Origin of the sequence: Rhodovulum sp. YNF3179 (assembly GCF_050586465.1) — a bacterium.
Lineage (GTDB): Bacteria > Pseudomonadota > Alphaproteobacteria > Rhodobacterales > Rhodobacteraceae > CAJXYS01.
In genome coordinates this window covers 165,483-217,990 of sequence record NZ_JBOCEG010000003.1, presented here as the reverse complement: position 1 = coordinate 217,990, position 52,508 = coordinate 165,483, and the positions used below count along the sequence as shown (strand labels likewise).

Genomic DNA, 52,508 nt, shown 5'->3' with positions numbered 1-52,508 from the left:
CGAGACCGGGTTCCCGGTGCTGCGCCGGCTGCTCGGCGCGGAGTTCTTCGCCGCCATGGCGGGCGTGTTCCTGCGGGCCCATCCCCCCCGCGGGCGGCTGCTGATGACCTATGGGACGGCGATGCCCAGCTTCCTCGAGGCGTTCCCGCCGGTGGCGCATCTGCCCTACCTGCCCGACGTCGCGCGGCTGGAACTGGCGCGCCGGCAGGCCTACCACGCCGCCGACGCCGCCCCGCTCGCCGCCGGGGCGCTGGCCGCGCTGCCGCCCGACCGGCTGACGGCCGCGCGGCTGCGCCTTGCCCCGGCCCTGCGGCTGGTGCGCTCGGACTGGCCGGTGGCCGCGATCTGGCACGCCAACACCACCCCCGGCGCACCGCCGCCCGGCACGGGCGGCCAGGACGCGCTCGTCACCCGGCCGGGCTACGACCCGGAGGTGGCCGCCCTCGGCCCCGGCGAAGGCGCCTTCGTGGCCGCGCTGATGGCCGGCGCGCATCTCGGCGCGGCCCATGAGGCGGGCGCCGCGACGCCCGGCTTCGACCTGACCCCGGCGCTCGGGCGGCTGCTGGCCGGCGGGGCCATCACCGGCATAGAGGAGGAGAGCGCATGACCCGGCTGATCGTGCTCCATGACACCCTGTTCACATGGGCCGAGCGCAGCCTCGCGGCCTGGCTGCTGCCGACGCTGGCGCGGCTCGTCTTCGCGGGCGTGCTGCTGACGTATTTCTGGCGCTCGGCGCTGACCAAGCTGGGCGACGGGCCGCTGGGGATCTTCCGCCCCTCGGACGGCGCCTATGTCCAGATCTTCCCCCGCGCGATGGAGGCCGCCGGCTATGACAGCGGCCAGCTCGGGATCTTTCACTGGGCGGTGGCGCTTGCGGGCACCTGGGCGGAATTCCTGCTGCCCGCGCTGATCCTCGCGGGGTTTGCCACGCGGCTGGCGGCGGCGGGGATGATCGGCTTCGTCGCGGTCCAGAGCCTGACCGACATCTACGGCCACGGCGTCGGCGGCGCCGACCTGGGCGCGTGGTTCGACCGCGCGCCGGATGCGCTGATCCTCGACCAGCGGGCGTTCTGGGTCTTCGTGCTGGCGGTCCTCGTGCTCAGGGGCGCGGGGCCGCTCTCGGTGGATGCGTGGCTCCGGGCGCGGCGCGCGGGCTAGTGCGGGTCCGGGCGGCGGGCGGCCAGCGCCAGCAGCCCGCCGATCGCGGCCATCGCGATCGGGAACATGGTGAAGACGCCGAAGCCGAAGCCCCAGTACATCCCCCCCGCCGAGGCCAGCAGCAGCAGCCCCGCCACCAGGTTGAGCGACCGCGCCATCGCGCCCCCCGCGATCGCGAGGATCGGCGCCCCGAGCGAGATCGCGCGGATGCGCTCGACGTTCTCGACCTGGCCGGCGACGTCCTCGATCTCGCCGAACCAGGCGATGAACTCGGTGTAGCCGTAGCTGAAGAAGCCCACCATCATGCCCCAGAGCCCGGCGATAATGCCGAGGATCAGTGCCGCGTTGCGCATGTTTCACCTCCGTTTGGGGGGCATGTAGGCGTTGTGCGCGCCGGGCGCAATCCGGGACGTGGTCCGCGCGAGCGTTTCGTGACGTCCGCGCGGGCATCCTGCCGGTTTTGTCATCACCCCGTCACACAACCGGCGCGGATCGCCGCCGGCCGGGCGCGGGACGCAGTGCGGCGTTGATTTTCAAACTGATTCGCGCCACGGTTTTCGCACGTGAAGACAGACTTTCGACCATCGACCGTTTCCTGCGACCCGCAGCCGGCACGACCTGGAAGAGGCTGCGACACGACCGCCGCGGGCATCGGGCCGGCGGCCCAAGCGAAAGGAAATGGTCCATGCCGACCGGAAAAGTGAAATGGTTCAACACCACCAAGGGCTACGGCTTCATCGCGCCCGATGACGGTGGCAAGGACGTGTTCGTCCATATCTCCGCCGTCGAGCGCGCCGGGCTGACCGGGCTCCGCGACAACCAGGCGGTGTCCTTCGACATGGAGCAGGGCCGCGACGGTCGCTCCGCCGCGGGCAACCTGCAGGCGCTGGACTGACATCGCGCACGCGCGCGCGCGCCCCGCGGGGCGGCGCGGGCCTCACGCGGCCCGGGGGCGCCCCCCGGGCCGTTGTCATGTCAGGTGAGCGCCGCCTGCACGTCCCTGCCCCAGCCCAGGTGCAGCGTGGCGCCGTCGTCGATGACGGGGCGTTTCATCAGCGTGGGATGCGCGGCCAGCAGGGCAGCGGGGGCGCGGGCGCGCTCGGCCGCGGGCAGCTGGCGCCAGGTGGCGGAGCGGCGGTTGACCAGGTCGCCGCCGAAGGCGTCGAGGAACCGGTCGCGCACCGCCGGGGCCAGCGGCTCGGCGCGGATGTCGTGGAAGACGACCGCGTGGCCGGCGGCCTCGAGCGCGCGGCGCGCGGCGCGGCAGGTGTCACAGGTCTTGATGCCGTAGAGCGTCATGGGGGCCTCCTCTGGCCGGGTATGGCGCGGCGCGCGGCGGGGATCAAGGGCGGCGCGGGGCCTCGAGACCCTGGCCGGTCTCCCGGAGGGCAGCGCCCGTCCCGGGGGTGGGCGCGTTCAGCGCCCGCCCAAGGGGGCGGGGCGGGCGCTGCCCGGGCCGTTGGCCCGGGCGGGTTTTTTGGCACCTATGAACTCGCCGACTCAAACTGCACCGGAAGATCAATACGAAAACGTCCTAGGGAAACGTTCTCTCTTTTTGGAATCACCAAGGATACTTGCCCATTAGGCAATTCTTCTAGGTGGATGTGCCAGTAACGCCCCTTATTACTGTGCGTAGTATTTAAAAAATCCAAATAGGGAACTAGTTCTTCGAGAGGGATTGAGAAGGCATCATTACGCCCCATACACCCCAAAACAAAATATCCATTTGTGCCTTTCTCAAGGAATTCTTTCCAAGATGGGTGAAACGCATACCAATAACTAGGTCCATCTTCGTAGCGCTTTGAGATTGTGCAAGCGACCCGCGCATGCCTATCTGCACTCCAATACATTGCCCTAGTTCGCTTGAGAAGCTTGGAACCAACAAGATTTGACATTGCTGAAATAATTGCGAAACGCTTTGCATTCAGAAGATCTTTATCAGTCACCTCGTTACTTCTTGGCAGCTTAGTTTCACCTGCAGGAGCAGCCAGAGCTGGAGTCTCTTCAAGTTCGGAATCTAAATCCGATGCAGTTGTAAAAACAACATCCACGAGACCGTCAACACGCGTATATTCAACCGGAACAAGTATACTTCTGATTTTCTGACCAGTCTCTTCCTCATCCGAGTTCTCTTTAAGAAGGACCATTTTCACAAGAGCGTCAGCACTTATGAGGCGGATGTCCCAGGCGTGACGCGACCCCCTCACCTGCGCTTCTAGTTCCCCCGTATCTTCTCTTCCTACTACAATTAGTATTGAGGAACTTAAGCCAATTTCACCCTCATCGATAAGCCGCGCTCGATAACCTGCAATCGTGTCCATCGACATTCGGTATGCATCGGTCGTTTTGACTTCCAAGATTATGTGGTTACCCTCGGGCGCTTTCCACAGGCCATCATTTCCGATTGCACTTTTTCGACCTGAGTAAAATCCATTCTGAACCTGAAAATCTAGTCGTCGACCAAGCTCATTGATAAGATCCTGCAACACAAGACCACTTTTGTCGAAAGCCTCTCCAAGACATTGCTCGACATACACTTTGAGCTTAGATGTTTCGATTTGAGAGAGATACTTGCGGAACTCGAGCGAACAATCGGAGCCATCTTTAAGCTTTCCATCGCCAGCAAAAGACACAGCTTGCTGGACCGTGAACTGCTCTACCGTTTTCTGGTCTGACTCCCAAAGTGACAAGAGCGGCATTTTTACTATCCCTCACTCCAACAACTGCTGAAACTCCCGCCATTCCCCCTTCGACATGCCGGAGGTCTCCTGCGTCACCTCTTCACCCTTGAGCATACGCCTCACGCAGTCAATCGCCTTGGACGAGAGCGTCGCGCCCCCCATGCGGTAGTCCTCGAAGGCGCGGTAGGCCAGCGGCACCCAGTCCGCGACGAGGCGGCAGATCTCCTCGGCATAGACGCGGATCTCGTATTGCGCGTGGGCGTCGGCGCGCAGGCGCAGGAAGTGGAACAGGTTGTGCAGGTCCGTCTTCCAGTACCATTGCGTGTAGACATTGGCCGGCAGGTTCATCCGCGCCAGTTCCCGCGCGAGGCCCTGCTGGCCCTCCTGGCTCAGCATTTCCTCGTAATGGTCGTAGGATCGCGTGGCGTCGCCCTTCAGGATCTCCAGTACGCGGGCGGCCTCCTGCCCTTCCAGCACGGCGCCGCGGCCCTGGTTGTTGACCGTGGACTGCGCCGCCAGCGCCTCGGGCGCGGGGATGTAGAACTCGCGGTCGAGGATCGAGTAGCGCGCCGAGTACTCGTTGACGTTCGCGGTGCGGTGGCGGATCCATTGCCGGGCCACGAAGACCGGCAGTTTCACGTGCAGCTTGATCTCGCACATCTCGAAGGGGGTCGAGTGCCAGTGCCGCATCAGGTAGCGGATCAGCCCCTCGTCGTTGGAGACGTGCTTGGTCCCGGCCCCGTAGCTGACCCGCGCCGCCTGCACGATGGCCGAATCGTCGCCCATGTAGTCGATCACCCGGACGAAGCCGTGATCGAGCACCTCGTGGGCGGTGTAGAGATGGGCCTCCATCCCCTCGGCGACGGCGCGCAGCGTCGGGCGGGGGGTGGCGCGGGCGGCCTCGATTTCGGCCTGCTGCTCGGGCGAGAGCGTCATGGGCGGATCCTTTCGGTGGATGCGGCGAGTCGGGGAAACTATATCTGCCATCGGGCCACCGCTGAACCCCCATATGCAGTGGGCCGCGCCGGGGGACGGATCGCCCCTTCCAACCCGCGCGCCCGGCCCTATCATGGGCCGCGAGGCCGGGCTGCCCGGCCGCACCGACAACCGACGGAGGGATCATGAACATCCGCTACCTGCACACCATGGTGCGCGTGAAGGACCTGGACGCGACGATGGATTTCTTCCGCCTGCTGGGGCTGGAGGAGACGCGCCGCTGGGACAACGAGGACGGCCGTTTCACGCTGGTCTTCATGGCGCCCCCGGGCCAGCACGAGACCCCGGTGGAGCTGACTTACAACTGGGACGGCGATGACGGGCTGCCCTCCGACAGCCGCCATTTCGGCCATCTCGCCTACGAGGTGGAAGACATCTACGCCATGTGCCAGCACCTGATGGACAACGGCGTGACCATCAACCGCCCGCCGCGCGACGGGCGCATGGCCTTCGTGCGCAGCCCCGACAACATCTCGATCGAGCTGCTGCAGATGGGCGCGGCACAGGCGCCGGAGGAGCCCTGGGCCAGCATGAAGAACACGGGTCACTGGTGAGGTGGCTCGCCGCGCTGGCGGCGATCTTCGCCGGGGCGGCGCCGGCGCGTGCCGCCTGCCACCTGGCGCTGGCGCTGGCGCTGGACGTGTCGTCCTCGGTCGACACGGCGGAATACCGGCTGCAGCGCGACGGCCTGGCGGCCGCGCTCGGCGCGCCGTCGGTGCAGGCGGCCCTTTTCGCGATCCCGGGCCAGCATGTCACCCTGGCCGCCTATGAGTGGTCCGGGCGCTATCGCCAGCGCCTGGTGCTGGACTGGACGCCGGTCCGCGGCCCTGCCGACCTGGCGCGGGTCCGCGCCACGATCGGCGCGGCCCGGCGCAGCGCGCGCAACTTTCCCACGGCGATGGGCTACGCGCTGGGATACGGCGCCGGGCTGCTGGCGCGCGCGCCCGCCTGCGACCGGCAGGTGCTGGACGTCTCGGGCGACGGGCTCAACAACGAGGGGTTCCCGCCCGACCGCGCCTATGCGCATTTTCCCTTTGCCGGCGTGACGGTGAACGGGCTGGTCATCGACCAGGGCGATCCCCGGGTGGTGGATTTCTACATCGACGAGGTGCTCCACGGGCCGGGCAGTTTTCTCGAACGGGCCGACGGCTACGCAGATTTCGAGCGCGCCATGCGCCGCAAGCTGCTGCGCGAGATCCGCAGCATGGTGGTGGGCGCAAGATGATCCGGGCGCTGGCGCTGCTGGTTGCGCTCTGGGCCGCGGCACCGGCCGGCGCGGCCTGCCGGCAGGCACTGGCGCTGGGGCTCGACGTGTCGGGATCGGTCGACGCGCGGGAATACCGGCTGCAGCTCGACGGGCTGGCCGCGGCGCTGACGGACCCGGAGGTGCGCGCGACGCTGCTGGCGATGCCCGCTGCCCCGGTCGCGCTGGCCGTCTATGAATGGAGCGGGCCGGATCACCAGGCGCTGATCCTCGACTGGACGCCGATCGACGGCCCGGTCGCGCTGCGCCGCGTCGCGGACCGGCTGCGGGGCTGGCAGCGTGCCGCCGCGCCGGAGACCACGGCGCTCGGCCAGGCGCTGCTTTTCGGCGGCGCGCTGCTGGCGCGCGCCCCGGGCTGCTGGGCGCGGACGCTGGATATCTCGGGCGACGGCCGCAACAACACCGGTCCCCGCCCCCGCGCCACGCGGGGCGCGGCGGTGCTGGCGGGCGTGACGGTGAACGCGCTGGTCATCGGCGCCGACACCGGCAACCCGCAGGATCGCCGCCAGGCCGAGATCGGCGCGCTGGTGTCCTATTTCCGGGCCGAGGTCCTGCGCGGTCCCGGCGCCTTCCTCGAGACCGCGCTCGGCTTCGAGGCCTATCCCCGCGCCATGAAGCGCAAGCTGCTGCGCGAGCTCGAGGCGCTGGCCGTGGGCCGCGCGGCCACCCCCTTCAAATCCGCCGCCGGGGAGCCTATATCTGGAGTGTCCCGCTAGGGACTATGGGCATAAACGCGCACGTAATAAGCGGATCGGACCCGGGGGCGGTACCCGGCGGCTCCACCAATATCCCCGTCGTTGGCGGATCATGGGGCCGAAACAGGATCGACGAACGTGTAAAGGTGTGGCTTTGTCCCGGTGAGGTACCACCGTTATCGGTCCGTAAAGTACAGTTGCCAACGACAACCGTGCTCCGGTCGCCGTTGCTGCGTAAGCAGTAACAAGACCGAAACTTAAGCCCTGTCCTCTAGCAAGGTCAGGCGGGGTTCGCAGGCACCTGGCAACAGAAGCCTGCACTTTCCTCCCCTGCAAGCCCCCTTTTCATCGGTGCCGAATCCCCTATGCTGGCCGGGATCGCATCGGACAGGCTTTCATGACCCGCAGCATCGATTACGGCAACCTCATGCACCGCGCCATGCGCACCCTCATCGCCGAGGTTCTGGGCGACGTGGCGGAAAACGGGCTGCCCGGCGAGCATCATTTCTTCATCACCTTCGACACCAAGCATCCCGAGGTGGAAATCGCCGACTGGCTGCACGAACGCTATCCCGAAGAAATGACGATCGTGCTCCAGCACTGGTTCGAGAATCTCGACGTGCGCGAGGATGGATTCACCGTGACGCTGAATTTCGGCGACCGGCCGGAACCGCTGGTTGTGCCCTATGACGCGATCCTGACCTTCGTCGATCCCTCGGTCGAGTTCGGCCTGCGTTTCGAGACCACCCAGTCCGAGGACGACGCGGCGGAAGACGACGCCGAGGAGGCGCCGCTCGCCGAGGTCGAGGACGACACCAAGCGCGAGGCCGACGTGGTCAGTCTCGATTCCTTCCGGAAATAGCGCCGCGCCCATGCATTGATCTTTCGCGTTTTGCCGTTAAGACGGGGGCGGCAGACGGAGGAGCTTTGCAGATGACGAATACCCGCACCGAGACCGACAGCTTCGGCCCGCTGGAGGTCCCCGCCGACAAGTACTGGGGCGCGCAGACCCAGCGCTCGATCATCAATTTCCCCATCGGCTGGGAAAAGCAGCCCGTGGCCATCGTCCGGGCGCTCGGCGTCATCAAGAAGGCCTGCGCCCAGGCCAACACGGACCTGGGCAATCTGGACCCGAAGCTGGGCGAGGCCATCGCCGCCGCCGCGCAGGAGGTGGTCGACGGCAAGCTCGACGACAACTTCCCGCTGGTCGTGTGGCAGACCGGGTCCGGCACCCAGTCGAACATGAACGCCAACGAGGTGATCGCCAACCGCGCCATCGAGATGCTGGGCGGCACCGTCGGCACCAAGGACCCGGTGCACCCGAACGATCACTGCAACATGGGGCAAAGCTCCAACGACACCTTCCCCACGGCGATGCACATCGCCACGGCGATGACAGCGCGCGACGTGCTGCTGCCGGGGCTCGAGACGCTGCACGCCGCGCTCGCGGCCAAGGTCGCGGAGTTCGACGGCATCATCAAGATCGGCCGCACCCACACCCAGGACGCAACACCGCTGACGCTGGCGCAGGAATTCTCGGGCTATGCTCACCAGGTCGCGATGGGCATCGAGCGGGTCCGGGGCGCGCTCGGGCGCATCCACGAGCTGGCCCAGGGCGGCACCGCCGTCGGCACCGGGCTCAACACGCGCAAGGGCTGGGCCGAGATGGTCGCGGCCAACATGGCCGAGATCACCGGCCTGCCCTTCGTCACCGCGCCCAACAAGTTCGAGGCGCTCGCCGCCCATGACGCCATGGTCGAGATGTCGGGCGCGCTCAAGACCGTGGCCGCCAGCCTCTTCAAGATCGCCAACGACATCCGGCTGCTGGGCTCGGGCCCGCGCTGCGGCCTGGGCGAGCTGATCCTGCCCGAGAACGAGCCGGGCTCGTCGATCATGCCCGGCAAGGTGAACCCGACCCAGGCCGAGGCCATGACCCAGGTCTGCGCCCATGTCATGGGCAACGACGCGGCCGTCGGCTTCGCCGGCAGCCAGGGCCATTTCGAGCTGAACGTCTACAAGCCGATGATGGCCTATAACGTGCTGCAGTCCATGCAGCTTCTGGGCGATGCGGCGGTGGCCTTCACCGACAATTGCGTCTCGGGCATCGAGGCCAACCGCGAGCGGATCGAGAAGCTGATGCGCGAGAGCCTGATGCTGGTGACCGCGCTGGCCCCCGAGATCGGCTATGACAACGCCACCACGGTGGCCAAGACCGCGCACAAGAACGGCACCACCCTCAAGGAAGAGGCCGTCCGGCTCGGCTTCGTGGACGAAGAGACCTTCGAGCGCGTCGTCCGCCCCGAGCAGATGATCGGCCCCAGGGACGGATGAGCGGCAAGCTCGTCAGCCTGTCGCGCGCCCGCAAGGCGCGCGACCGCGAGGCCCGCCGCGCCGAGGCCGACGCCAACGCGGCGAAGTTCGGCCGGAGCAAGTCGGAAAAGGCCCGCGACGAGGCCACTTCCGCGCGCGAGGCGGCCCGGCTCGACGGGCACAGGCGGGACGAGGAATGAGCGGCCGGCCGCGCAAGCATTCGCTGACGCTGCGCGGACATCGCACCAGCGTCTCGCTCGAGGACGCGTTCTGGGACGCCTTCCGCGAGATCGCCGCCGAAAAGGGCAAGCCGGTCAATGCGCTGGCCGCCGAGATCGACGAGGCCCGCGGGATGGATATGGGCCTCGCCTCGGCGATCCGGCTCTACGTGCTGCGCCATTACCGGCCCTGAACGGGCCGGCGCCGCGCCTCAGAAGGTCGAGCTGCGGCTGAACTCGGTCTGGATCCGGGGCTCCTCGTCATACTTGAAGCCCTCGAAGGCCCAGGTCAGCGCCCGCAACACCACCGCGAGAACCAGGATCGGGACGATCAGCGTCGCCGTCGCGATCGTGAGTTCGTAGATGTCCACCGGCAGCTGAAGCTGCGTATAGGCACTTTCCGGGCCGAAGAATGGCCGCATGACCAGATCGAGCTGGGCACTCACGAAACCGAGGAAAGACAGGCTCTCGGGATTGACGGACAGCACCGTGGCCGCGCCCCCCAGCCATATGACGGTCAGCATCACCCAGATACGGAACATGCCGCGACGGATATTCATGTCAGCCCCCCCAATTGCTGCGCATTTTCATCCTGATCAATAAGAACAGTATGCACGACAAAAGGAATTTAGGAAGATTCTTCTTCAAATCCTTTCGGATAAAGGCATTTCCGAATTGTTCGCCCCGCATTTCGATCGGATCGGGAACGTCACGGGGCGCGGCCGCGGCGCGTGATCCGCAGGCGGATACCGTCCCGCGCGCGCACCGTGAGATGGGCGACCGGCACCGGCGCGGGGCAGTCCGCCGGGCGAACCTCCAGCGCGCGAAGCAGGAGCGCCAGCAGGAGCGGCCCCTCCGCCATGGCGAAGCCCGCGCCGGGACAGACCCGCGGCCCGGCCGAGAAGGGAATATAGGCGTCGCGCGCGCTCCGGCGTCCGGCCGGGGTCTGCCAGCGCGCCGGGTCGAAGACGTCCGGCCGGTCCCAGAACCGGGCGTGCCGATGCAGGTGCCACGGGCTGAGCACCACCTGCGCGCCCGGCGCGACGGCGCGGCCGCGGAAGCGTTCGGCCCGCGCGGCCGTGCGCACCATCATCGGCACCGGCGGGTAGAGCCGCAACGCCTCGCGGAAGACGTCGCGCGCCGCCGTCAGCCGGGCCACCTGCCCCATCGCCGGCGGGTCCCCGTCCCGCCCCAGAACCGCCTGCGCCTCGGCGGCGACCGCCGCCTGCCAGTCCGGGTCGCAGGCCAGGAGGTAGAGCGCCCAGGCCAGCGCCGAGGCGCTGGTCTCGTGCCCGGCGAGAAAGAAGATCGCCACCTGGTCGACCATCTCGGCGGTCGCGAACCGCGCGCCGGTCTCGGGATCGGGGGTGGTCATGATCTTGGTGGCGAGGTCGTCGGGCGCGCGGCCCCGCGCGATCTCGGCCGCGCGGGCGGCGGTCATCTCGGCGATGAGGCTGCGGATCGCCCGCGCCGTCGCGATGGTGCGCCGGCGATGCAGCCGCGGTGCCCAGCGCGGCAGCGGCAGCAAGGCGCCCGCGTTCAGAAGCGGCTGCGCGCGCTGATGCGCCCGGAACAACTCGAAGACCGCGGCCGCCGCGGCATCGGTGATCGGAAGGGAAAAAAGCGTGCGGAAGATCACGTCCGCGGCGGCATGCGCGGTCTCGGACTCGATTTCCACGGTCGTGCCGGCCCGCAGCGCCAGCCGCCCGGCCGCCGCCTGCCCCGCCGCCCACATCGCCGGTAACGTCGCCTGCAACCGCCCACCGGCGAAGGCCGGGTCGATGATCCGGCGCTGGCGCGCCCACTCTGCCCCGTTGGTGACGAAGACCGACTGCCCCAGCAGCGGCGCCAGCCCCTCGCGCAGGCGGTCGGATTTCGGAAAGTCGCCGGGGCGCTCCTGCAGGACCAGCCGCACCAGCGCCGGATCGTTGCAGAGATAGGAACGGAAGAAGGGCGTGCGGAACTCCGCCATCCAGGCCCGGTAGAGATGCGCGGGCTGGCTGGCCAGGATGTCCTGCCGGAAGAGCCGTGCATAGCGCCAGAGCGACACCCGCCCTTGCCGCGCGGCCGGTTTGGGCGGCACGACGCTCATGCGCCGAAATCCCGGTAGGGGCTTTCCGCCCGTTCGATCCGGCTCGGCGAGGGGGGCCGCGCGGCAAAGTGCCGGGCCAGCGTCAGGGGCCCCGCGGTCACCCGGAAATAATCGTAGTCCCCCGGCGCGCCGCGCAGGTTGTCGAAGGCGCAGAGATACTGGAAATGCAGCCGGAAGAAACGCCGCCGCAACCGCGCCAAGCGGGCCGGCGACAGCGTTCGGCTGAACGCCGCCGAGATCACCAGCGGCCAGCGCTTGCCTGCCGGCGCGACGCCGGTCACGGCCACCGGGTCGCAGAGCGCAAAGGAACAGCCGTCGCCCGGCGCGGTGACATCGACCCAGGCGGCGCGATCCTGCACCGCCATCTGCGCGAGATCCCGGCGCAGCGCCCCGGCCCGCGGCAGGAAACTGACCATCGGCACCGCGTGACCCAGCGTCAGCAGCGACAGCGCCGGCCCCGCGGCCGGCACGCGCCCCTGCCGGATCAGCCCGGCCAGCACCGAGATCGCGATCTGCGCGCCCGAGGAATGCCCCACCACGAGCACCTCGTCCGGCCCCTCGGCCAGCGCCGCGGTGACCCGGTCGGCGAAGGTCTCGATCCGCGCCGCCAGCGCGGGCGGCGTGGCCCCGTCGCAAGCCGCCGCGAAGGCGTAGTCATGCATTAGGTAATGGGCATAGATCCGACGGTCCCGCGCCCGGAACCAGGCCAGCGTCGCCGGCACCGTCGCCGCGCCCGCCACCAGCGCCGCCCAGCCCGGCAGGGCCAGGCCGGCCAGCACCGCGATCCCCACCGCGAGTCCCAGCGCGACGAGCGCCTGCGCGACGAGCATCGCCGCCGGGTAGAGCGCCGCGATCACCGGCCCCCGGCGCAGCCGCGCCAGCCGGAACAGGACGCCGCCCCGCAGGTAGCGCCAGAGCGTGCGCGCCAGCAGGGCATAGGTCGCCCCCACCCCGCGCCGCATCGAGGCGCGGACGATGTCGGACCAGACCAGGACCTCGAACTCGGCAAGCACGTCCTGCCCGTCGAGCCGGGCGGACACGACCCACCCGTGACCGCGCGCGCCCGGCAGGCCCGCGACACGGATATCATGGCCGGACAGACGCGCCTGCTCCGCCGCCTCGCGGCGGTAGAGTTCGCGGTAACGGCGTGCTGGAAACGGATCGTAGCCGGGAATGTAGAGCACGCGGCGGTGGGTCACCGGCCGCGGTCGTTCCGCGTCACTCGTCATGCGTCTACTCGTTACCGGGTGCCCAGCGTCAACCGTTTCCGATCATAGGACGAAACGCTTAACGACGTAAGACGTTTCGCGCCTCAGCCGAGCGTGGCGAGCGACGGGAAGGTCTCGAGCAGCCAGAAGGAGAGATCCGAGAAGGCCCCGGTCAGCAGCATCACCCCCACCACCAGCAACAGCGCGCCCATGGTCTTCTCGATCACGCCCATGTGCCGCTTGAACCAGCCCATCATCTTCATCGAGCGCTGCAGGAAAACGGCGACCAGCAGGAAGGGAATGCCGAGCCCGGCGGCATAGACGCCCAGGAGCACCGTGCCGCGCGCGACCGAGGCCTCCTGCGCGGCAAGCGAGAGGATGGCGCCCAGCTGCGGCCCGATGCAGGGCGTCCAGCCGAAGGCGAAGGCAAGCCCCAGCACATAGGCGCCGAGCGCCGATCCGCCCTTGTCGCCGGCGTCGAGCCGGGCCTCGCGGTCGAGGATCGGAATCCGGAAGACATTCAGGAAATGCAGCCCGAACACGATCACCACGGCACCTGCAATCTGCGCGAAAAGCTGTTGATTTTGCAGGAAGAACGCCCCGAAGGCCGAGGCCGTGAAGCCAAGGAAGAGAAACACCGTCGACAGGCCCAGCACGAAGAAGAGTGCCGTCAACAGCACGGTGCGGCGCGCCTTCACGGTGCCGGCGGCCTCGTTCATGGTCACGCCGCTCATATAGGCGAGGTAGGGCGGCACGATCGGCAGCACGCAGGGCGAGAGGAACGACAGCAGCCCCGCCGCCGCCGCGATCAGCATGGCCGGCAGGAGACTGGCATCTATGATGTCGATTCCGAACATGGCGCTCCGTGTCCCGTTGCTCGACCCATGTAATCCATCCGGGCCGCCGGGTCACCGCCCGGGCTGTCACATTCCCGTGGACACGAGGTCGCGGGCGCGCTATCGCCCGGTCATGACATGGGATGCGGAACTCGACGCGACCGGCCTGCTCTGCCCGCTGCCGGTGCTGAAGGCGCGCAAGCGGCTGTCCGCCCTGCCGCGGGGCGGCGTGTTGCGGGTGCTCGCCGACGATCCCGCCGCCGTCGTGGACGTGCCGCATTTCTGCGCCGAACAGGGGCACGCGCTGCTCTCGGCCGAGACGGGAACGATCCCGCAGGTCTACCTGATCCGTCGCGGGGGCTGAGGCCCCCGGCACCCTGCCCCGCTCGCGGCCGTCGCCCCTCACGGGGGCAGGGTGCGCGAGGTTACTCACACGCATGTGCCAAGGAACGGCACCACTCGCACAAAGGTATATGAAGCATGCCGATGGTGGGTCGTTAATCCCCCGTAGAGGGTAATTTTTCGGCCGTTATTGTCTCGTTGGGTGAGTTTTTCTACCACTGAAGCTGTAAGTGTTTGGAGTAAACGGTGTCACAGTATCTCGTTCGTGCGTCGGACAGCCTGGAACGGGCGCGTTCGATCGACCAGCTATGGGAGCGGTTCGAGCGCGCCATCAGCGCCGAGGGCTTTCGGTTCTACACCTTCCTGTCCGCCGATCCCGGCGGCCAGCTTTACCAATATGGTAACCTTCCCCTTCATCTGGGTAGCGCCGAGGACGAGGAACCCTTCCTCGACTGGTGTTGCTCGACCTACCACGTTTCCCTCACCGGCACGGAATTCCTGCATCGCCACAGCTTCATGCCCGGCGAGGTGCGCCAGATCATGCGCGAGGCCGGGGCGCTGGGGTTCCGCGCGGGCCTGGGCGTGCCGGTGCGGCTGACCGGCAGCGGGCGGTGCGCCGCCTTCAACCTCGGGACCTCGCTCGACGGCGGCGCCTTCGAGATGCAGATGCTGCCCAAGGCCGACGCGCTGCGCGCCTTCTGCCTGATCGCGCACCGGCGGGTGGAGAACTTCCTCAACGCCAGCGCGCGGGACCGGGTGCTGCACGGGATCGAATCGCTCTCGCGCCGGGAACGGGTGGTGCTGGACCTCATGGCCGAGGGGCTGAGCCGTGCCCAGGTCGCCGAGCGCGCGGGCGTGTCCGTGCACACGGTCTCGTCCCATATCAAGTCGATCTACAAGAAGCTGGGCGTCCATTCCCAGGCAGAGGCCGTCCGGGTCGCGCTGACCCAGAACGCGCCTTTCCTGCGCACCGGCAGCTAGGCGGCGGTCACTCCGCCGCCTGCCCCATCGCCGCCGGGCCGTTCCGGAGCGCCGCGCGCAATTCCTCGCGGCGCTTCGCGGCCCGGCGTTCGTTGGCCTCCTTCACCGGGCCGAAGCCACGGATCTGCAGCGGCAGCTCCGCCAGTGCCACCGCCGCGTCCGGGTTATCGGCCGCCCGCTCCAGCACCTCGGCCATGTCGCGCTCGTATTGCCGGATGAGCGCGCGTTCCATGCGCCGCTCGGCGGTGTAGCCGAACGGGTCGAGCGGCGTGCCCCGAAGCCAGCGCAGCCGAGCCAGGACACCGAAGCCACGCCGGATCCAGGGACCGAATTCCCGCTTCTTCGGGCGCCCGTCCGGCCCCTTGCCGGCCAGCAGCGGCGGCGCGAGGTGATAGGTCATGCGGAAATCACCGTCGAACTCGGCCCGGGCCTTGTCCTCGGTCTCGAGCAGCAGCCGCGCGACCTCGTATTCATCCTTGTAGGACAGGAGCTTGTGATACCCCTTGGCGATCGCCTCCTTCAGCCGGGGCGACTCGGCGCGGTCGACCAGCTTGCGGTAGCGTTTCGCCAGCCGCCGGCCCTGGTAAGCCACGAGGTGATCGGCGCGGTAGGCGATCTGCTCGTCCAGCGTCTTCGGCTTGGCCAGCACCTTGTCCTCCAGCACGCCGGCGGCGTCGGCCGGGTGTTCGACCGCCCAGCGGCCGAGCGTGAAGGCGCGCGTATTGGCCTCCACCGCCGCGCCGTTCAGCCCGATCGCCGCCAGGATGGCCTCCTCGCTCAGCGGCACCAGCCCGCGCTGCCAGGCCGCGCCCAGGATCATCATGTTGGAATAGATCGAGTCGCCCATCAGCTTGTGCGCCAGCTCGGTCGCGTCGAAGAAATCGACACCGCCCGCGCCCAGCCGCCCCTCGAGCGACAGGGTCAGCCGCTCCGTCGGCAGATGGAACTCGGTGTCGCGGGTAAAGTCGCCGGTGACGATCTCGTGGCTGTTGACCACGGCGCGCGTCCGGCCATTGGTCATCAGCCCCAGCGTCTTGGCGCCCGCGGTGGTCACCAGGTCGCCGCCGATCACGCAGTCCGCCTCGCCGGTGGCGACGCGGATCGCGGTGATGTCCCCGGGCCGTTCGGCCAGCCGGCAGTGGATATGCACCGCGCCACCTTTCTGGGCGAGCCCGGCCATTTCCATCATGCCCGCGCCCTTGCCGTCGATCTGCGCGGCCTGGGCCAGGATCGCCCCGACCGTGACCACGCCCGTGCCGCCGACGCCGGTGATGACGATGTTGTGGGTGCCCGCGATGGCGGGCAGCGTCGGGCTGGGCAGATCGGGGATCTCGATCTCGACCGCGGCTTCCTTGCGCAGCGTCGCGCCCTCCAGCGTCACGAAGGACGGGCAGAACCCCTTGAGGCAAGAGAAATCCTTGTTGCAGGCGGACTGGTCGATGGCGCGCTTGCGGCCAAGCTCGGTCTCCTCGGGCACGATGGCGACGCAGTTCGACTGCACCCCGCAATCGCCGCAGCCCTCGCAGACATCGGTGTTGATGAAGACCCGGCGGTCGGGGTCCGGAAAGGTGCCGCGCTTGCGGCGGCGGCGTTTCTCCGCGGCGCAGGTTTGGACGTAAATTATGGCCGACACGCCCTTGTATTCGCTGAGCTTCTCCTGGACTTCGTCAAGCTCCGCGCGCTCGTGGAACGTGACCCCCTTGGGAAATTCGGACAGATCGGGCTTTTCCTTTTCGTCGTAGACCAGCGCGATATGGGCCACGCCCATCGCCTGCACTTCGCGCGCGATCTGCTGGGGCGAGAGACCGCCCTCGTTCTTCTGGCCGCCGGTCATGGCCACGGCGTCGTTGTAGAGGATCTTGTAGGTGATGTTCACCCCTGCCGCGAGGGCGGCGCGGATCGCCTGGACGCCGGAGTGGTTGTAGGTTCCGTCGCCGAGGTTCTGGTAGACATGGGTGGTGTTGGAAAAGGGCGCCTCGCCGATCCAGTTGGCGCCTTCGCCGCCCATATGGGTGAAGCCGAGCGTGTTGCGGTCCATCCACTGGACCATGTAGTGGCAGCCGATCCCGGCATAGGCGCGGTGCCCGTCCGGCACCTTGGTCGAGGTGTTGTGCGGGCAGCCCGCGCAGTAATAGGGCAGCCGCGCCGCGATATCCTCCGCATTGTCGGCTTTCTGTGCCTCTTCAATCTTTTGGAGCCCGGCCTTCACGCGGTCCGTGCCGCGGCCCTCCTCGATCAGGATATGGCCGATCTTATGGGCGATCATCACCGGATCAAGCGCGTAGCGCGTCGGGAAAAGCTCCTGGCGGCGGCCGTTCTCCCAGCTGTCGCCCTTGTGCCAGCCATAGACGCGCCGGCCGCGCCGGTCGTCGAAGATCGCCTCCTTGACCTGCACCTCGATCAGCTTGCGCTTTTCCTCGACCACCACGATCAGCTCGAGTCCCTCGGCCCATTCGTGGAAGCTTTCCATGTCGAGCGGCCAGGTCATGCCGACCTTGTAGGTGGTGATCCCGAGCCGCTCCGCCTCGCCGGCGTCCAGCCCCAGCAGCTCCAGCGCGTGGACGAGGTCCAGCCAGTTCTTGCCCGCCGCGACGAAGCCGATCTTCGCGCCCGGCCGCCCCCAGACGCGGCGATCGATTCTGTTCGCCCGTGCAAAGGCTTCGGCGGCGAACCTCTTGTGGTCGATGACCCGCGCCTCCTGCGCGACGGGCGTGTCGCCGAGGCGAATGTTCAGCCCGCCCTCGGGCATGTCGAGCGCGGGCACGACCAGCTGCATCCGGTCCGGCCGGCCATCGACGACGGCGGTGGCCTCGACGGTATCCTTCATCGTCTTGAGCCCGACCCAGAGCCCCGAGAACCGCGACAGGGCATAGCCGAAGACCCCGTAATCGAGGATTTCCTGCACCCCGGCGGGGGAAAGCACGGGCATGTAGGCATCGACCATCGCCCAGTCGGACTGGTGCAGCGTGGTAGAGGATTCGCCGGTGTGATCGTCCCCCATCGCCATCAGCACGCCGCCATGGGGCGAGGTGCCGGCCATGTTGGCATGGCGCATCACGTCGCCGGAACGGTCCACGCCCGGCCCCTTGCCGTACCAGAGCCCGAAGACGCCGTCGTATTTGCCCTCGCCCCGCAGTTCGGCCTGCTGACTGCCCCAGATGGCGGTCGCGGCGAGATCCTCGTTCAGGCCCGGCTCGAAGCGGATATTGGCCGCGCCCAGCTCTGCGCCCGCCCGGGCCATCTGCATGTCGACGGCGCCGAGCGGCGAGCCACGGTAGCCGGTCACGTAGCCGGCGGTGTCGAGCCCCGCGGCGGCATCGCGTGCCTTCTGGATCAGCATCAGCCGGACCAGCGCCTGGGTGCCGTTCAGAAGCACCGGCGACTTGTCCAGGTCGAAGCGGTCGGAAAGACGGATATCCTGTCTGCTCATGGCGCACCTCCTGCGCTTGAATATAGGGCAATACTAGGTCATAGAGGCTGACCTTGACAGGAAAAACCGTCATCAACTCTTTGTTTGCATGGCGGTTCGGGCTATCGGTAATGCATGCTCTGGACGCCCCGCGGCAAACGGAAGAAACGCACGTGTTGGACTGGGACAAGCTAAGAATATTTCATGCCGTCGCGGATGCCGGCAGCCTCACCCATGCCGGCGAGATCCTGCATCTGAGCCAGTCGGCGGTCAGCCGCCAGGTCCGCGCCCTGGAAGAAAGCCTGAACACCACGCTGTTTCACCGCCATGCACGGGGCCTGATTCTCACCGAACAGGGGGAGCTGCTCTTCGACGCCACCAGCGCCATGCTGAAACGGCTCGACGCGGCCGAGGCGCGCATCCGCGACAGCGAGGACGAGGTCTTCGGCGAGCTGCGCGTCACCACCACCATCGGCTTCGGCACGCTGTGGCTCGCGCCGCGGCTGACCGCGCTCTACGAGAAATACCCCGATCTCAAGATCGACCTGATGCTCGAGGAACGCGTGCTCGACCTGCCGATGCGCGAGGCCGACGTCGCGATCCGCATGAAGGAGCCCAGCCAGGCCGACCTGGTGCGGCGCAAGCTCATGGATGTGCACATGCGCCTCTACGCCGCGCCCGGCTACCTGGAACGCTACGGCACCCCCGAGACGCTGGAGGACATGGCCCAGCACCGGCTGATCAGCCAGAACACCACCTCCGCACAGGTCTCGGCCGGCGCGACGCTGGTGCAGAAGCTCTTTACCGCCGACATCCACTCGCATCTGACGGTGAACAACTATTTCGGCGTCCTGCAGGGGGTGCTGAACGATCTCGGCATCGGGGTGCTGCCGGACTACCTGACCGACGACTTCCCGCAGCTCGTGCGCGTGCTGCCCGACATCGAGTCAAACGAGGTGCCCGTCTACCTCGCCTATCCCGAGGAACTGCGCCATTCCAAGCGCATCGAGGCCTTTCGCAACTTCGTCACCGAGGAAATCTTTGCCTACAGAAGACGCTTGCGCGAGGCAGAAACGGCGCAGGATTAGGCAAGTTATGCACGAGCGCGATAGCTGGTATGCACCCTTTCGCGCGTGTTTTCTCTTGATCGAACGGGGCGCGCGGCATAAATCGCCTGTCGAAGACGGCGATTTGCTGCAACGCGGCACGCCTCTTCTACCTCCCTGTTGGACTTCGGCCGAGACATCGTCTCGGCCTTTTTTTTGCCCGCGCGCCCCGTTGCCTCCCGGTGATTTGGCAGGTCCCCGCGCGCGCCCCTTTCCTCTGGCCCAAAAGCCGCCTAAAACGCCGGCGACACGCCAGACGGGGGACGCGCCGTGACCACGGAACCAGAGATCACCGAGGAACTCATCGCCGCGCACGGGCTGAAGCCCGACGAATACGCCGAGATCCTGCGCCTGCTGAACCGGCCGCCCAGCTTCACCGAGCTCGGCATCTTCTCGGCGATGTGGAACGAGCACTGTTCCTACAAGTCGTCCAAGAAATGGCTGCGCACCCTGCCGACCGAGGGGCCGCAGGTGATCTGCGGGCCGGGCGAGAACGCCGGCGTGGTCGATATCGGCGATGGCCAGGCGGTCGTCTTCAAGATGGAGAGCCACAACCACCCCTCCTATATCGAGCCCCACCAGGGCGCGGCGACGGGCGTCGGCGGCATCCTGCGCGACGTCTTCACCATGGGTGCGCGCCCCATCGCGGCGATGAACGCGCTGTCCTTCGGGTCGGTGGATCATCCCCGGACCCGCAGCCTCGTGCATGGCGTGGTCGAGGGCATCGGCAGCTACGGCAACTGCTTCGGCGTGCCGACCATCGGCGGCGAGGTCCGCTTTCACCCGGCCTATGACGGCAACTGCCTCGTCAACGCCTTCGCCGCCGGGCTCGCGGACGCGGACAAGATATTCTACTCGGCGGCCTCGGGCGTCGGCATGCCGGTGGTCTATCTCGGCGCCAAGACCGGGCGCGACGGCGTCGGCGGGGCGACCATGGCCTCGGCCGAGTTCGACGAGACGATCGAGGAAAAGCGCCCGACGGTGCAGGTGGGCGACCCCTTCACCGAGAAGCGCCTGCTCGAGGCCTGTCTCGAGCTGATGCGGACCGGCGCGGTGATCTCGATCCAGGACATGGGCGCGGCGGGACTGACCTGCTCGGCCGTGGAGATGGGCGACAAGGGCGAGCTGGGCGTGCGGCTGAACCTCGACGCGGTGCCCTGCCGCGAGGAGAACATGACCGCCTACGAGATGATGCTCTCGGAAAGCCAGGAGCGGATGCTCATGGTGCTCCGCCCCGAGAAGGAGGCCGAGGCCAAGGCGATCTTCGAGAAATGGGATCTCGACTTCGCCATCGTGGGCGAGACCATCGGCGAGGACCGGTTTCTGGTGGAACATGGCGGCGCCGTGAAGGCCGACCTGCCGCTGCGCGCGCTCTCGGGCAGCGCGCCGGAATACGACCGCCCGTGGGAGGCCCCCGCCCCGGCCGCGGCCCTCTCGGAGGTGCCGCGGATCGGCCCCATCGCGGGGCTGAAGGCGCTGATCGGATCGCCCAACTACGCCGGCAAGCAATGGGTCTACGAGCAATACGACCACATGGTGATGGCCGACACGGTCCGCCGGCCCGGCATGGGCGCGGGGATCGTGCGGGTCCACGGCACGGAAAAGGCGCTCGCCTTCACCGCCGACGTCACGCCGCGCTACTGCCGCGCCAACCCGCGCCAGGGCGGCCGGCAGGCGGTGGCCGAGGCCTTCCGCAACCTCTCGGCCGTGGGCGCCAGGCCGCTCGCCACCACCGACAACCTCAATTTCGGCAATCCCGAGAAACCCGAGATCATGGGCCAGTTCGTCGGCTGCATCGAGGGGATCGGGGATGCCTGCCGCGCGCTCGACATGCCGATCGTGTCGGGCAATGTCAGCCTCTACAACGAGACCGACGGCCGCGCGATCCTGCCCACGCCCACCATCGGCGCGGTGGGCCTGCTGGACGACCTCGACCGGATCATCGCCGGCCCGGCCCGGCCCGGCGACGCGGCGGTGCTGATCGGCACAGATGGCGGTCACCTCGGCCAGTCGGCCCTGCTCTGGGAGGCATGGGGCCGCGCCGAGGGCGATGCGCCGCCCGTGGATCTCGAGGCCGAGCGGCGCAACGGCGACTTCCTGCGCGACCAGCACGCCGCGATCCGCGCCGCCACCGATCTCGCCGATGGCGGGCTGGCGCTGGCCGCCTTCGAGATGGCCGAGGCCGCGGGCACCGGCGTCACGCTGGCGGAGGACGACACCGGCCGTCTCTTCGGCGAGGACCAGGCGCGCTACCTTCTGGCGGTGGACCCGGCGGCGCTCGACGCGCTGCTGGCGGCGGCCGAGGCCGCGGGCGTGCCGGCGCGCAAGCTCGGCGGCTTCGGCGGCGAGACGGTCACGCTCGGCGGCGACAGCGCCCCGCTGACGGAGCTGGCCCAGCTCTATCGCGGCGCCTTCGCGGCGGCGCTTGGCTGAGCCCGGCGGCCGCGCGCCTTGCGCGGCCCGCACCCCCGGACTAAATGCAATCCAAGAAGGAGGAGACGCGCATGGCGATGGAAGCGGCCGAAATCGAACGCCTGATCCGCGAAGCGTTCCCGGAGGCGAAGGTGACGATCACCGACCTGGCCGGCGACGGCAACCACTACGCGGCTGAGGTGATCGACGAGAGCTTTCGCGGCAAGAACCGCGTGCAGCAACAGCGCGCCGTCTACGCGGCGCTCAAGGGAAAGATGGACGGCCCCGCCGGCGAGTTGCACGCCCTGGCGCTGACCACCAAGGTGCCGGAGTGACGTGATCTGGCAATGGGACCCGAGATACGCACTCCTGCTGCTGACGCCGTTCGTCGTGATTTTTCTCTGGGCGGCGCGGATCGAGCTGACGCGATGGTGGAAATACGGCCCCTCCGAGAACCGGCGCGCGGACTTTCCCATCGACGAGAACGCGCCTAGCTACGAACCCCCGCCGGGGGAAGACGGCGACGACGAGAGCGACGAGACCGACCACACCGCAGAGAAACGACAAGGCGAACCATGACAGACGCAAAGACCAAGATCGACGAGACCGTGAAGTCCAACGATGTCGTGCTCTACATGAAGGGCACCAAGAGCATGCCGCAATGCGGGTTTTCCAGCCGCGTCGCCGGGGTGCTGAACTACATGGGCGTGGATTTCACCGACGTGAACGTCCTGGAGGACGAGGAGATCCGCCAGGGCATCAAGGATTATTCCGACTGGCCGACCATCCCGCAGCTCTACGTCAAGGGCGAGTTCGTGGGCGGCTGCGACATCATCACCGAGATGACCCTGTCGGGCGAGCTGGACCAGCTCTTCGAGCAGGAAGGCGTCTCCTACGACAAGGACGCGGCGGAAAAGATCCGCGAAGCCAACGCCTGAGAGGCGCGGGACCCGCGGCAGAGAGGCGCGCCCCGAGGGGCGCGCCTTTCGCGTCCCGTGATCCGGGCAGACAGCGGGGGCCGGTCGCGCTAGACTGTGGCCGGGACCGCGCGGACGCCGCGCGCGGACGAAAGGACACGGCATGACCCGACCGCTGCGACGCATCCTGGGCTGGGCGCTCTGCATCGCCGGGGGCATCGCGGCGCTGGCGGGGGCCTGGGGCATCGGGGCCTATGCCTGGGGCGTGATCGACGTGCTCGACGAGCCCGACCAGTCCTGGATGTTCTGGGGGCTCGTGTTCCTCTTCGGCGGAATCATGATGCTCTTCCTGGGGATTGGCGCCATCCTGCTCGGCCGGGAGGCCCTGCGCCGCTAGCACGCGCCCGGCGCTTTTGGCGTCGGGGGCCGGTATGGTGTATACTCCGTGGCCTGGCCGAGTTCCGGCTCTTGGGGGGGGACCATGCTGGCCGAATACGGAGTTGCCCTGGGCGGCGCCACGGATGGCGGCGGCCCGCATATCAACGTCTCGAACTGGATCACGCTGTTCCTGAACGAGCCGGCGGCGGTACTGCTGGCCGGCTCGATAGTGGCGGTCTTCGCCTGGTACGCCTTCGTCCGCTGAGCGTGCGCGCCGGCGGGGGCGCTGTCAGCCCGCCTTTTCCTCGACCTGCTGGGCCAGCGCCTCGGCACGGGCGGCCAGTTCGGCCATGCGGTCGGTGACCTCGCGCGGGACCACCGGCACCTCGATGCGTTCGGGTGCGGCGCGCGGCGCGTTGCGGGCGGATTCCAGCTCGCGGGCCTGGGCGTTGAGCTTCTCCTGCGCGGCGCGCAGGTCCTCCTCCAGACCGGCCGTCTTGTCGGCCAGCATCAACCCGGCCATCAGCAGCATCCGCGCCTCGGGCACCCGCCCGATCTGGCTGGTCAGGGTCGTCGCCTCGGTGTCGAGCAGCTTCGCGGCGGCGTGCAGGTAATGCTCTTCGCCTTCCTGGCAGGCGACCTCGAACTGGCGCCCGCCGATATCGATCTTGACTTCAGGCATTGGCGGCCTCCGCATCGACGAGGGGTTTCAGCTCGGCAAGGATCTGGTCCATCTCCTCGACCTCCGCCGCGCGTGTCCGGCGCAGCGCCTCGAGCTCGGCCTGCATGCCGTTATTGATCGCCCCGGCATCGCCGACCATCCCGGCATTGCGCTCGCGCAGGAGCGCGTTGTTGTTGCGCAGCTCGGCATTGACCGCGGTGAGCCGCGCGATCTGGCTCTCGGCGTTCTCGAGCCGTTCGATCAGCGCCGTGACCCGTTTCTCGAGCCGCGCGGCGCGATCCTCGGCGCCGCGGGCGGCCGCCTCGGCGGCGCTGCGCGTTTCCTCGTGGGCGGCCCGCTCCGCGCGCAGCGCGTTCTCGGCCTCCGTCAGGGCGGCGGCGTCCGCGCCGTCGCCGGCGGCCCCGTCCAGCCCGGCCGAAATCCGGTCGAGCGCGGCGCCGATCCGCTGTTCGAGTTGTTCGATATCGCTCATCTGCCCGTCCTGTTCTGGTCCGATCCGAATCGAAACCCGCCTGTTTTTCCCGACAGTTTACCCAAGGATCGCGCAAAATGCGCCCCCCAAGCCCCTGACGCCCGCCCTGCAAGCTTGATCTTCGGCCCGAGGCTGCTATCACGCGCCCTGATCATACGCCCCAGAGCGACGAAGGAGCGCCCGCCGTGGACATCGCCGAAATCCGAGAGAAGCACCCCGATCACTGGACCAAGGCCTGCGCGATCCGCGCGCTGGCGATGGACGCGGTCCAGGCCGCGAAATCCGGCCACCCGGGCATGCCGATGGGCATGGCGGACGTGGCGACCGTGCTCTACGAAAAACACCTGAAATTCGACGCCGCCGCGCCCGGCTGGGCCGATCGCGACCGCTTCATCCTGTCGGCCGGGCACGGGTCCATGCTGCTTTACGCCCTGCTCTACCTGTCCGGCGATCCGGAGATCACGCTCGACGAGATCAGGAACTTCCGGCAACTGGGCGCGCGCACGGCCGGACACCCCGAGAATTTCCACGCCGCCGCCATCGAGACGACGACAGGGCCGCTCGGACAGGGCCTGGCCAACGCCGTCGGCTTCGCCATGGCCGAGGAAAGCCTGCGGGCGCGCTTCGGCAAGAAGGTCGTGGATCACCACACCTACGTGATCGCCGGCGACGGCTGCCTGATGGAAGGCATCAGCCACGAGGCGATCGGGCTGGCCGGGCGCCAGAAGCTGGGCCGGCTGATCGTGCTTTTCGACGACAACGGCATCTCCATCGACGGCAAGGTGTCGCTCTCGGATATCACCGACCAGAAGCAGCGTTTCGAGGCCGCGGGCTGGCAGGTGCTGTCCTGCGACGGCCACGACCCTGCGGCGATCGACGACGCGCTGACCGCGGCCAAGGCGACCGACGTGCCGACGATGATCGCCTGCCGCACCCATATCGGCTTCGGCGCGCCGAACAAGCAGGACACCGCCGGGGCGCATGGCGCGCCGCTCGGCCCCGAGGAAATCGCCGCGGTCCGCGACGCCTATGGCTGGCCTCACGGTCCCTTCGATATCCCGGCCGAGACCAAGGCTGCCTGGGAAAAGATCGGCGCCCGCGGCCGCGCCGAGCGCGAGGCCTGGGAGACCCGGCTGGACGCGCTTTCGGCGGGCAAGCGCCGCGACTGGGACCGCATGATGTCCGGCGCGGCGCCGAAGCGGCTCTCGGCCACGGTGAAGGCGCTGAAGAAGCAGATCAGCGACGAGCAGCCCAAGGTCGCGACGCGCAAGGCCAGCGAGATGGCGCTCGAGGTGATCAACCCCATCACGCCCGAGACCATCGGCGGCTCCGCCGACCTGACCGGGTCCAACAACACCCGGACCGAGGGGCTCGGCATCTTCTCGCCCGAGGATCGCAAGGGGCGCTACGTCCATTACGGCATCCGCGAGCATGGCATGGCGGCGGCGATGAACGGCATGGCCCTGCATGGCGGCGTGCGCCCCTATGGCGGCACGTTCCTCTGTTTCGCCGATTACGCCCGCGGCGCGATGCGGCTCTCGGCGCTGATGGGGGTGCCGGTCACCTACGTCATGACCCATGACAGCATCGGGCTGGGCGAGGATGGGCCCACCCACCAGCCGGTCGAGCATCTCGCGATGTGCAGGGCGACGCCCAACACCCATGTCTTCCGCCCCGCCGACGCGGTGGAAACGGCCGAGGCCTGGGAACTCGCGCTGACGAGCGACCGCACCCCCTCGGTGCTGGCGCTGTCCCGCCAGGGGCTGCCGACCGTCCGGACCGAGCACAAGACCAGGAACCTGACGGCCCAGGGCGGCTACGTGCTGGCCGAGGCGGTCGCCAAGCGGCGCGCGATCCTGATCGCCACCGGCTCGGAGGTCGCCATCGCGCTCGAGGCCAGGGAGACGCTCGAGGCCGAGGGCATCGGCACCCGCGTGGTGTCCATGCCCTGCTTCGAGCTTTTCGCGGCGCAGGACGAGAAATACCGCCGCCGCGTGCTGCCGGCGGGCCCGGTGCGCGTGGGCATCGAGGCCGCCATGCGGCTGGGCTGGGACCGGGTGCTGTGCGGCGAGCGCGGCGCCGAGAAGAAATCCGCCTTCGTCGGTATGGAGGGCTTCGGCGCCTCGGCACCGGCGGGCGATCTCTACGCCCATTTCGGCATCACCGCCGACGCCGTGGTCGCGCGCGTCAAGGCGCTGCTCTGACATGCCGGGGCCCGGCGGCACGTCGCCGGGTCCCACCCCCGCCGTCACGGGAACATCGCGCGGATTTCCCTGGTGAAGGCCTGTTCGACATCCGCCATTTCGCCCGCGGATACACGCTCTTCCAGCAGCTTGAAGACGGCCCCGATCGCCGCCTCGGCGTCGCCCATCGGATCGGTCTCGAAGGCCTTTTGCACCCGCGCCACGAACCCCGCCTTGCTGCGTTCGCGCACCGGCAGCGCGGCCGGCCGGAAGCCCTCGTAGTAGATGCCGCGGATCAGCGTCGGCAGCTGCGCCCCCAGGTCCGCCGCCTCGCCCGGGCTCAGGTGGTCGCGGATCTCGTGCAGCACCGCGCGCAAGAGCCGGTAGGCGCGCTGCTTGTCTTCCCAGCCGGTCAACGCCACCAGCCGGTTCAGCCAGGCATGCGTCGTCGCCACCGTGTCGTCGATCAGCGTCAGGCCGAGATTGCCCATGCTTGCCTCCCCCGTTGCGGGGAAGTCTACCCTATCCGGCGGGCCGGGCACAGCGCCCCGGCTGTTAGCGCTACCCCGCATACACGGGCATACGTTTGCGCTAACATGCTGGCAAACCGCCATCTTCTGTCTTTATCCGCGCGCTCCGCGCGGGTATAGAACGCTCGAATCCGCCGGCGTGGCGGCCCACCGCGCCCGAGAACAGGAGAGCTTGCATCATGTCGATCACCGTCGGTATCAACGGTTTCGGCCGCATCGGCCGCTGCACCCTCGCCCATATCGTGGAAAGCGGGCGCAACGATCTGCAGGTCACCAAGATCAACGCCACCGGCCCGATCGAGACCAACGCGCATCTCCTGAAATACGACAGCATCCACGGCCGGTTCGGCGGCGAGGTCCGCGTCGAGGGCGACACGCTGGACCTGGGCCGCGGCCCGATCAAGGTGTTCTCCACCTACAATCCGCAGGCGCTCGACTGGTCGGGCTGCGACGTCGTGCTGGAATGCACCGGGCAATTCAACAGCCGCGAGGCCGCCGCGGTCCATCTCGCCCACGGCGCCAAGCGCGTGCTGGTCTCGGCCCCGGCGAAGAACGCCGACCGCACCGTGGTCTTCGGCGTCAATCACCGCGACATGAAGCCGAGCGACCTGGTGGTCTCGAACGGCTCCTGCACGACGAACTGCCTCGCGCCGCTGGCCAAGGTGCTCCACGACGCGATCGGCATCGAGCGCGGCGTGATGACGACCATCCACAGCTACACGGGCGACCAGCCGACGCTGGACCGCCGGCACAAGGATCTCTACCGCGCCCGCGCCGCCGCCATGGCGATGATCCCGACCTCCACCGGGGCGGCCAAGGCCATCGGCGAGGTGCTGCCGGAACTGGCGGGCCGTCTCGACGGCACCGCGATGCGGGTGCCGACGCCCAACGTCTCGGCGGTGGACCTGACCTTCGAGGCCAGCCGCGACGTCACCGTGGACGAGGTGAACGCCGCCGTGGCCGCGGCCGCGCAGGGCCACATGGGCGCGGTGCTGGCCTATGATCCGGAACCCAAGGTTTCCGTCGATTTCAACCACACCACGCATTCCTCGATCTTCGCGCCCGACCAGACGAAAGTTGTGGGCGGCCGCACGGTGCGTGTGCTAGCGTGGTACGACAACGAATGGGGCTTCTCCTGCCGCATGGCCGATACGGCCGCGGCGATGGGGCGCCTGTCCTGAAGGTCCGTCCCGGCCGCGGGACGGCGCATGGGGTGACATGACCGACGGGATCGGCATCTTTCTCGCGGCGCTGGCCGGCATCCTTTTGCTGGCCGATTACCTGCTGTTCGATCTCGTCGGGGTGCGGTTCATCCTCGGCACGCTGACGGATATCATCGAATTCCTGGCCTTCTGGCGCTGATCCGACCTACCGGATCAGTGGTTGAGATTTTCGTTTTCCTGTGTTTTGTTAGCGCTAACGAAAATCTGCGAACACAGCCGCCCGTCCGCGCACCCGCGGACAACTGGAGGAAACAGCCATGACCGTCAAAGTCGCCATCAACGGTTTCGGCCGGATCGGCCGCAACGTGCTGCGCGCCATCATCGAATCCGGCCGCACCGATATCGAGGTCCTCGCGATCAACGATCTCGGCCCGGTCGAGACGAACGCCCACCTGCTGCGCTTCGACAGCGTGCATGGCCGCTTCCCGGCGGAGGTGACGACCGGCGCCGACTCGATCGACGTCGGCCGGGGGCCGATCCGCGTCACCGCGATCCGCGATCCCAAGGACCTGCCCTGGTCCGACATCGACATCGTCCTCGAATGCACGGGCATCTTCAAGGACGACAAGGCGGCGGTGCACCTGGAAAACGGCGCCTCCCGCGTGCTGGTCTCGGCGCCGTCGAAAGGGGCCGACAAGACCGTGGTCTACGGCGTCAACCACGACACGCTGACGGCGGCGGACCGCATCGTGTCGAACGCCTCCTGCACCACCAACTGCCTCGCCCCGGTCGCCAAGGCGCTGCATGACGCGATCGGCATCTCGCGCGGCTTCATGACGACGATCCACAGCTATACCGGCGACCAGCCGACGCTCGACACCTATCACGCCGATCTCTACCGCGCCCGGGCCGCGGCGCTGAACATGATCCCGACCTCGACCGGCGCCGCCCGGGCCGTGGGCCTCGTCCTGCCTGAGCTGAACGGCCGGCTCGACGGCGTGGCGATCCGGGTGCCGACGCCGAACGTCTCGGTCGTGGACCTGACCTTCGAAGCCGCCCGCGAGACCAGCGCCGAGGAAATCAACGAGGCCGTCCGCGCCGCCGCGGCGGGGCCGCTCCGGGGTATCCTCGGCTTCACCGAGGCGCCGAACGTGTCGATGGATTTCAACCACGACGCCCATTCCAGCATCTTTCACATGGATCAGACCAAGGTCATGGAAGGCACGATGTGCCGCGTGCTGTCCTGGTACGACAACGAGTGGGGCTTCTCGAACCGCATGGCCGACACGGCGGTGGCGATGGGCAAGCATCTCTGAGACGCGCGCGAACTTCGCGTTGACCCCGCGCCGGCTTCGGGGCATTCCCGCCCCGGACCGCGATGGAGGAGAGCCGCATGGCCTGGAAAACGCTCGACGATATGGATCTCGACGGCAAGCGGGTGCTGACCCGCGTCGATATCAACGTGCCGGTCGAGGAAGGCCGCGTGACCGACGCCACCCGGATCACGCGCATCCGCCCCACCGTCCGGGCGATCCAGGACGGGGGCGGCATCCCCGTTCTGCTGGCCCATTTCGGCCGCCCCAAGGGCAGGACCGTGCCCGAAATGTCGCTGAAACAGGTCCTGCCCGCGCTCGAGGACGCCTTCGGTCAGGCGGTGAAATTCGCCGGCGAAGACGGCTATGACGACGTGGCCGCGGCGACGCGCGCGCTGGCGCCGGGCGATATCCTCCTGGTGGAGAACACGCGCTTCCACGCCGGGGAAGAGGCCAACGACCCGGCCTTCGCGGACCGGCTCGCCACCTTCGGCGACGTCTATTGTAACGACGCCTTCTCGGCCGCGCACCGCGCCCATGCCTCGACCGAGGCGCTGGCCCACCGCCTGCCCGCCTGCGCCGGGCGCCTGATGGAGGCCGAGCTCACCGCGCTCGAGACCGCGCTCGGCGACCCCGCGCGCCCGCTCGTCGCCGTGGTGGGCGGCGCCAAGGTCTCGACCAAGCTCGCGCTCCTGTCCAACCTGATCGGGCGCGTCGACACGCTGGTGATCGGCGGGGGCATGGCCAACACCTTCCTCGCCGCCCAGGGCCTCGACGTGGGCACGTCGCTGGCCGAACACGACATGGCCGGCACCGCGCGCGAAATCATGGACGAGGCCCGGACCGGCGGCTGCCGCATCCTGCTGCCCTCCGACGTGGTCGTGGCCCGCGCGTTCCGGGCCGATGCCCCGCACGAGACGCTGCCGGCGACCGGCTGCCCGGCCGACGCGATGATCCTCGACGCGGGCCCCGACAGCGTCGCCGCCATCGCCGCCGCCTTCCACGACGCCAAGACGCTGATCTGGAACGGCCCGCTCGGCGCCTTCGAGATCCCGCCCTTCGACGCCGCCACCAACGCCGCCGCGCGGATCGCCGCCGAGCTGACCCGCGCCGGCCAGCTCACCTCGGTCGCGGGCGGCGGCGACACCGTCGCGGCGCTGAACCAGGCCGGCGTGGCCGACGATTTCAGCTACATCTCCACCGCCGGCGGCGCCTTCCTCGAATGGATGGAAGGCAAGACCCTGCCCGGGGTCGCCGCGCTCGGCGGCTGAGCTTCATCGTTCCGGAAATATCCCGGGGGTGAATGCCCGCCCCCGGCGGGCAGAGGGGGCAGCGCCCCCTGCCCCCGCCTCCGCGCTTGCGCCGGCGGGGCCGGGCTTCTAAACCCTGTTCCAGGCCCACCGAACAGAGGACGACGGACATGAAGGCGACCCGCGCAGTTCAGAAAATTCTTTCCAATTACGAAGGCGAAACGCCGGGCGTGAAGGGCAAGCTCTGCCAGATGCTGATGCACGGCAAGCTGGGCGGCACCGGCAAGATGATCATCCTGCCCGTCGACCAGGGCTTCGAGCACGGCCCCGCGCGCAGCTTCGCGCCCAACCCGGCCGCCTATGACCCGCATTACCACTACCAGCTCGCCATCGACGCCGGGCTCAACGCCTATGCCGCGCCGCTCGGCATGCTGGAAGCCGGCGCCGACAGCTTCGCCGGCCAGATCCCGACCATTCTCAAGGCCAACTCCGCCAACTCGCTGATCCCGTCGGAGGCGCCGAAGGACCAGGCGATCACCGCCAGCGTCGACGACGCGCTGCGCCTCGGCTGCGCCGCGATCGGCTTCACCGTCTATCCCGCCTCGGCCGCCGGGCTCGAGATGTTCGAGGAAATCTCAGCCATGCGCGAGGAAGCCGCCGCCAAGGGTGTCGCCACGGTGATCTGGTCCTACCCCCGCGGCGAGGCGCTGACCAAGGATGGCGAGACCGCGATCGATATCGGCGCCTATGCCGCGCAGATCGCCGCGCTGCTCGGCGCGCATGTCATCAAGATCAAGCTCTCGACGGATCACCTCGAACTGGACGCGGCCCGCAAGGTCTACGAGTCCGAGGCCATCGACATCGAGACCCAGGCCGCCCGCGTGGCCCACTGCATGGACGCCGCCTTTGCCGGCCGGCGCATCGTCGTCTTCTCGGGCGGCGCCAAGAAGGGCACCGACAGCGTCTATGACGACGCGCGCGCGATCCGCGACGGCGGCGGCAACGGCTCGATCATCGGGCGCAACTCCTTCCAGCGGACGCGCGCGGACGCGTTGGAGATGCTCGGCAAGCTGGTCGACATCTACCGCGGCAAGGCCTGAGGCCGCACCGGGGGCGGCCGCGGCCGGCCGCCCCGCACACCGCCTGCACCATGACATCGGCTGTTTCCCGCAATTCCTTGGACTCCGGGGCAGAAAAGGGATTCACAAGGCGATTCGGCTGTGCCATGATTCAGCGACCGCCCGGCAGAGGCGGAAGACGAGGCAGGCAGAAATGTCCCAGACCCCCAGGCGGCCGGCCGTCGGCCCGGCGCTCTATTTTACCCTGGCGCTCTCGCTCGGTGCGTATTTCACCTTCGCCGCCGTGCAGGGGGATTACGGCCTGTTCCGCCGCGTGCAACTCGACGCGCAGGCCGAGGCGCTGGACGCCGAACTGGCGACCCTCACCGAGGAGGTGGCCTGGATGCAGAACCGCACCCGCCGCCTCTCGGATGCCTATCTCGATCTCGACCTGCTCGACGAGCGCGCCCGCAAGGTGCTCGGCCTCGTGCGCGGCGACGAGATCGTCATCCGCTGACCCGCCGCCCCCGCCGCCACAGCCCGCCCGCCCCCGCGCGGCCGGGCCAAATTTTTGCGTGATTTGGCGCCAATCTTGCGTTATAGGTATTGTTTAATATTGAACTATTTTCGAAACCGGGGGACCGCTCGCCATGGCCACGCGGAGAACGACAAAGAAACCAAACACATCCAAGGAGGACCTGCTCCAGTATTACCGGGACATGCTGCTGATCCGGCGATTCGAGGAGAAGGCCGGCCAGCTCTACGGAATGGGGCTCATCGGCGGTTTCTGCCATCTCTACATCGGCCAGGAGGCCGTCGTCGTCGGGCTGGAGGCCGCGGCCGAAGAGGGCGACAAGCGCATCACCACCTATCGCGACCACGGCCACATGCTGGCCTGTGGCATGGATCCCAAGGGCGTCATGGCCGAACTGACCGGCCGCGAGGGCGGCTATTCCAAGGGCAAGGGCGGCTCGATGCACATGTTCTCCAAGGAGAAACACTTCTACGGCGGCCACGGCATCGTCGGCGCCAACGTGCCGCTCGGCGCGGGGCTGGCCTTCTCGGACAAGTATCGCGGCAATGACCGCGTGACCTTCACCTATTTCGGGGATGGCGCGGCGAACCAGGGCCAGGTCTACGAGACCTTCAACATGGCCGCGCTCTGGGAACTGCCGGTGATCTTCGTGATCGAGAACAACCAGTACGCCATGGGCACCGCGCAGAAGCGCTCCACCTCCACGCCCGAGCTCTACACCCGCGGCTCGGCCTTCGGCATCCCCGGCGAGGCCGTCGACGGCATGGACGTGATCGCGGTGCGCGACGCCGGCCGCAAGGCCATCGATCACTGCCGCGCCGGCGAGGGCCCCTACATCCTCGAGATGAAAACCTATCGCTACCGCGGCCACTCGATGTCGGACCCGGCCAAGTACCGCACCCGCGAAGAGGTCCAGAAGATCCGCGAGGAGAAGGATCCGATCGAGCATGTCCGCGACCAGATCCTCGAGGGCAAGCATGCCGGCGAGGACGAGCTCAAGGACATCGACAAGGACATCAAGGGGATCATCAACGAGGCCGCGGACTTCGCCCGCGAGAGCCCGGAACCCGATGAGTCGGAACTCTGGACCGACATCTACGCCGAAGCGTGACCGCCGGCAGGACAGGAATTCAGACGAGGTAATCGACAGATGGCGACAGAGATTCTGATGCCCGCGCTTTCTCCGACGATGGAGGAAGGCACGCTCGCCAAGTGGCTTGTGAAAGAGGGCGACGAGGTCAAGTCCGGCGACATCCTGGCCGAGATCGAGACCGACAAGGCGACGATGGAATTCGAGGCCGTGGACGAAGGCACGATCGGCAGGATCCTGGTCTCCGAGGGGACCGAGGGCGTGGCCGTGAACACGCCCATCGCGGTGCTGGTCGAAGAGGGCGAGAGCGCCGACGACGTCGCGGCCTCCGCGGCCTCCGCGGCCCCCGAGACCAAACCGGAGACCGCGCCCGAGAAGACCGACGCGGCCGCGCCGACCAAGCCGGCCCAGGCCCCCGCCCCCGCGGCGCCCGCGCCGCAGGCCGATCTCGAGCCCGAGATCCCCGAGGGCACGGAAATGAAGAGCACCGCCGTGCGCGAGGCGATCCGCGACGCCATGGCCGAGGAAATGCGCCGGGCCGACGAGGTCTTCGTCATGGGCGAGGAAGTGGCCGAGTACCAGGGCGCCTACAAGGTGACCCAGGGGCTGCTGGACGAGTTCGGCGCGCGCCGTGTCATCGACACCCCGATCACCGAGCATGGCTTCGCCGGGCTGGGCGTGGGCGCGGCCTTCGGCGGGCTGCGCCCGATCGTCGAGTTCATGACCTTCAACTTCGCCATGCAGGCGATCGACCAGATCATCAACTCGGCGGCCAAGACGCTCTACATGGCCGGCGGGCAGATGGGCTGCCCGATGGTCTTCCGCGGCCCGAACGGCGCGGCGGCCCGCGTCGCGGCCCAGCACAGCCAGGACTTCGCCGCGTGGTACAGCCACATTCCCGGGCTCAAGGTGATCCAGCCCTACTCGGCCGCGGATGCCAAGGGGCTGCTGAAATCCGCGATCCGGGACCCGAACCCGGTGATCTTCCTGGAAAACGAGATCCTCTACGGCCGCAGCTTCGACGTGCCGGTGATGGAGGATTTCACCCTGCCCATCGGCAAGGCCAAGATCTGGCGCGAGGGCACGGACGTCACCATCGTCAGCTTCGGGATCGGCATGACCTACGCGCTCGAAGCCGCCGACAAGCTGGCCGAGGACGGCATCTCTGCCGAGGTGATCGACCTGCGCACGCTGCGCCCGATGGACACCGACACGGTGATCCGTTCGGTCATGAAGACCAACCGCTGCGTCACCGTGGAGGAAGGCTTCCCGGTCTGCTCGATCGGCAACTACGTCTCGTCGGTGCTGATGCAACAGGCCTTCGACTACCTGGACGCGCCCGTGATCAACTGCACGGGCAAGGACGTGCCGATGCCCTACGCCGCGAACCTCGAGAAGCTCGCACTGACCTCGACCAAAGAGGTTCTCGAGGCCGTCCACCAGGTCACCTACCGCTGAGGAGAGCGCCATGCCCACGGAAATCCTGATGCCCGCCCTCTCCCCCACGATGGAGGAAGGCACGCTCGCCAAATGGCTGGTCAAGGAAGGCGACGAGGTCTCCTCGGGCGACCTTCTGGCCGAGATCGAGACCGACAAGGCCACGATGGAATTCGAGGCCGTCGACGAAGGCACCATCGGCAAGATCCTCGTCGCCGAGGGCACCGAGGGCGTGGCCGTGAACACGCCCATCGCCGTGCTGCTCGAGGAAGGCGAGAGCGCCGGCGACATCTCCGCCGATGCCGGCTCGGGCGGCAGCGCCGCCAAGGCGGCCGCGGAAACGCCGGCATCCGACGAGACGGGCGGCGACACGCCCGCGGCGCCCGGCGGCGACGCCGGGGCGCCCGGCGCCGCGACGCCGGCGCCGGCCGCGCCGACCGACGACGAGGGCACGCGCATCTTCGCCTCGCCGCTTGCGCGGCGGATCGCCAGGGACAAGGGACTCGACCTTGCCCGGATCACCGGCTCCGGCCCGCATGGCCGGATCGTGAAGGCCGATGTCGAGGGCGCAGAGGCCGCGCCCGCGGCCGCCCCGGCCGCGAAACCGGCCGCGCCCGCCGCCGGCGCCGCGCTGCCCGCCGGCCCCTCGGCCGATGCGGTGGCCAAGATGTTCGAGGATCGCGAGACCGAGGAGGTCAAGCTCGACGGCATGCGCAAGACGGTCGCGCAGCGGCTCACCGAGGCCAAGCAGACCATCCCGCATTTCTACCTGCGCCGCGACATCCGGCTGGACGCGCTGCTGAAGTTCCGCGGCCAGCTCAACGCCCAGCTCGAGCCGCGCGGGGTGAAGCTGTCGGTCAACGACTTCATCATCAAGGCCTGCGCGCTGGCGCTGCAGGAGGTGCCGGACGCCAACGCCGTCTGGGCCGGCGACCGCATCCTGCGCCTGACGCCGTCAGACGTGGCCGTCGCCGTGGCGGTGGAGGGCGGCCTCTTCACGCCGGTCCTCAAGGACGCGCAGCAGAAGACACTCTCCGCTCTCTCGGCCGAGATGAAGGACCTGGCCACCAGGGCCCGTGACCGCAAGCTCGCGCCGCACGAATATGTCGGCGGCAGTTTCGCGATTTCCAATCTCGGCATGTACGGGATCGAGAATTTCGACGCGGTCATCAACCCGCCGCATGGCGCGATCCTGGCGGTGGGCGCGGGCATCAAGAAACCCGTCGTCGGCGAGGATGGCGAGCTGACCACCGCCACGGTGATGTCGGTCACGCTCTCCGTCGATCACCGGGTGATCGACGGCGCACTCGGCGCGGAACTGCTGGCCGCGATCAAGGCGCATCTCGAAAACCCGCTCGGCATGCTGGCCTGACAAGGTGCCCGTCGGACCCAAGGGGGCGGCCGCGCCGGCCGGCGCCCCGTTTCCGTCCGCGCGCCCCGGGGCTTCATCGTTCCGGAAATATCCTCGGGGGTGAATTGCCCCCGCGCCGGCGGGGGCAAGAGGGGGCAGACAGCCCCCTGCCGCGCCTAGAGGTTCTCGGTCGGGTCGTTCAGCAGCTGGTCCATCGTCACCGAGGGCTGGTCGCAACCGGCCTCGCCGACGATCTTGGCCGGCACACCCGCCACCGTCTTCATCGGCGGGATGTCCTGCAGCACGACCGAGCCCGCCGCGATGCGCGAGCAGTAGCCGACGCGAATATTGCCGAGGACCTTGGCGCCCGCGCCGATCAGCACGCCGTCGTCGATCTTGGGATGCCGATCGCCATCTTCCTTGCCGGTGCCGCCCAGGGTCACCGAATGCAGCATCGACACGTTGTCGCCCACGACCGCGGTCTCGCCGATCACGATGGAATGGGCGTGGTCGATCATGATCCCCTGCCCGATCCGGGCATTGGGATGAATGTCGACCCCGAACATCTCCGAGACGCGCATCTGGATGAAATAGGCCATGTCGGGCCGCCCGTTTTCCCAGAGCCAATGGGCCAGCCGGTAGGACTGCACCGCCTGGTAGCCCTTGAAGAACAGGATCGGCTGGATCAGCCGGTGGCAGGCCGGGTCGCGTTCGTAGACCGCCACGAGATCCGCCCGCGCCGCGCGGCCGAGCGTCGGGTCGGCGGCATAGGCCTCGTCGGCGATCTCGCGCAGGATCTGTTCGGACATCTCGCCCGAGGCCAGCTTCATCGAAAGCCGGTAGGCGAGCGCCCGCTCCAGCGTCGGATGGTGCAGCACGCTCGAATGCACGAGTCCGCCGAGCAGCGGCTCGTCCTTGACCACCGCCTCGCCTTCGTCGCGGATCCGGTCCCAGACGGGATCGACGGCGGCAATTCTGGAACGTCTCTCGGCCATCGCGGTTTCCTCCGTGTCGCGCACTCCTTACAACAAATAGGCGTACCGCGCCAATGAGAAAGGGGAAGGCTCACATGTCCTTGAGCGATGACGAGATCGAGGGGTTCCGCCGGCAGCTCCTCGAGATGCGCGCCGACCTGTCCGATCACGCGGAAAAAGCCGGCGGCAACCGCGCGACCGTCACGCTCGACCAGCAGTCGGTCGGGCGGCTGAGCCGGATGGACGCGCTGCAGCAGCAGGCCATGGCCCAGGCCACCCATGCCCGGCGCCGGCAGATGGAGACCCGCATCGCCGCGGCGCTCGCGCGCATCGCCGCGGGCGAGTTCGGCTTCTGCGACAGCTGCGGCGAGGACATCCCGCCGAAGCGCCTCGCGCTCGATCCGACGATCACCCGCTGCGTGAGTTGCGCCGCGGGCTAGCCCGCCCGCCGGGCCCGCCCGCGACCAGCGCCTCGAAGACCAGCATCATGCATTCCGCGTAGACCGGATCGTCCAGCCGCGGCTCCGGCGCAAGCGGCCGGCGCGCGGCGGCAGCCTGCAGCGTGCCATCGCCCCAGGCCGGGTGGCGGCGCCCGGTATGCCGGCGGTACGCGTCGGCCGCGCCCGCCTCCATGAGAAGCCGCGCCGCCAGCCCCGCGCGCCCCGCCGCCGGCGCCGCGCAGAGCGCGCGCGCCGCCGTCACCACGTCGCCGTGCAGCACCGGGCGCATCAGCCCAGCGCCGGCACGTCCAGCCGCAACAGATGGATCGCCATCCGGAGCCGCCCGCCCGCGAAGGTGCCGCCCTCGGGCGTCAACAGGAGCGGGGTATCGGAATAGTAGCTCACCGGCGTGCCAGTCAGCCCCCGCACCCAGCTCCCGGCCACGAGGCTCAGCCCCGAGCCATAGCGATTGTCCGAGCCCGCGACCCCCAGCCGCCAGCCCGACAGGCTGCCCGTCACCGGCTCGAGCACCCGCGCCGTGACGCCGATCACCTGCGTGCCCCAGGGAATGACCACGCCCGCTTCGTGGGCGCCGCCCGCGATCACCTCGTGGTCGAACTCCGCCACCTCGAAGCGGGTCGCCGCGCCGCCCGCACCGGCCGCGGCGGGCGTGTCCGCCCAGGCCGCGCCGGTGTGGTGGACCGCCCGCGCCTCGTCGGCGACCCAGGCCCGCCAGCCGGCCCGCGGCGCCAGGAAGACCCAGCCGCCATTGAGCCGGAGCGCGAGCTTGCCCTCCTGCCCCTCCCAGGCGTTCACCGCCCCGGCGGGCACGGCATAGGCGCTGCCGTCCGTCGCGGTCTCGGGCGGGATCGTCACGGCCCGCGAAACCAGCGTCAGTTGCAAGAGCGCGTCGATCCGCGCCAGCGCCTCGTTCATCGTGACATGCTTTTGCGCCTGCGAGGCCTGCAGCAGCGGCAGGCCGGTGTTCGCCGTCTCACTCATCTATGACCATCCTCGCAAAGGGTCCGGGTCCGAACCGGTCGGAAATCTGCGCCACCTCGACGGTGACCGGCGCGATGCCGTCGGCCGCGCGCGCCGCCGCGTCATAGTGCCAGCCCGGCACGGCGGTCTTGGCCTCGCGCAGGATCGTGCCGTCGCGGGTGACGCGCAGCAGATAGGCCTCCTGCGCCTCGCCCAGCGGCACCTCGGTCGAGGCCCAGCTGTCGCCGTCGATGCGGCTGCGCCGGATCCAGCTGATATCGAGCGCCCCGTCCCCGGCCCGCGCCGCCCGCAGATGCACCGGGGCATAGGGGCGCAGGCCGTTGCCGCGGAACGCCCGTTGCTCGTGGTGATAGACCGGGTCGTCATACCCCCGCTGGGCGGGGCCGATGCGGAAATGCCGCGCGAGATCGCGCGCTGCCGGGGCCAGGTCGATCTGCACCGGCGCCGAGTCGAGCAGGACGACATAGGACCCCGGCGGCCATTCCTCGGGCATGACCGCATCGGTGCCGAGCTGCCCGCGCAGCCGCAGCGACAGCGCGTAAAGCCCGTCGCCCACCAGCCGCGCCTCGGTGAACTGGAAGATCTCCCAGTCTCCGCCCGAGCCGCTGCCGATCGCCGCGGCGTTCGCCCCGTTCAGCACCTGCGCCGTGCCGGCCGAGGACAGCGTGCCGCCATAGACCCGCAGCCGGAGCGCCGCGCCCCGGTCCCAGACCGACGGATCGGCCCGGTGGAGCGGGGTCTCGGTCACGCCGAGCGTCGCGCCGCGCTCGATCAAGCGATTGAGACTGTAGCCCGCATCCTCGGGCGCGTCGTAGACCGCGACCGACCCCGGCCAGGGGGTCGCCGTCACGGCGATATGCGGGGCGTGCGGTACCTCGGCTCCCGTCAGGAGCGGCAGGTCCAGGAACAGCGGAAAGACCGGCCCCGCCACCGAGAAGGGCCGCACCGCCGGCATCTCTTCCACCGCGTCGCTCGGCCGGAAGAGGGTCGGCTCGACGCGCACCGCCTCGCATTGGCGCGCGCCCGCGTCCTCGACCCGGTCGATCCGGTAGAGCGCCGCCGCAGCGCCCGTCCCGTGGGCCACGACGTCGCCGGCGCCCAGCGCCGCGTCGGAAGGCGGCAGCGCGAAACGCAGCGTGTCCCGCGCGACGCGGGACTCGGCCAGCCAGCGCTCGACGATGCCGCGGGCCTCGGCCCCGGTCAGCGCGAGCGGCAGTTCCGTGCCGGCGACCGCGTGGCTTTCCTCGCCGGGGAACACCGCCTCGGCGGCACGGGCGGCATAGGCGTCGTCGGCCTCGACATAGGACAGCCGCACCCGCCCCGCCGTCTCGGCCTCGGGCAGGCGCGCGGTCTCGATCCCGCCCGGCAGGTCACCCGCGACCGCCAGCGTCGCGGGGTCCAGCACGGCATCGGCCACCGCGTCGCGGTTGGCGAACCGGATGATCCCGTCGCGCTCCACCGCGTCGAACCCGTGGGCAAGCATCAGGGGCTGCAGCGCCGCGCGCGCGGTGTCGGTCTCGGCCTGGGCATAGCCCCGCAGGATGCCGTGCAGACGGGCGGTGTCGTGGTCCGCCATGCCAGAGCGCTCGCAGATCTCGGCGACGACGTCGTCCAGCGTTTCGGAGGCGATGCGCCCGCTGACCCAGTGCCCGCGGGCGTAGTTCTCGCCATCCGTCCAGAGCGCGCGGGCATTCGGGAAAGCCGGCCAGGGCCGCGCATCCCAAGCCCAGACATGGGCGCGCGACATGTCCACCATCGGCCCGCCATAGACCGACGAGTCCGGGTTCCGCGCCGGATCGCCCCAATGGGCGTAGAGCGCCCGCAGGTATTGCAACTGGATCAGGTCGTCGCGCCGTCCGTCGGAAAACCGCGGCAGCGCGGATTCCGAAGACTTCGGGTCGACGAAGACATTCGGCTGATTGGTGCCCTTGTCGACGGCCGGGCAGCCGATCTCCGTGAAGAGGACGGGCTTGGATTCCGGCACCCAGGCCGTCGGCGTCGCGGCCCGCACCCCGCCAACCCGGTCGTGATGCGGGTTGCGCCACCAGTTCAGGATGTCCTTGTAGCGAAACACCCAGGGCTCGCCATGGGCGCCGTCGGTGATCGGGGTGCGGATCTGCGCCGCGCGCGCGGCGTCGGACTCGTAGAACCAGTCATAGCCTTCACCCCCGGCGACGTTGCCCGCGAGATAGCCCAGATCGTAGATCGCCCCATGCGCGGCATCGGCGTGATCGGACCCCTCGCGCCAATCCGACAACGGCATGTAGTTGTCGATGCCGATGAAGTCGATCGCCGCGTCGGCCCAGAGCGGGTCGAGATGGAAGAAAACGTCACCCGACCCGTCCGCCGGGTGATAGCCGAAATATTCCGACCAGTCGGCGGCATAGCCGATCCGCGGTCCCGCGCCGAGGATCGTGCGCACGTCCCGGGCCAGGCTGCGCAGCGCCGCGACCGCCGGGAAGCTGTTCCCCGGCCCGCGGATCTGCGTCAGGCTGCGCATCTCGGAACCGATGCAGAAGGTCTCGACGCCGCCCGCGGCCACGCAGAGATGGGCATAGTGCAGGATGAAGCGGCGATACGACCATTCCGCCGGCCCGTGATAGGCGACGCCATCGGCGGTGCGCGTGAAGTCGCCCGGCGCGGCGCTGCCGAAAAGGGCGGCGACCTCGGCCTCGGCGGCCGCGGTGCCGTCTGGTGTTCCGTCCCGCCCCGGCGCCGCCGCGAGCGTGATCCGCCCGCGCCAGGGATAGACGGGCTGGCTGTCCGCCCCGGTCCAGGGATCGGGCAGCGCGTTGCCCTCGGGCACATCCATCAGGATGAAGGGGTAGAACATCACTTCCTGCCCGCCGTCCCGGATCGCCCGGATCGCCTCGATCACCGAGGCATCTGCCGGCGTGCCGCCGAAGGCCGGCCGGTCGTCGCGCCGCGAGACCGGAACCGCCCCCGCGCGCCCCTGCCCCGACACCTGCCAGGCCATGTCCTGCCCGTCGGCCGCGGTCTGTTCCACCCGGGGCTCCAGCCGGCACTGGCCCGCGCGCAGGTCGGTTCCGAACCAGCTGACCACCAGCGAGACCGACCGGCAGTTCGGCACCTCGCCGCGCAGCGCGTCAAGCGCCGTCTCGAGATCGCTCTTGCCGCTCGGCGTGTTGACGTTCGCGGTGCGGCTCACGCCGGGCCCTTCGGAGAAGCGCACCGGCGTGGTCGCCAGGGCGTATTCGCCGGTCCCCGGGATCAGCGCGACCCCCTGCACGAGATCGGCCGGGCGCCCGGGACCCGCGGGCACCGCCGGCTGCGCCGGGCGGAACAGCTCGAAGGACAGCTGCGGCACCCGGTTGCCATAGGGCGCGAGATCGAGATCCTCGATCACCACATAGGCCGTGCCGCGATAGGCCGGCGCGGCGCCTGCCCCCTCGATCGCGGCGATCGTTGGATCCGGCAGCTGCCGGGCATCCCCGGGGTAGAAGCGCAACGTCAGATCGTCCGGCGCGATCTCGGCCCCATCGGCCCAGATCCGCCCGATCCGGCTGCAGACGCCCTCGCCCAGCGCCAGCGCAAGGCTCACCGAGTAGCTGTAGCTGGTGGTCTGGGGCCGCGGGGCGCCGCCCTTGCCGCTGCCGCCGCCCGAGCTGGTCTTGTGCTCGGTGAAGCGCGAGGCCCAGATCACCTGCCCGGCCACGCGCATCCGGCCCCACTGGACCGGCACCGCCGTCCCCTCGCGCGCGCCCGTCAGGCGGAACCGGTCCACGCGGCCGGTCTCCACCGCCTCGGCCCCCTGCCCGAGCAGCCGCTGGTCGATCAGCTGGCCGAGCGTCGCCCCGGCCGCGCGCCCGATCACCACCGAGGACAGGCCGGCAAAGGCACCGCCCGTGACAGCGCCGGCCGCCGCACCCGCAGCCGAGAGAAGGATGGTTGCCATCAGTGTCTCCGTTCGGGAAAGGCAAAGCGCGCCACGACGCGCCGCGCCCAGGGAGCCGAGAGCGGGCTTTCGACCACGCCGTGGCCCTCATAGGCATGGATGAAGCGAGCCTCCGCCCCGACGGCCGAGGCCAGGCCCAGGTGTTTCGCCACCGCCCCCCGGCGCATGCGAAACAGCAGGACGTCGCCCGGCGCCGGCGCGTCGAGCGGCCTGGCCCGCAGGTGCCGCGCCGCCGCCGCCCAGAGCGCCTCGTCCCGCGCGGGCTCGGACCAGTCGCGGGTATAGGGCGGCACGGCTTCGGGCTCGGCCCCGTAAAGCTCGCGCCAGACCCCGCGCAGCAGGCCGAGGCAATCCGCCCCCGCCCCGCGGACCGAGGCCTGGTGACGATAGGGCGTGCCGATCCAGCCCCGCGCCGCGCGTATGGCCGCCTCCGCGACGGTGTTCATTCCGACCGGCTCCCGCCGTCATGGGGGCCGCCCGGTTTCGGATAGGCCATCAGCCAGTCGTCGCCGGGGATATGGGGAAAGCCGCGGAAGTTCTCGAAGTTGTGGAACTTGAATCGGCAGGTTTCGGCCCGCTTGTCGCATCCCGGGCGCAACCGCACCCGGTCGCCCGCCGCCAGCGCGCCGCGAATCGTCTCCCAGAGTCCGATCTCGCGCCGCGCGCCATCGCCGCGATCGGTCTTCACCACGCCCCCGGCCCCGGCGGCGTCCCCGTCCAGCACGTCGAGCCGGCCGCGCTCGAACCAGCGGGCCGCGAAGCCGTCGAGCCCGGTGCAGCGCAGCACGCGCCCGTCCTCGAGCGACTCGATGACGGCCTCGCCGCTGTAGCCGGGCGTATCGAGATCGAAGCCGCAGCGCGCATCGCCCAGCACCGCCGCGCAGTCCCGCTGGTAGACCCCGCCCTGCGGCCGGTTCAGCGCCTCGGCCAGGCCGCGCAGATCCGCCTCGAAGCGCCCTCCGGCGCGCCGGATCTCGCCCAGGCTGCCCCGGAACTGGAGCTGCCTTTGCGCCGGATCGGTCCAGTTGACCAGCCAGATGCGAAGCGCCGCGCCGTCATAGAGCCCCGCGAGGATATCGTCCTCGGTCACCGAGGCGTCCGACAGCGCGCCGACGGCCTGAGCGTTGTCCACCGCAAGCCCGCTCGTCTGCTGCAGCGCCGAGGCGGTCAGCCCCGACCGGGCGCGGAAGGTCACGCCGTCGAAGACGAGGTCGCGATCATGATCGGTAAACCCCAGAACCCGGCCGTCCCGGCGCGTCACCGCCCAGGCCCGGCAAAGCGTCGTCGCCCCCGTCGCCAGGTGCGCGGCGAGGCCCGCGTTCAAGTCCCGCATCAGACGCGCACCTCCACCACCGGCACGGCCGGCACCTCGCCGGCCGCGAAATTGGCCACGGAGGTCTGGATCCGGTCGGTGTCGAACCGCACCGGCACGTCGAATTCGAACCCGGCCGTGACCGCCGCGCCGCCGCCCGGCGGCTCGGCCAGCGTCACCGCCCCGGTCGTCGTGTCGACCGCGTAGTGGACGCCCTCGACCAGCGCGTCGGCCCCCAGCCCCAGCCGCACCGTGCCCGCGACGGGCTTGGTGATCGGGCGGCGATAGGCCTGGTCGCCGGATCGGTATTCCTTCGACAGCTGGAACACGGCCGTCGCCCCGTCGCCGGTGCCGATCACCTGGTCGGTGAAGGCCGGCTCGGCCGAGGGCGCGCAGGACTTGTAGTCGGTCCAGTCCTTCCAGCGGAACCCGTTGAGCTGCCCCTGGCGCGCCTCGAAGAAGGCCACCAGCGTCTCGATATCGTCGAGCGAGCGCAACCCGACGCCCGCGTCGTAGCGCCGGCGCGCATCCGCCCAGGGGGTGTTGCGCTCCTCCGCGCCGTTGGCCAGCGTGACGATCTCGGTGCGCCGCTCGGGCCCGCCGACCGATCCGAAGCTCAGCGCCGACGGGAAGCGAATCTCGTGGAAACTCATGCGCCTCTCCTCAGCGGTTGCGGGCCCCGCGCGCCAGCGCGCGGCTCACCTGGGCGGCGATCTGCGACTGCGAGCGGCGGAAGCCCTCGACGTCGGGCGTCGTGACGTTGACCGTGACCTGCACAGCGCGTCCCGCCGACCGGCTTTCCACCCCGAGCCGGCCGTCGGGCCCGCGCGCCAGCGGCAGGATCGCCTCGGGCCCGGCCTCGCCCATCAGCCCGACCCCGCCGCGCATCGGGAAATAGGTGGGGCCAGAGACCACGCCCCCGCGCGCGAAGGGCTGCACCCGTCCCTGGCTGAACGGCGCGCCCTTCTCGAAGGGCAACAGCCCCGAGACGAGCGCGTTCATCCCCTCCGCGATCGCGCCGCCAAGCCCGTCCTGCACCGGCTTCATGGCCGTGTCGTAGGCCGCGCGGCTCATGGCGCGGCCGACCTCGCGCAGCGCGTCTGACAGCCGCATGCCGTCGAAGACCAGGCCGTCGAAGGCCCGGCGCAGCCCCGAGCCGATTCTTTTCGAAAGCGAGTCGACCTCGCGCCCGGTGTAAAGCAGCGTCTGCCGCATCGCGGCCAGTTCCCCCTGGAAGGCCGACGACATCTCGCGCGCGCCGCCGAGCGCCGTCTCCAGCGCCGCGATCTCGTCGTCGAGCGCCTCCAGATCCTCGAAGACTTCCGTCATGCCTGTTCCTCCGTCTCGTCGGGAAAGCGCCGCGCCAACGCCTCGAGCCCGGCGCGGCTCATGCCGGACGCGCCGCCCGTCCCGCCCAGCATCAGCATCAACTCGGCCGGGGTCAGCGCCCAGAACTCTGCCGGGCGCAGCCCCAGCCCCCGGATCCCCGCCCGCATCAGCCCCGGCCAGTCGAGACCGCTCATGCCTCTGGCCCGGGCAGGCGGAACGCGCGCGCCAGCAGTTGCGCGGCCACGCGGGCGGCTTCCATCGGGCCGCCCGCGATCTCGGCGGCCAGCAGGTCGGCCGCGCCGCCCCGCCAGCCGCCGCCGCGCAGACCGGCCACCACGACGGCGAGAATGTCGCGCGTGCCGAAGCGGCCCGTCTCGAACCGTTCGACCAGGGCCAGCAGGCTCTCGTCGGCAAGCGCGGCCTCGAGCTCGGCCAGCGCGCCCAGCGTCAGCCGGCAATCATGCGCCACACCGTCGAGGGTCAGCTGCACCTCGCCCGCCCAGGGATTGGCCATCAGAGCCCCGTGAAGCTGAGCGCGCCGGCCGAGGCCATGGTCAGGTCGTAGCTGGCCTCGCCGTCATGGCTGCCGGCATACTCGATCGCGGTGATCTGGAACGGCCCCTCGACCACGCCGAAATCCGGGATCACCACCTGGAAATCCGGCACCTCGCCGTCGAAGAAGATCTGCCGCGCCCGCTCGTCGGTGCCGGCATCGCGGAATACGCCCGAGCCGCTGATCGCGGCGGCGCGGACGCCGGCCCCGGCCAGAAGCTCCCGCCAGCCGCCCTGGCTGTCGAGCGATGTCACGTCCACCGGCTCTGCATTGAAGCTGATGCGCGTGGCGCGCAGGCCCGCGATGGTCTCGAAACTGCCGGACCCGGTCATGTCCAGCTTGACCAGCAGGTCCTTGCCTTTCTGGGCTCCCATATCTCTCTCCTGGGTTCTCGTCGGTCAGGCATCCTCGAGCCGCGCCCGGAAGCGCAGCTCGATCAGGTTTTCCCCGGCACCGGCGCCGCGGCGGGCGCGGGCGCGGGTAAAGCGCAGGCTCACGAGCCGTCCGCGCGCCAGCGCCAGGGGGGTGTCGTGCAGGGCCTCGCAGACCGCCGCCGCGACGCTCTTGGCCGCGTGGAAGCCGCCCGTGCGCCCGCCGACCAGCACCGTGAAGTCATGGACGGCGCCCGGCCCCGACGCATCGGAGCTGTCGCGCACCTGTTCAGGGCCGAGCCGGACATAGAGCGGCGGCAAGGTGTCCGCGGGCGCGGTGTCGAAAATGGCGTCGCCCAGCAGCGCGTTCAGCGCCGGATCGGTGGCCAGCGTCTCGTAGACCGCGGCCTGCAGCGCGGCGGACTGCGCGTAACTCATGCCGGGGCCTCCTCGGTGGCGAAACAGGTCAGGTAGCGCCCCGCCGGATCGTCCTCGGCCACGGCCGCGATCCGGAACACGCGCCCGTCGACCCCGCGCAGCCGCTGGCCGGCCCGCGGCCGCCGGGCCGATCCCGGCGGCGCGGCGCGCAGGATGACGCGATAGGCCACCCGCGCGCGATCCAGCCCGCCCGCATCGTCCCGGCGGCCCGACCCGGCCCGCAGATCGGCCCAGACCGTGCCCGTCGCCGTCCAGCTCTCGGCATGGCCGCCGGCGCCGTCGGGCACGCGCGCGGGCGTCTCCAGAACCAGTTTCCGGGTCAGCTGCACCGGCCTCATCTCCGGCCCCCGATGGTGCGGACGGTGCGGAAATGCTCGATCAGGGCCATCACGCCGAAGGGCATGGCGCCCTCGACGCCCGCCGCATCGGCACGCTGCTCGTAGTAATGGGCCGCAAGAAGCATCACCGCCTGGCAGAGCTCGGGCGGCACCCCCGCCCATGACGCGTCATAGCCGGCCTCGAAGCGCAGCTCGACCACGCCCGCCTCGGGCACCAGCGGCAGCGCCGGCCCGATCGCGGCGAGCCGCGGGCGGAAACTGTCCTTGACCAGCGCGTAGCGCGCGGGATCGACCACCGTCTCGGCGCCGGCGTGATCGCGGATGGTGACGGCGGTCACCTCCGTCACCGGGGCTACCGGCAAGGCCTGGCCGTCCGGCTCGCGCCAGCCCGAGAGCGTCCAGGAGAACCCGCGCCGGATCAGCGCCTTGCCGCTGCGCGCCTCGACCGCGGCGATCGCGGCGCGCAGGTAGCGCTCCAAGGCGGCGTCCTCCGCCCCGTCATCGGGAAACCCGGTGCCCAGGCGCAGATGCGCCCCCAGTTCCGCGACCGGCAGCACCGCCGACTCGACCGGCGCCAACTCGACTAACATCATGGAAAAACTCCGGAAAACCTGTCGTATGGGGCGCGCGGCCCCGCGCCGTCCTGGCGGAGGGAAGCAGCTGGATGACGCGGGCGCCACGCGCCCCGGCCGGCGCGGGAGACCCGCGCCGGCCCTCGCGCGGCCGTCACCCTTCGGCTCAGACCGCCGCGAACTTCATCAGCTTGATCGCCGCGAAATCGCTGACGTCGCCGCCCACGCGCTTGGTGGCGTAGAACAGCACATGCGGCTTGGCCGAGAACGGGTCGCGCAGGATGCGCAGGTCCGGCCGCTCGGCGATGGTGTAGCCGGCGGCAAAATCGCCGAAGGCGATGGCCGTGCTGTCGAGCGCGATGTCGGGCATGTCCTCGGCAATCAGCACCGGGTACCCCATGAGCCGGGCCGGTTCCCCGGCGGCCAACCCGTCGGACCAGAGGAAGCGGCCATCCGCATCCTTCATCTTGCGCACCGCGCCCGCGGTTTTGGAGTTCATGACGAAACTCGCATTGGCGCGGTAGCGCGCGCCAAGCGCGTAGACCAGGTCGACGATGGCATCGGCCGGGTTGGAATCTGCGAAATCCCCGTCCTTGCCCGAGGCGACATAGCCCAGTTTGCCCCAGTCCCAGGCATCCTGCGCGACCGTGGGATGGCTCAGGAAGCCGGTGGGCTTGTCGGCCCCGTCCCCGGCGACGAAGGCCGCGGCCTCGGCGCGGGCGAACTTGTCGGCGATCCGGGTCGCCAGCCAGCCCTCGATGTCGAAGGCCGCATCGTCCAGCAGCCGCTGGCTCGCCTTGGGCAGCGCCGAAAGCTCGTGCAGCGGGATCGGGATGCGGTCGATCTGGGGGGTGTCGGTCTCGCCCACCGCGGCGGTCTCGGTGGCCCAGCCCGCGCCGAACTCGCCGTGATCGACCAGCACGTCATAGGCGGTCGCCTCGACCTGCACCACGTTCGCGATCGCCCGGATCGACGCCGTCGCCTTCAGCACGCCCTGGATGCGTGCCGCGGTCTCGGGATCGACGAGGTAGCCGCCCTCGGCCGCCACCGCCGAGGAGAGCGCCTTCTCCTCCAGCTCCAGCGCGCGCAGCGCATCGTCGTCGCCCGAACGCAGATAGGCCTGGAAGGCCTTCTGATGGGGCGCCCCGGTCTCGGCCGCGGCGGCCAGCGCCGGGCGCCTCTGGGTCATGGTCTTGCGGTCCAGCATGGCAACTCGCTCTTCCTGTTGTTGAAGCCTGGTCTTGATATCGTCCTGGAATTCCCTGAAATCGCTCAGGAAACCGGCAAGGGCGGTCTTCACCTCGATTGCCGTGGCACGGCCGGTCCGCCCGGCCGCCTGGTCGGTCTCGCTCATCTTTCGGTCCTGTTGCTGATGATGGTTTCGCGCCCGTCAGTCCCGGGCGATCAGGCGCCCGGCCTCGGCGAAGGTCTCGGCGACGGCCCGGGCCAGCGCCTCTTCCTCCGCGACGGTCTTGGCGCCGATCCGCGCCTCGGGCAGCATCGGGAAGGTCACGAGGGACACTTCCCAGAGATCGAGATCGGCCAGCAGCCGCCGGCCCTTGCCGTCCCGCTCGGCCTTGACCGTGCGGTAGCCGATGGAAAGCCCGTCGATCGCCCCCGCCCGGATCAGCGCCAGCGCCTCGCGCCCGCGGGCGATGGCATCGAGGATACGCCCCCTGACATAGAGACCGCGCGCGTCCTCGCGCACCTCGTCCCAGACCCCGATGGGCTGGGCCGGATCGTGCTGCCAGAGCATCTTGACCCGCCGTCCGGACCCCGCCAGCGCCTCGAGCGACCGGGCATAGGCGCCGCGCGCGACCGTGTCACCGCCCTGGTCCGGCGTCCCGAAGACAGAGGCGTAGCCCGCGATCACCGCGTCCTCGCCGACCTCCGGCACGGTCTCGAAGCGGCAGAATTTTCGCTCGAGCTCCGGGATATAGGTATCCGAAATCATGTATTATCCCCCTTCAGGGCCCCATTTCGAGGATCGCCAGGACCCCCCGCGTCAGGATGAAGGCGACGACACCGAAGACCGCCAGCCAGAGCCGGCGCTCCAGCCGCTCCAGCATCGTCTCGATCGCCTGGAGCCGGCGTTCGAGCCCGGCCCATCTCTCGTCGAGCACCCGTTCGTTGGCCTCCACGCGCGCCGCGGTGTCGAACGGCTCGTAGAGGAAACGCGATCCTCCCCGTGCGCGCAGGGTCATTCATCCTCCGGCACCGCCGGCAGGCCCAGCAACCGGCGTTTCTCGGCATCGGTCAGGAACGCCGCGCCCGTGACCCGCGCCCATTGCGCGTCGCGCTCGGCGGCCAGCGCCGGCACCGCGTCCAGGTCCGGGCGCAGGTCCAGCGCGCCCCCGGCGAGCCCCGAAAGCCAGTGCGACACCGCCGCCGTGACCCGCGTGGCCAGCGGCAGCACCGTCAGGCGGTAGAAGGCGCGGTTGGCCTCCTGGTAGTTGGCGTAGGTCGCATCGCCCGGCAGGCCCAGCAGCATCGGCGGCACGCCGAAGGCCAGCGCGATCTCGCGCGCCGCGGCCTCCTTGGTTTTCTGGAATTCCATATCCGCCGGCGAGAAGCCCATCGGCTTCCAGTCCAGACCGCCTTCCAGCAGCATCGGGCGCCCCGCATTGGCGGCGCCCTGGTGATGGGCGGCCATTTCATCCTGGAGCCGAATATATTGCGCCTCGCTCAGCGCGCCCTGCCCGTCGCTGCCGCGGTAGACGATCGCGCCCGAGGGCCGCGCGGCATTGTCCAGCAGCGCCTTCGACCAGCGGCTGGCCGCGCTGTGCACGTCCAGCGCCGCCGCCGCCGCCTGCATCGGCGAGAGTCCGTAATGGTCGTCCTGCGGATGAAAGCTGCGTACATGGCAGACCGGGGTGCCCGCGGTCATGTCGAAACGATGCTTGCGCCCGCCCACGGCGTATTCATAGGCCACCGGCCAGCCGTCCGGGCCGGGCACGAGGCTCATCCGGTCCGACCGCAGCACATGCAGCTCCGCGGGGACACCGTCGGGCCCGACCGCCTCGATATAGCCGTTCCCGGTCAGCAGGAGCTGCCCGTAGAGCGCCTCGAGCAGGTCGGCCCGACCCTGGGCCGGGTTCGGCCGCGCCAGCAGCGTCAGCATCGGATGGGTGTCGTAGCGCCGTTCCGCGTCCTGCAGCACCAGCGGCAGCGCCGCGGCCGCCTCGGCGATCAGCTTCACGCAGCGAAACCCCACCGGGTTGCCGGTAAAGCCCGTGCGCGTCAGCGAGACCGTGTCGCGGGGCGACCACGCCACCCGGCCGCTGCCCGGCCAGGCCAGCACGGCCCCGGTGGCGGACGCCTTCCGCTCCGGCACCGCCTCTGGCGCGGACCGGCGAAATAATTGCCTAAGCATAGAGGCTTGTCTCCTTGTCTTCAGGCTTCAGAGCGGGCGCATCTGCGGCCGGCGCCAGCTTGCCGCCGGCTCGATCATCAGGTCGGTCAGCGCCCAGACCAGCGCGTCGACGCGGTCCGGGCTGCCCGCGCCCTCGTAGCCGCGGATCGTCATCCGGCACATCTGGTCCTCAAGCGCGGCGAGCCCGGGCAGATGCGCGACGCGGCCCTGTTCGTACAGGGCGGCGACCGGCTCGGCGCGCGCGGCCTTGCCGCGGGCGGCGCGGACCGCCCGGAACGGCACGAGCGGGTCGATCTGCCGGATCACGCTCTCGACCAGGTCGCCGCCCTGGTTGACCTCGGCCACCAGCCGATCCGCCCCGTGGCGCGCCATCGCGGCGATCGCCGCCTCGGCCCAGTCCCGGGGCGATGCCCCGGCGAGGCTCGCATCCTCCAGCACCACGGCGCGCCAGTCGCCGGGCGGCCCTTCGGTCAGCGCGCCGGCCACGACGATTCCGCAGGCATCCGAACCGGCGCCACCCGTCACCGGCGGGTCCACCGCCACCACCACGCGGCTGAGCGCCGGTGCCTCGGGCAGGCGGCAGGCCTCGAGCCCGGCGCTGGTCCAGAACGCGCCCTCGGCCTCTTCGAGCAGTTCGCCATCGAGTTCCTGCCGGCCGAGCCGCGTGCCGCCGTATTTCGCCCGCACCGCCGCGAGGAAGGAGTCGGCCAGGAAGGCGCGGTTGGCCTCGGTCGGGGCCGAGGTGACCACGGTGTCGGCGGCCTTCAGCAGCTCCTTCAGCACACCCACATTGCGCGGTGTCGTGGTCACCACCTGGCGCGGATGGGTGCCCAGGCGCAGGCCGAACTGCAGCATGTCCCAGGCCTCGCGCCCCTTTTTCCATTTCGCCAACTCGTCCACCCAGGCGGCGTCGAACTGGGGGCCGCGCAGGCTTTCCGGCTCGTGCGCCGAGAAGGCCTGCGCGATGGCCCCGTTCGGCCAGACCAGCCGCCGGCGCGTGGCTTCCCACTGCGGGCGGCGGTCCGGCGGCGCACAGGCGAGGATCCCGCTCTCGCCGAAGACCATCACCTCGCGGACCTGGTCGAGCGTCTCGCCCACCAGCGCGACCCGGCGCGCGGCCCCCACGTCAAGGGGCCGCGCGCCTTCGACCTGGGTGCGCACCCACTCGGCCCCGGCGCGGGTCTTGCCCGCCCCGCGCCCCCCGAGGATCACCCAGCTCTTCCAGTCGCCCTCGGGCGGCAGCTGATGATCCAGCGCCCAGAATTCGAAGATGTAGGGCAGCGCGAGGATGGCCTGTTCGCTCAGCCCTTCAAGAAACGTCTCCGCCGTCTCCGGCGGCGCGGAGGCGAGCCAGGCGGCGCCCGATTTCAGCGCGCGCCGCGTCGAAGTCGATGGCATATCCGTCGGCGGCGCCCCGTTCCGCCTTGCAGCGCTCTTCAAGTTTCTGTTCCTCCGCGACAGCCGTGTTCAGGGCCCGCAGCAATTCGCGCCGCACCCCTTCGAACCCGGCGACCGTCTTGGGGTCGCCGGCTTGCAGTTTCTCGAGGAGATCGTTCATCTCCGCGTTCATGCGTCTGAATTGCGATCGCGCCGTCGTCAGAAGACTGTCTGACGGCGCATCCTCGCCGGACCGATCGAATGACATATACGCCTAGGCCTGCCTCTCATGCTCCTCCGCACGAGCGAAAGGAAAGGCGGCCGCGGGGTCGCCCCCGGGCCGCCTGCCCATTTCTGCCAGCTTGCCCAAAGCTATACTCCGGACCGCGCGCAAAGTCAAGAAGTTTATTTTTAACAAAGGGTTAACGGAAAATCTACTCGCCGTT

General features: G+C 69.5%; 63 protein-coding genes and 1 other RNA gene (2 of these 64 cut by a window edge). 31 read left to right on the top strand and 33 right to left on the bottom strand.

From position 1 onward, the window contains the following. Together ACQ5SP_RS06410 and ACQ5SP_RS06405 are read left to right on the top strand one after the other, a co-directional pair. Positions 1-607: the 3' portion of an HvfC/BufC family peptide modification chaperone gene (locus ACQ5SP_RS06410; protein ID WP_430937522.1), read on the top strand. It extends 146 nt beyond the left edge of the window; 607 of the gene's 753 nt are visible here — the last part of the coding sequence; the start codon falls outside the window, past its left edge; it ends in the stop codon at positions 605-607. Further along, entirely contained in the window at positions 604-1,158 is a 555-nt protein-coding gene (locus ACQ5SP_RS06405; RefSeq protein WP_430937521.1) for a DoxX family protein, read from the top strand. The genes ACQ5SP_RS06410 and ACQ5SP_RS06405 overlap by 4 nt, the downstream gene beginning before the upstream one ends. Here ACQ5SP_RS06405 and ACQ5SP_RS06400 read toward each other — a convergent pair. After that, positions 1,155-1,511 carry a hypothetical protein gene (locus tag ACQ5SP_RS06400; protein WP_430937520.1) on the bottom strand — a complete coding sequence of 119 codons (357 nt, stop codon included), beginning with the start codon at positions 1,509-1,511 and terminating at the stop codon, positions 1,155-1,157. The two genes, ACQ5SP_RS06405 and ACQ5SP_RS06400, sit on opposite strands and share 4 nt — an antisense overlap. Before the next feature lie 332 nt (positions 1,512-1,843). Between ACQ5SP_RS06400 and ACQ5SP_RS06395 the strand changes: the two genes are divergently transcribed. Beyond that, positions 1,844-2,053 (top strand): cold-shock protein, encoded by a 210-nt coding sequence (locus tag ACQ5SP_RS06395; RefSeq protein WP_430937519.1) that lies wholly within the window; start codon positions 1,844-1,846, stop codon positions 2,051-2,053. Between the two features lie 80 nt (positions 2,054-2,133). Here ACQ5SP_RS06395 and ACQ5SP_RS06390 read toward each other — a convergent pair whose 3' ends face one another. The 3 genes from ACQ5SP_RS06390 to thyX form a co-directional block, all read right to left on the bottom strand. Next, positions 2,134-2,457, bottom strand: coding sequence for an ArsC/Spx/MgsR family protein (locus ACQ5SP_RS06390; protein WP_430937518.1), 324 nt, complete (start codon positions 2,455-2,457; stop codon positions 2,134-2,136). Positions 2,458-2,642: 185 nt separating this feature from the next. Further along, entirely contained in the window at positions 2,643-3,857 is a 1,215-nt protein-coding gene (locus ACQ5SP_RS06385) for a hypothetical protein (RefSeq protein WP_430937517.1), read from the bottom strand. Between the two features lie 12 nt (positions 3,858-3,869). Next, a complete protein-coding gene (thyX, locus tag ACQ5SP_RS06380; protein ID WP_430937516.1) occupies positions 3,870-4,775 on the bottom strand; it encodes an FAD-dependent thymidylate synthase in 906 nt (301 codons plus the stop codon). Positions 4,776-4,960: 185 nt separating this feature from the next. On the opposite strand from thyX, the gene ACQ5SP_RS06375 reads away from it, so the two are divergent. From ACQ5SP_RS06375 to ACQ5SP_RS06340, 8 genes are all read left to right on the top strand, one after another. After that, on the top strand, positions 4,961-5,389 hold the full coding sequence (locus tag ACQ5SP_RS06375) for a VOC family protein (RefSeq protein WP_430937515.1): 429 nt from the start codon (positions 4,961-4,963) through the stop codon (positions 5,387-5,389). Further along, a complete protein-coding gene (locus ACQ5SP_RS06370) occupies positions 5,386-6,060 on the top strand; it encodes a DUF1194 domain-containing protein (protein WP_430937514.1) in 675 nt (224 codons plus the stop codon). The genes ACQ5SP_RS06375 and ACQ5SP_RS06370 overlap by 4 nt, the downstream gene beginning before the upstream one ends. After that, a complete protein-coding gene (locus ACQ5SP_RS06365; RefSeq protein ID WP_430937513.1) occupies positions 6,057-6,815 on the top strand; it encodes a DUF1194 domain-containing protein in 759 nt (252 codons plus the stop codon). The genes ACQ5SP_RS06370 and ACQ5SP_RS06365 overlap by 4 nt, the downstream gene beginning before the upstream one ends. After that, positions 6,767-7,116, top strand: a transfer-messenger RNA (tmRNA) gene (gene ssrA, locus ACQ5SP_RS06360). Before ACQ5SP_RS06365 ends, ssrA begins: the two co-directional genes overlap by 49 nt. A gap of 75 nt (positions 7,117-7,191) precedes the next feature. Then, on the top strand, positions 7,192-7,656 hold the full coding sequence (locus ACQ5SP_RS06355; protein ID WP_430937512.1) for an SspB family protein: 465 nt from the start codon (positions 7,192-7,194) through the stop codon (positions 7,654-7,656). A 71-nt stretch (positions 7,657-7,727) separates the two neighbouring features. Beyond that, positions 7,728-9,125 carry a class II fumarate hydratase gene (fumC, locus tag ACQ5SP_RS06350; RefSeq protein WP_430937511.1) on the top strand — a complete coding sequence of 466 codons (1,398 nt, stop codon included), beginning with the start codon at positions 7,728-7,730 and terminating at the stop codon, positions 9,123-9,125. Then, a complete protein-coding gene (locus ACQ5SP_RS06345; RefSeq protein ID WP_430937510.1) occupies positions 9,122-9,304 on the top strand; it encodes a DUF4169 family protein in 183 nt (60 codons plus the stop codon). Before fumC ends, ACQ5SP_RS06345 begins: the two co-directional genes overlap by 4 nt. Next, positions 9,301-9,516, top strand: coding sequence for a ribbon-helix-helix domain-containing protein (locus ACQ5SP_RS06340; RefSeq protein ID WP_430937509.1), 216 nt, complete (start codon positions 9,301-9,303; stop codon positions 9,514-9,516). Before ACQ5SP_RS06345 ends, ACQ5SP_RS06340 begins: the two co-directional genes overlap by 4 nt. An 18-nt stretch (positions 9,517-9,534) precedes the next feature. On the opposite strand, the gene ACQ5SP_RS06335 is transcribed toward ACQ5SP_RS06340, so the two are convergent. The 4 genes from ACQ5SP_RS06335 to ACQ5SP_RS06320 all read right to left on the bottom strand — a co-directional run bounded on the left by ACQ5SP_RS06335 (position 9,535) and on the right by ACQ5SP_RS06320 (position 13,479). Beyond that, a complete protein-coding gene (locus ACQ5SP_RS06335; RefSeq protein ID WP_430937508.1) occupies positions 9,535-9,882 on the bottom strand; it encodes a hypothetical protein in 348 nt (115 codons plus the stop codon). 149 nt (positions 9,883-10,031) lie between these two features. Further along, positions 10,032-11,414: a cytochrome P450 gene (locus tag ACQ5SP_RS06330; RefSeq protein ID WP_430937507.1), complete on the bottom strand. Its 1,383-nt coding sequence runs from the start codon at positions 11,412-11,414 to the stop codon at positions 10,032-10,034. Further along, on the bottom strand, positions 11,411-12,643 hold the full coding sequence (locus ACQ5SP_RS06325; protein WP_430937506.1) for a hypothetical protein: 1,233 nt from the start codon (positions 12,641-12,643) through the stop codon (positions 11,411-11,413). The genes ACQ5SP_RS06330 and ACQ5SP_RS06325 overlap by 4 nt, the downstream gene beginning before the upstream one ends. Before the next feature lie 83 nt (positions 12,644-12,726). Beyond that, positions 12,727-13,479, bottom strand: a complete 753-nt coding sequence (locus ACQ5SP_RS06320; protein ID WP_430937505.1) for a cytochrome c biogenesis CcdA family protein — start codon at positions 13,477-13,479, stop codon at positions 12,727-12,729. A 112-nt stretch (positions 13,480-13,591) separates the two neighbouring features. Here ACQ5SP_RS06320 and ACQ5SP_RS06315 point away from each other — a divergent pair, with 112 nt between their 5' ends. Continuing rightward, positions 13,592-13,822 (top strand): sulfurtransferase TusA family protein, encoded by a 231-nt coding sequence (locus ACQ5SP_RS06315; RefSeq protein WP_430937504.1) that lies wholly within the window; start codon positions 13,592-13,594, stop codon positions 13,820-13,822. Between the two features lie 224 nt (positions 13,823-14,046). Further along, on the top strand, positions 14,047-14,781 hold the full coding sequence (locus ACQ5SP_RS06310; protein WP_430937503.1) for a LuxR C-terminal-related transcriptional regulator: 735 nt from the start codon (positions 14,047-14,049) through the stop codon (positions 14,779-14,781). Between the two features lie 7 nt (positions 14,782-14,788). On the opposite strand, the gene ACQ5SP_RS06305 is transcribed toward ACQ5SP_RS06310, so the two are convergent. After that, positions 14,789-18,211, bottom strand: coding sequence for an indolepyruvate ferredoxin oxidoreductase family protein (locus ACQ5SP_RS06305; protein WP_430937502.1), 3,423 nt, complete (start codon positions 18,209-18,211; stop codon positions 14,789-14,791). 155 nt (positions 18,212-18,366) lie between these two features. Here ACQ5SP_RS06305 and ACQ5SP_RS06300 point away from each other — a divergent pair, with 155 nt between their 5' ends. The 7 genes from ACQ5SP_RS06300 to ACQ5SP_RS06270 all read left to right on the top strand — a co-directional run bounded on the left by ACQ5SP_RS06300 (position 18,367) and on the right by ACQ5SP_RS06270 (position 23,268). Further along, positions 18,367-19,278, top strand: a complete 912-nt coding sequence (locus tag ACQ5SP_RS06300; protein WP_430937771.1) for a LysR family transcriptional regulator — start codon at positions 18,367-18,369, stop codon at positions 19,276-19,278. A gap of 288 nt (positions 19,279-19,566) precedes the next feature. Further along, positions 19,567-21,729 (top strand): phosphoribosylformylglycinamidine synthase subunit PurL, encoded by a 2,163-nt coding sequence (gene purL / locus ACQ5SP_RS06295; protein WP_430937501.1) that lies wholly within the window; start codon positions 19,567-19,569, stop codon positions 21,727-21,729. A 71-nt stretch (positions 21,730-21,800) separates the two neighbouring features. After that, on the top strand, positions 21,801-22,043 hold the full coding sequence (locus ACQ5SP_RS06290) for a BolA/IbaG family iron-sulfur metabolism protein (protein WP_430937770.1): 243 nt from the start codon (positions 21,801-21,803) through the stop codon (positions 22,041-22,043). A gap of 1 nt (position 22,044) precedes the next feature. Beyond that, a complete protein-coding gene (locus ACQ5SP_RS06285) occupies positions 22,045-22,287 on the top strand; it encodes a hypothetical protein (RefSeq protein WP_430937500.1) in 243 nt (80 codons plus the stop codon). Next, positions 22,284-22,646, top strand: a complete 363-nt coding sequence (grxD, locus tag ACQ5SP_RS06280; protein WP_430937499.1) for a Grx4 family monothiol glutaredoxin — start codon at positions 22,284-22,286, stop codon at positions 22,644-22,646. The genes ACQ5SP_RS06285 and grxD overlap by 4 nt, the downstream gene beginning before the upstream one ends. 142 nt (positions 22,647-22,788) lie before the next feature. Further along, positions 22,789-23,022, top strand: coding sequence for a hypothetical protein (locus tag ACQ5SP_RS06275; protein WP_430937498.1), 234 nt, complete (start codon positions 22,789-22,791; stop codon positions 23,020-23,022). Positions 23,023-23,106: 84 nt separating this feature from the next. Then, complete coding sequence (locus tag ACQ5SP_RS06270; RefSeq protein ID WP_430937497.1) at positions 23,107-23,268, top strand: hypothetical protein; 162 nt, start codon at positions 23,107-23,109, stop codon at positions 23,266-23,268. Between the two features lie 24 nt (positions 23,269-23,292). Here the strand turns inward: ACQ5SP_RS06270 and ACQ5SP_RS06265 are convergent, their stop codons facing one another. Next, positions 23,293-23,685 carry a cell division protein ZapA gene (locus ACQ5SP_RS06265; RefSeq protein WP_430937496.1) on the bottom strand — a complete coding sequence of 131 codons (393 nt, stop codon included), beginning with the start codon at positions 23,683-23,685 and terminating at the stop codon, positions 23,293-23,295. Then, a complete protein-coding gene (locus tag ACQ5SP_RS06260) occupies positions 23,678-24,157 on the bottom strand; it encodes a hypothetical protein (RefSeq protein ID WP_430937495.1) in 480 nt (159 codons plus the stop codon). The genes ACQ5SP_RS06265 and ACQ5SP_RS06260 overlap by 8 nt, the downstream gene beginning before the upstream one ends. Before the next feature lie 257 nt (positions 24,158-24,414). Here ACQ5SP_RS06260 and tkt point away from each other — a divergent pair, with 257 nt between their 5' ends. Then, entirely contained in the window at positions 24,415-26,361 is a 1,947-nt protein-coding gene (gene tkt / locus ACQ5SP_RS06255) for a transketolase (RefSeq protein WP_430937769.1), read from the top strand. A gap of 44 nt (positions 26,362-26,405) precedes the next feature. Here the strand turns inward: tkt and ACQ5SP_RS06250 are convergent, their stop codons facing one another. Beyond that, complete coding sequence (locus ACQ5SP_RS06250) at positions 26,406-26,831, bottom strand: DUF2267 domain-containing protein (RefSeq protein WP_430937494.1); 426 nt, start codon at positions 26,829-26,831, stop codon at positions 26,406-26,408. Positions 26,832-27,049: 218 nt separating this feature from the next. Between ACQ5SP_RS06250 and gap (ACQ5SP_RS06245) the strand changes: the two genes are divergently transcribed. The 9 genes from gap (ACQ5SP_RS06245) to ACQ5SP_RS06205 all read left to right on the top strand — a co-directional run bounded on the left by gap (ACQ5SP_RS06245) (position 27,050) and on the right by ACQ5SP_RS06205 (position 36,088). Further along, positions 27,050-28,051, top strand: coding sequence for a type I glyceraldehyde-3-phosphate dehydrogenase (gap, locus tag ACQ5SP_RS06245; protein ID WP_430937493.1), 1,002 nt, complete (start codon positions 27,050-27,052; stop codon positions 28,049-28,051). A 37-nt stretch (positions 28,052-28,088) separates the two neighbouring features. Then, positions 28,089-28,232: a hypothetical protein gene (locus ACQ5SP_RS06240; protein ID WP_430937492.1), complete on the top strand. Its 144-nt coding sequence runs from the start codon at positions 28,089-28,091 to the stop codon at positions 28,230-28,232. A 118-nt stretch (positions 28,233-28,350) separates the two neighbouring features. Beyond that, positions 28,351-29,349 (top strand): type I glyceraldehyde-3-phosphate dehydrogenase, encoded by a 999-nt coding sequence (gene gap / locus ACQ5SP_RS06235; protein ID WP_430937491.1) that lies wholly within the window; start codon positions 28,351-28,353, stop codon positions 29,347-29,349. Between the two features lie 77 nt (positions 29,350-29,426). Further along, positions 29,427-30,617: a phosphoglycerate kinase gene (locus ACQ5SP_RS06230; protein ID WP_430937490.1), complete on the top strand. Its 1,191-nt coding sequence runs from the start codon at positions 29,427-29,429 to the stop codon at positions 30,615-30,617. Positions 30,618-30,766: 149 nt separating this feature from the next. Then, positions 30,767-31,696, top strand: coding sequence for a class I fructose-bisphosphate aldolase (locus ACQ5SP_RS06225; protein ID WP_430937489.1), 930 nt, complete (start codon positions 30,767-30,769; stop codon positions 31,694-31,696). A gap of 172 nt (positions 31,697-31,868) precedes the next feature. Next, complete coding sequence (locus ACQ5SP_RS06220; RefSeq protein ID WP_430937488.1) at positions 31,869-32,171, top strand: FtsB family cell division protein; 303 nt, start codon at positions 31,869-31,871, stop codon at positions 32,169-32,171. Between the two features lie 133 nt (positions 32,172-32,304). Continuing rightward, positions 32,305-33,300 (top strand): pyruvate dehydrogenase (acetyl-transferring) E1 component subunit alpha, encoded by a 996-nt coding sequence (gene pdhA, locus ACQ5SP_RS06215; RefSeq protein WP_430937487.1) that lies wholly within the window; start codon positions 32,305-32,307, stop codon positions 33,298-33,300. A gap of 39 nt (positions 33,301-33,339) precedes the next feature. Next, positions 33,340-34,737 (top strand): pyruvate dehydrogenase complex E1 component subunit beta, encoded by a 1,398-nt coding sequence (locus ACQ5SP_RS06210; protein ID WP_430937486.1) that lies wholly within the window; start codon positions 33,340-33,342, stop codon positions 34,735-34,737. A 10-nt stretch (positions 34,738-34,747) separates the two neighbouring features. Beyond that, entirely contained in the window at positions 34,748-36,088 is a 1,341-nt protein-coding gene (locus tag ACQ5SP_RS06205; protein WP_430937485.1) for a pyruvate dehydrogenase complex dihydrolipoamide acetyltransferase, read from the top strand. Positions 36,089-36,243: 155 nt separating this feature from the next. Here the strand turns inward: ACQ5SP_RS06205 and cysE are convergent, their stop codons facing one another. After that, entirely contained in the window at positions 36,244-37,062 is an 819-nt protein-coding gene (gene cysE, locus ACQ5SP_RS06200; RefSeq protein ID WP_430937484.1) for a serine O-acetyltransferase, read from the bottom strand. 74 nt (positions 37,063-37,136) lie between these two features. Between cysE and ACQ5SP_RS06195 the strand changes: the two genes are divergently transcribed. Further along, positions 37,137-37,481, top strand: coding sequence for a TraR/DksA family transcriptional regulator (locus ACQ5SP_RS06195; protein ID WP_430937483.1), 345 nt, complete (start codon positions 37,137-37,139; stop codon positions 37,479-37,481). On the opposite strand, the gene ACQ5SP_RS06190 is transcribed toward ACQ5SP_RS06195, so the two are convergent. From ACQ5SP_RS06190 to mltG, 20 genes are all read right to left on the bottom strand, one after another. Next, positions 37,450-37,770: a hypothetical protein gene (locus ACQ5SP_RS06190; protein WP_430937482.1), complete on the bottom strand. Its 321-nt coding sequence runs from the start codon at positions 37,768-37,770 to the stop codon at positions 37,450-37,452. The genes ACQ5SP_RS06195 and ACQ5SP_RS06190 overlap by 32 nt on opposite strands. Then, complete coding sequence (locus ACQ5SP_RS06185) at positions 37,770-38,483, bottom strand: DUF2793 domain-containing protein (RefSeq protein WP_430937481.1); 714 nt, start codon at positions 38,481-38,483, stop codon at positions 37,770-37,772. Before ACQ5SP_RS06185 ends, ACQ5SP_RS06190 begins: the two co-directional genes overlap by 1 nt. After that, on the bottom strand, positions 38,476-42,399 hold the full coding sequence (locus ACQ5SP_RS06180) for a baseplate multidomain protein megatron (protein ID WP_430937480.1): 3,924 nt from the start codon (positions 42,397-42,399) through the stop codon (positions 38,476-38,478). The genes ACQ5SP_RS06185 and ACQ5SP_RS06180 overlap by 8 nt, the downstream gene beginning before the upstream one ends. Then, complete coding sequence (locus ACQ5SP_RS06175; RefSeq protein ID WP_430937479.1) at positions 42,399-42,845, bottom strand: NlpC/P60 family protein; 447 nt, start codon at positions 42,843-42,845, stop codon at positions 42,399-42,401. Before ACQ5SP_RS06175 ends, ACQ5SP_RS06180 begins: the two co-directional genes overlap by 1 nt. Then, positions 42,842-43,732 (bottom strand): DUF2163 domain-containing protein, encoded by an 891-nt coding sequence (locus tag ACQ5SP_RS06170; RefSeq protein WP_430937478.1) that lies wholly within the window; start codon positions 43,730-43,732, stop codon positions 42,842-42,844. The genes ACQ5SP_RS06175 and ACQ5SP_RS06170 overlap by 4 nt, the downstream gene beginning before the upstream one ends. Beyond that, entirely contained in the window at positions 43,732-44,364 is a 633-nt protein-coding gene (locus ACQ5SP_RS06165; RefSeq protein WP_430937477.1) for a phage distal tail protein, Rcc01695 family, read from the bottom strand. Before ACQ5SP_RS06165 ends, ACQ5SP_RS06170 begins: the two co-directional genes overlap by 1 nt. A gap of 10 nt (positions 44,365-44,374) precedes the next feature. Next, a complete protein-coding gene (locus ACQ5SP_RS06160) occupies positions 44,375-45,040 on the bottom strand; it encodes a phage tail tape measure protein (RefSeq protein ID WP_430937476.1) in 666 nt (221 codons plus the stop codon). Further along, positions 45,037-45,234 (bottom strand): rcc01693 family protein, encoded by a 198-nt coding sequence (locus ACQ5SP_RS06155; RefSeq protein ID WP_430937475.1) that lies wholly within the window; start codon positions 45,232-45,234, stop codon positions 45,037-45,039. The genes ACQ5SP_RS06160 and ACQ5SP_RS06155 overlap by 4 nt, the downstream gene beginning before the upstream one ends. Beyond that, the gene (locus tag ACQ5SP_RS06150; protein ID WP_430937474.1) at positions 45,231-45,554 is read right to left on the bottom strand and encodes a GTA-gp10 family protein; all 324 of its coding nucleotides are present in this window, start codon (positions 45,552-45,554) and stop codon (positions 45,231-45,233) included. The genes ACQ5SP_RS06155 and ACQ5SP_RS06150 overlap by 4 nt, the downstream gene beginning before the upstream one ends. Beyond that, a complete protein-coding gene (locus ACQ5SP_RS06145) occupies positions 45,554-45,967 on the bottom strand; it encodes a phage major tail protein, TP901-1 family (RefSeq protein WP_430937473.1) in 414 nt (137 codons plus the stop codon). The genes ACQ5SP_RS06150 and ACQ5SP_RS06145 overlap by 1 nt, the downstream gene beginning before the upstream one ends. 24 nt (positions 45,968-45,991) lie before the next feature. Beyond that, positions 45,992-46,402 (bottom strand): DUF3168 domain-containing protein, encoded by a 411-nt coding sequence (locus ACQ5SP_RS06140; protein ID WP_430937472.1) that lies wholly within the window; start codon positions 46,400-46,402, stop codon positions 45,992-45,994. Further along, a complete protein-coding gene (locus tag ACQ5SP_RS06135; RefSeq protein WP_430937471.1) occupies positions 46,399-46,740 on the bottom strand; it encodes a head-tail adaptor protein in 342 nt (113 codons plus the stop codon). The genes ACQ5SP_RS06140 and ACQ5SP_RS06135 overlap by 4 nt, the downstream gene beginning before the upstream one ends. Beyond that, positions 46,737-47,333 carry a head-tail connector protein gene (locus ACQ5SP_RS06130; RefSeq protein WP_430937470.1) on the bottom strand — a complete coding sequence of 199 codons (597 nt, stop codon included), beginning with the start codon at positions 47,331-47,333 and terminating at the stop codon, positions 46,737-46,739. The genes ACQ5SP_RS06135 and ACQ5SP_RS06130 overlap by 4 nt, the downstream gene beginning before the upstream one ends. A gap of 145 nt (positions 47,334-47,478) precedes the next feature. Beyond that, entirely contained in the window at positions 47,479-48,666 is a 1,188-nt protein-coding gene (locus tag ACQ5SP_RS06125; protein ID WP_430937469.1) for a phage major capsid protein, read from the bottom strand. A 36-nt stretch (positions 48,667-48,702) separates the two neighbouring features. Further along, positions 48,703-49,266 (bottom strand): HK97 family phage prohead protease, encoded by a 564-nt coding sequence (locus ACQ5SP_RS06120; RefSeq protein WP_430937468.1) that lies wholly within the window; start codon positions 49,264-49,266, stop codon positions 48,703-48,705. 13 nt (positions 49,267-49,279) lie between these two features. Next, positions 49,280-49,516 (bottom strand): GTA head formation protein, RCAP_rcc01685 family, encoded by a 237-nt coding sequence (locus ACQ5SP_RS06115; protein WP_430937467.1) that lies wholly within the window; start codon positions 49,514-49,516, stop codon positions 49,280-49,282. Next, a complete protein-coding gene (locus tag ACQ5SP_RS06110; protein WP_430937466.1) occupies positions 49,513-50,685 on the bottom strand; it encodes a phage portal protein in 1,173 nt (390 codons plus the stop codon). Before ACQ5SP_RS06110 ends, ACQ5SP_RS06115 begins: the two co-directional genes overlap by 4 nt. Positions 50,686-50,712: 27 nt before the next feature. Then, positions 50,713-52,083 (bottom strand): DNA-packaging protein, encoded by a 1,371-nt coding sequence (locus ACQ5SP_RS06105; protein WP_430937465.1) that lies wholly within the window; start codon positions 52,081-52,083, stop codon positions 50,713-50,715. Beyond that, positions 51,995-52,255 (bottom strand): hypothetical protein, encoded by a 261-nt coding sequence (locus tag ACQ5SP_RS06100; RefSeq protein WP_430937464.1) that lies wholly within the window; start codon positions 52,253-52,255, stop codon positions 51,995-51,997. Before ACQ5SP_RS06100 ends, ACQ5SP_RS06105 begins: the two co-directional genes overlap by 89 nt. Before the next feature lie 241 nt (positions 52,256-52,496). Further along, positions 52,497-52,508, bottom strand: partial view of an endolytic transglycosylase MltG gene (mltG, locus tag ACQ5SP_RS06095; RefSeq protein ID WP_430937463.1) — the 3' end only. 1,146 nt of this gene lie beyond the right edge of the window; 12 of the gene's 1,158 nt are visible here — the last part of the coding sequence; its start codon lies beyond the right edge, outside the window; the stop codon is at positions 52,497-52,499.

Excerpts from the sequence above, each read along its gene's own strand:
- ACQ5SP_RS06185 (WP_430937481.1), bottom strand. The coding sequence starts at position 38,483 with ATGAGTGAGACGGCGAACACCGGCCTGCCGCTGCTGCAGGCCTCGCAG.
- ACQ5SP_RS06395 (WP_430937519.1), top strand. The coding sequence starts at position 1,844 with ATGCCGACCGGAAAAGTGAAATGGTTCAACACCACCAAGGGCTACGGC.
- ACQ5SP_RS06385 (WP_430937517.1), bottom strand. The coding sequence starts at position 3,857 with ATGCCGCTCTTGTCACTTTGGGAGTCAGACCAGAAAACGGTAGAGCAG.
- ACQ5SP_RS06365 (WP_430937513.1), top strand. The coding sequence starts at position 6,057 with ATGATCCGGGCGCTGGCGCTGCTGGTTGCGCTCTGGGCCGCGGCACCG.
- ACQ5SP_RS06190 (WP_430937482.1), bottom strand. The coding sequence starts at position 37,770 with ATGCGCCCGGTGCTGCACGGCGACGTGGTGACGGCGGCGCGCGCGCTC.
- ACQ5SP_RS06340 (WP_430937509.1), top strand. The coding sequence starts at position 9,301 with ATGAGCGGCCGGCCGCGCAAGCATTCGCTGACGCTGCGCGGACATCGC.
- ACQ5SP_RS06145 (WP_430937473.1), bottom strand. The coding sequence starts at position 45,967 with ATGGGAGCCCAGAAAGGCAAGGACCTGCTGGTCAAGCTGGACATGACC.
- ACQ5SP_RS06335 (WP_430937508.1), bottom strand. The coding sequence starts at position 9,882 with ATGAATATCCGTCGCGGCATGTTCCGTATCTGGGTGATGCTGACCGTC.
- ACQ5SP_RS06325 (WP_430937506.1), bottom strand. The coding sequence starts at position 12,643 with ATGACGAGTGACGCGGAACGACCGCGGCCGGTGACCCACCGCCGCGTG.
- cysE (WP_430937484.1), bottom strand. The coding sequence starts at position 37,062 with ATGGCCGAGAGACGTTCCAGAATTGCCGCCGTCGATCCCGTCTGGGAC.
- ACQ5SP_RS06230 (WP_430937490.1), top strand. The coding sequence starts at position 29,427 with ATGGCCTGGAAAACGCTCGACGATATGGATCTCGACGGCAAGCGGGTG.
- grxD (WP_430937499.1), top strand. The coding sequence starts at position 22,284 with ATGACAGACGCAAAGACCAAGATCGACGAGACCGTGAAGTCCAACGAT.
- ACQ5SP_RS06180 (WP_430937480.1), bottom strand. The coding sequence starts at position 42,399 with ATGGCAACCATCCTTCTCTCGGCTGCGGGTGCGGCGGCCGGCGCTGTC.
- ACQ5SP_RS06390 (WP_430937518.1), bottom strand. The coding sequence starts at position 2,457 with ATGACGCTCTACGGCATCAAGACCTGTGACACCTGCCGCGCCGCGCGC.
- ACQ5SP_RS06275 (WP_430937498.1), top strand. The coding sequence starts at position 22,789 with ATGACCCGACCGCTGCGACGCATCCTGGGCTGGGCGCTCTGCATCGCC.
- ACQ5SP_RS06205 (WP_430937485.1), top strand. The coding sequence starts at position 34,748 with ATGCCCACGGAAATCCTGATGCCCGCCCTCTCCCCCACGATGGAGGAA.
- ACQ5SP_RS06160 (WP_430937476.1), bottom strand. The coding sequence starts at position 45,040 with ATGACGGAAGTCTTCGAGGATCTGGAGGCGCTCGACGACGAGATCGCG.
- ACQ5SP_RS06155 (WP_430937475.1), bottom strand. The coding sequence starts at position 45,234 with ATGAGCGGTCTCGACTGGCCGGGGCTGATGCGGGCGGGGATCCGGGGG.
- ACQ5SP_RS06170 (WP_430937478.1), bottom strand. The coding sequence starts at position 43,732 with ATGCGGGACTTGAACGCGGGCCTCGCCGCGCACCTGGCGACGGGGGCG.
- ACQ5SP_RS06330 (WP_430937507.1), bottom strand. The coding sequence starts at position 11,414 with ATGAGCGTCGTGCCGCCCAAACCGGCCGCGCGGCAAGGGCGGGTGTCG.
- ACQ5SP_RS06210 (WP_430937486.1), top strand. The coding sequence starts at position 33,340 with ATGGCGACAGAGATTCTGATGCCCGCGCTTTCTCCGACGATGGAGGAA.
- ACQ5SP_RS06225 (WP_430937489.1), top strand. The coding sequence starts at position 30,767 with ATGAAGGCGACCCGCGCAGTTCAGAAAATTCTTTCCAATTACGAAGGC.
- ACQ5SP_RS06150 (WP_430937474.1), bottom strand. The coding sequence starts at position 45,554 with ATGGCCAATCCCTGGGCGGGCGAGGTGCAGCTGACCCTCGACGGTGTG.
- ACQ5SP_RS06270 (WP_430937497.1), top strand. The coding sequence starts at position 23,107 with ATGCTGGCCGAATACGGAGTTGCCCTGGGCGGCGCCACGGATGGCGGC.
- ACQ5SP_RS06320 (WP_430937505.1), bottom strand. The coding sequence starts at position 13,479 with ATGTTCGGAATCGACATCATAGATGCCAGTCTCCTGCCGGCCATGCTG.
- ACQ5SP_RS06125 (WP_430937469.1), bottom strand. The coding sequence starts at position 48,666 with ATGAGCGAGACCGACCAGGCGGCCGGGCGGACCGGCCGTGCCACGGCA.
- ACQ5SP_RS06290 (WP_430937770.1), top strand. The coding sequence starts at position 21,801 with ATGGCGATGGAAGCGGCCGAAATCGAACGCCTGATCCGCGAAGCGTTC.
- ACQ5SP_RS06195 (WP_430937483.1), top strand. The coding sequence starts at position 37,137 with ATGTCCTTGAGCGATGACGAGATCGAGGGGTTCCGCCGGCAGCTCCTC.
- ACQ5SP_RS06315 (WP_430937504.1), top strand. The coding sequence starts at position 13,592 with ATGACATGGGATGCGGAACTCGACGCGACCGGCCTGCTCTGCCCGCTG.
- gap (WP_430937493.1), top strand. The coding sequence starts at position 27,050 with ATGTCGATCACCGTCGGTATCAACGGTTTCGGCCGCATCGGCCGCTGC.
- ACQ5SP_RS06110 (WP_430937466.1), bottom strand. The coding sequence starts at position 50,685 with ATGCTTAGGCAATTATTTCGCCGGTCCGCGCCAGAGGCGGTGCCGGAG.
- thyX (WP_430937516.1), bottom strand. The coding sequence starts at position 4,775 with ATGACGCTCTCGCCCGAGCAGCAGGCCGAAATCGAGGCCGCCCGCGCC.
- ACQ5SP_RS06260 (WP_430937495.1), bottom strand. The coding sequence starts at position 24,157 with ATGAGCGATATCGAACAACTCGAACAGCGGATCGGCGCCGCGCTCGAC.
- ACQ5SP_RS06345 (WP_430937510.1), top strand. The coding sequence starts at position 9,122 with ATGAGCGGCAAGCTCGTCAGCCTGTCGCGCGCCCGCAAGGCGCGCGAC.
- ACQ5SP_RS06135 (WP_430937471.1), bottom strand. The coding sequence starts at position 46,740 with ATGAGGCCGGTGCAGCTGACCCGGAAACTGGTTCTGGAGACGCCCGCG.
- ACQ5SP_RS06165 (WP_430937477.1), bottom strand. The coding sequence starts at position 44,364 with ATGAGTTTCCACGAGATTCGCTTCCCGTCGGCGCTGAGCTTCGGATCG.
- ACQ5SP_RS06375 (WP_430937515.1), top strand. The coding sequence starts at position 4,961 with ATGAACATCCGCTACCTGCACACCATGGTGCGCGTGAAGGACCTGGAC.
- ACQ5SP_RS06115 (WP_430937467.1), bottom strand. The coding sequence starts at position 49,516 with ATGACCCTGCGCGCACGGGGAGGATCGCGTTTCCTCTACGAGCCGTTC.
- ACQ5SP_RS06355 (WP_430937512.1), top strand. The coding sequence starts at position 7,192 with ATGACCCGCAGCATCGATTACGGCAACCTCATGCACCGCGCCATGCGC.
- gap (WP_430937491.1), top strand. The coding sequence starts at position 28,351 with ATGACCGTCAAAGTCGCCATCAACGGTTTCGGCCGGATCGGCCGCAAC.
- ACQ5SP_RS06405 (WP_430937521.1), top strand. The coding sequence starts at position 604 with ATGACCCGGCTGATCGTGCTCCATGACACCCTGTTCACATGGGCCGAG.
- ACQ5SP_RS06305 (WP_430937502.1), bottom strand. The coding sequence starts at position 18,211 with ATGAGCAGACAGGATATCCGTCTTTCCGACCGCTTCGACCTGGACAAG.
- ACQ5SP_RS06175 (WP_430937479.1), bottom strand. The coding sequence starts at position 42,845 with ATGAACACCGTCGCGGAGGCGGCCATACGCGCGGCGCGGGGCTGGATC.
- ACQ5SP_RS06105 (WP_430937465.1), bottom strand. The coding sequence starts at position 52,083 with ATGCCATCGACTTCGACGCGGCGCGCGCTGAAATCGGGCGCCGCCTGG.
- ACQ5SP_RS06240 (WP_430937492.1), top strand. The coding sequence starts at position 28,089 with ATGACCGACGGGATCGGCATCTTTCTCGCGGCGCTGGCCGGCATCCTT.
- fumC (WP_430937511.1), top strand. The coding sequence starts at position 7,728 with ATGACGAATACCCGCACCGAGACCGACAGCTTCGGCCCGCTGGAGGTC.
- ACQ5SP_RS06250 (WP_430937494.1), bottom strand. The coding sequence starts at position 26,831 with ATGGGCAATCTCGGCCTGACGCTGATCGACGACACGGTGGCGACGACG.
- ACQ5SP_RS06120 (WP_430937468.1), bottom strand. The coding sequence starts at position 49,266 with ATGATTTCGGATACCTATATCCCGGAGCTCGAGCGAAAATTCTGCCGC.
- ACQ5SP_RS06220 (WP_430937488.1), top strand. The coding sequence starts at position 31,869 with ATGTCCCAGACCCCCAGGCGGCCGGCCGTCGGCCCGGCGCTCTATTTT.
- ACQ5SP_RS06100 (WP_430937464.1), bottom strand. The coding sequence starts at position 52,255 with ATGAACGCGGAGATGAACGATCTCCTCGAGAAACTGCAAGCCGGCGAC.
- ACQ5SP_RS06265 (WP_430937496.1), bottom strand. The coding sequence starts at position 23,685 with ATGCCTGAAGTCAAGATCGATATCGGCGGGCGCCAGTTCGAGGTCGCC.
- ACQ5SP_RS06140 (WP_430937472.1), bottom strand. The coding sequence starts at position 46,402 with ATGAGTTACGCGCAGTCCGCCGCGCTGCAGGCCGCGGTCTACGAGACG.
- pdhA (WP_430937487.1), top strand. The coding sequence starts at position 32,305 with ATGGCCACGCGGAGAACGACAAAGAAACCAAACACATCCAAGGAGGAC.
- tkt (WP_430937769.1), top strand. The coding sequence starts at position 24,415 with ATGGACGCGGTCCAGGCCGCGAAATCCGGCCACCCGGGCATGCCGATG.
- ACQ5SP_RS06130 (WP_430937470.1), bottom strand. The coding sequence starts at position 47,333 with ATGATGTTAGTCGAGTTGGCGCCGGTCGAGTCGGCGGTGCTGCCGGTC.
- ACQ5SP_RS06400 (WP_430937520.1), bottom strand. The coding sequence starts at position 1,511 with ATGCGCAACGCGGCACTGATCCTCGGCATTATCGCCGGGCTCTGGGGC.